At 45.0% G+C, this 56,911-nt stretch carries 57 protein-coding genes and 1 tRNA gene (2 of these 58 only partly in view); 19 read left to right on the top strand and 39 right to left on the bottom strand.

Annotated elements, in window-relative coordinates; all coding sequences use genetic code 11:
• The 17 genes from RIG68_RS26190 to RIG68_RS26270 form a co-directional block, all read right to left on the bottom strand.
• A protein-coding gene (locus RIG68_RS26190; protein ID WP_350129507.1) for an outer membrane beta-barrel protein crosses the window boundary here: on the bottom strand, positions 1 to 103 show its 5' end (the start). The gene continues 2,639 nt to the left of window position 1, outside the view; only the first 103 of its 2,742 coding nucleotides appear in the window; its start codon is at positions 101 to 103; its stop codon lies off the left edge, out of view.
• Positions 104 to 554: 451 nt separating this feature from the next.
• Positions 555 to 890, bottom strand: coding sequence for a gliding motility protein GldC (gene gldC, locus RIG68_RS26195; RefSeq protein ID WP_151997422.1), 336 nt, complete (start codon positions 888 to 890; stop codon positions 555 to 557).
• A 10-nt stretch (positions 891 to 900) separates the two neighbouring features.
• On the bottom strand, positions 901 to 1,716 hold the full coding sequence (locus RIG68_RS26200) for a M48 family metalloprotease (protein WP_350129510.1): 816 nt from the start codon (positions 1,714 to 1,716) through the stop codon (positions 901 to 903).
• A 9-nt stretch (positions 1,717 to 1,725) separates the two neighbouring features.
• Positions 1,726 to 2,388: a 3-oxoacid CoA-transferase subunit B gene (locus tag RIG68_RS26205; protein ID WP_350129513.1), complete on the bottom strand. Its 663-nt coding sequence runs from the start codon at positions 2,386 to 2,388 to the stop codon at positions 1,726 to 1,728.
• Positions 2,389 to 2,413: 25 nt separating this feature from the next.
• The gene (locus tag RIG68_RS26210) at positions 2,414 to 3,112 is read right to left on the bottom strand and encodes a CoA transferase subunit A (protein ID WP_350129516.1); all 699 of its coding nucleotides are present in this window, start codon (positions 3,110 to 3,112) and stop codon (positions 2,414 to 2,416) included.
• Between the two features lie 7 nt (positions 3,113 to 3,119).
• Positions 3,120 to 4,052, bottom strand: coding sequence for a bifunctional riboflavin kinase/FAD synthetase (locus RIG68_RS26215; RefSeq protein WP_350129519.1), 933 nt, complete (start codon positions 4,050 to 4,052; stop codon positions 3,120 to 3,122).
• Positions 4,039 to 4,740 (bottom strand): tRNA pseudouridine(55) synthase TruB, encoded by a 702-nt coding sequence (gene truB, locus RIG68_RS26220; RefSeq protein WP_350129522.1) that lies wholly within the window; start codon positions 4,738 to 4,740, stop codon positions 4,039 to 4,041. The genes RIG68_RS26215 and truB overlap by 14 nt, the downstream gene beginning before the upstream one ends.
• Entirely contained in the window at positions 4,737 to 5,528 is a 792-nt protein-coding gene (locus RIG68_RS26225; protein WP_350129525.1) for an undecaprenyl-diphosphate phosphatase, read from the bottom strand. The genes truB and RIG68_RS26225 overlap by 4 nt, the downstream gene beginning before the upstream one ends.
• Entirely contained in the window at positions 5,525 to 5,740 is a 216-nt protein-coding gene (locus tag RIG68_RS26230) for a DUF3098 domain-containing protein (RefSeq protein WP_317492320.1), read from the bottom strand. Before RIG68_RS26230 ends, RIG68_RS26225 begins: the two co-directional genes overlap by 4 nt.
• A gap of 4 nt (positions 5,741 to 5,744) precedes the next feature.
• Complete coding sequence (locus RIG68_RS26235; protein WP_350086507.1) at positions 5,745 to 6,641, bottom strand: cell division protein FtsX; 897 nt, start codon at positions 6,639 to 6,641, stop codon at positions 5,745 to 5,747.
• A gap of 77 nt (positions 6,642 to 6,718) precedes the next feature.
• Positions 6,719 to 7,642, bottom strand: a complete 924-nt coding sequence (locus RIG68_RS26240; protein WP_350125247.1) for a hypothetical protein — start codon at positions 7,640 to 7,642, stop codon at positions 6,719 to 6,721.
• Between the two features lie 2 nt (positions 7,643 to 7,644).
• Positions 7,645 to 8,184 carry an RNA polymerase sigma factor gene (locus RIG68_RS26245; RefSeq protein ID WP_151997413.1) on the bottom strand — a complete coding sequence of 180 codons (540 nt, stop codon included), beginning with the start codon at positions 8,182 to 8,184 and terminating at the stop codon, positions 7,645 to 7,647.
• Positions 8,185 to 8,280: 96 nt separating this feature from the next.
• Positions 8,281 to 8,925 (bottom strand): ligase-associated DNA damage response endonuclease PdeM, encoded by a 645-nt coding sequence (pdeM, locus tag RIG68_RS26250; RefSeq protein WP_350129528.1) that lies wholly within the window; start codon positions 8,923 to 8,925, stop codon positions 8,281 to 8,283.
• A gap of 7 nt (positions 8,926 to 8,932) precedes the next feature.
• Entirely contained in the window at positions 8,933 to 9,352 is a 420-nt protein-coding gene (locus tag RIG68_RS26255; RefSeq protein WP_350129531.1) for a DUF2147 domain-containing protein, read from the bottom strand.
• A gap of 56 nt (positions 9,353 to 9,408) precedes the next feature.
• Positions 9,409 to 11,877: a ligase-associated DNA damage response DEXH box helicase gene (locus RIG68_RS26260; protein WP_350129534.1), complete on the bottom strand. Its 2,469-nt coding sequence runs from the start codon at positions 11,875 to 11,877 to the stop codon at positions 9,409 to 9,411.
• Positions 11,878 to 12,013: 136 nt separating this feature from the next.
• The gene (locus RIG68_RS26265; RefSeq protein ID WP_350129537.1) at positions 12,014 to 13,099 is read right to left on the bottom strand and encodes a CDP-glycerol glycerophosphotransferase family protein; all 1,086 of its coding nucleotides are present in this window, start codon (positions 13,097 to 13,099) and stop codon (positions 12,014 to 12,016) included.
• Positions 13,100 to 13,233: 134 nt separating this feature from the next.
• Positions 13,234 to 14,016, bottom strand: coding sequence for an alpha/beta hydrolase (locus RIG68_RS26270; protein ID WP_350129540.1), 783 nt, complete (start codon positions 14,014 to 14,016; stop codon positions 13,234 to 13,236).
• A 297-nt stretch (positions 14,017 to 14,313) separates the two neighbouring features.
• Between RIG68_RS26270 and RIG68_RS26275 the strand changes: the two genes are divergently transcribed.
• Positions 14,314 to 16,545 (top strand): sensor histidine kinase, encoded by a 2,232-nt coding sequence (locus tag RIG68_RS26275; protein WP_350129543.1) that lies wholly within the window; start codon positions 14,314 to 14,316, stop codon positions 16,543 to 16,545.
• Positions 16,546 to 16,621: 76 nt separating this feature from the next.
• Here the strand turns inward: RIG68_RS26275 and RIG68_RS26280 are convergent, their stop codons facing one another.
• The 7 genes from RIG68_RS26280 to RIG68_RS26310 all read right to left on the bottom strand — a co-directional run bounded on the left by RIG68_RS26280 (position 16,622) and on the right by RIG68_RS26310 (position 22,277).
• Positions 16,622 to 18,817: a sodium-translocating pyrophosphatase gene (locus RIG68_RS26280; RefSeq protein WP_350075814.1), complete on the bottom strand. Its 2,196-nt coding sequence runs from the start codon at positions 18,815 to 18,817 to the stop codon at positions 16,622 to 16,624.
• Between the two features lie 166 nt (positions 18,818 to 18,983).
• Positions 18,984 to 19,643: a flavin reductase family protein gene (locus tag RIG68_RS26285; protein WP_350129546.1), complete on the bottom strand. Its 660-nt coding sequence runs from the start codon at positions 19,641 to 19,643 to the stop codon at positions 18,984 to 18,986.
• The gene (locus RIG68_RS26290; protein WP_226940390.1) at positions 19,640 to 20,095 is read right to left on the bottom strand and encodes a hypothetical protein; all 456 of its coding nucleotides are present in this window, start codon (positions 20,093 to 20,095) and stop codon (positions 19,640 to 19,642) included. The genes RIG68_RS26285 and RIG68_RS26290 overlap by 4 nt, the downstream gene beginning before the upstream one ends.
• A gap of 10 nt (positions 20,096 to 20,105) precedes the next feature.
• Positions 20,106 to 20,369 (bottom strand): hypothetical protein, encoded by a 264-nt coding sequence (locus RIG68_RS26295; RefSeq protein WP_151997404.1) that lies wholly within the window; start codon positions 20,367 to 20,369, stop codon positions 20,106 to 20,108.
• Positions 20,370 to 20,439: 70 nt separating this feature from the next.
• Complete coding sequence (locus RIG68_RS26300; protein ID WP_350129549.1) at positions 20,440 to 21,153, bottom strand: SDR family NAD(P)-dependent oxidoreductase; 714 nt, start codon at positions 21,151 to 21,153, stop codon at positions 20,440 to 20,442.
• 43 nt (positions 21,154 to 21,196) lie between these two features.
• Positions 21,197 to 21,907, bottom strand: coding sequence for a GTP cyclohydrolase I FolE (gene folE, locus RIG68_RS26305; RefSeq protein WP_151997402.1), 711 nt, complete (start codon positions 21,905 to 21,907; stop codon positions 21,197 to 21,199).
• Complete coding sequence (locus tag RIG68_RS26310; RefSeq protein WP_350075803.1) at positions 21,870 to 22,277, bottom strand: 6-pyruvoyl trahydropterin synthase family protein; 408 nt, start codon at positions 22,275 to 22,277, stop codon at positions 21,870 to 21,872. Before RIG68_RS26310 ends, folE begins: the two co-directional genes overlap by 38 nt.
• A 143-nt stretch (positions 22,278 to 22,420) precedes the next feature.
• Between RIG68_RS26310 and RIG68_RS26315 the strand changes: the two genes are divergently transcribed.
• The 4 genes from RIG68_RS26315 to RIG68_RS26330 all read left to right on the top strand — a co-directional run bounded on the left by RIG68_RS26315 (position 22,421) and on the right by RIG68_RS26330 (position 27,496).
• Positions 22,421 to 23,872, top strand: coding sequence for a phytoene desaturase family protein (locus RIG68_RS26315; RefSeq protein ID WP_350129552.1), 1,452 nt, complete (start codon positions 22,421 to 22,423; stop codon positions 23,870 to 23,872).
• Positions 23,873 to 23,974: 102 nt separating this feature from the next.
• Positions 23,975 to 24,631, top strand: a complete 657-nt coding sequence (locus tag RIG68_RS26320) for a phosphoadenylyl-sulfate reductase (RefSeq protein ID WP_350129555.1) — start codon at positions 23,975 to 23,977, stop codon at positions 24,629 to 24,631.
• Positions 24,632 to 25,555: an NAD-dependent epimerase/dehydratase family protein gene (locus tag RIG68_RS26325; protein ID WP_151997399.1), complete on the top strand. Its 924-nt coding sequence runs from the start codon at positions 24,632 to 24,634 to the stop codon at positions 25,553 to 25,555.
• A gap of 315 nt (positions 25,556 to 25,870) precedes the next feature.
• A complete protein-coding gene (locus RIG68_RS26330; protein WP_350129558.1) occupies positions 25,871 to 27,496 on the top strand; it encodes a PKD domain-containing protein in 1,626 nt (541 codons plus the stop codon).
• A gap of 56 nt (positions 27,497 to 27,552) precedes the next feature.
• Here the strand turns inward: RIG68_RS26330 and RIG68_RS26335 are convergent, their stop codons facing one another.
• From RIG68_RS26335 to RIG68_RS26370, 8 genes are all read right to left on the bottom strand, one after another.
• On the bottom strand, positions 27,553 to 27,969 hold the full coding sequence (locus tag RIG68_RS26335; protein WP_151997397.1) for a BrxA/BrxB family bacilliredoxin: 417 nt from the start codon (positions 27,967 to 27,969) through the stop codon (positions 27,553 to 27,555).
• Positions 27,970 to 28,040: 71 nt separating this feature from the next.
• Positions 28,041 to 28,367, bottom strand: a complete 327-nt coding sequence (locus RIG68_RS26340) for an SUF system Fe-S cluster assembly protein (RefSeq protein WP_151997396.1) — start codon at positions 28,365 to 28,367, stop codon at positions 28,041 to 28,043.
• Positions 28,368 to 28,385: 18 nt separating this feature from the next.
• Positions 28,386 to 28,829 (bottom strand): SufE family protein, encoded by a 444-nt coding sequence (locus RIG68_RS26345; RefSeq protein ID WP_350075793.1) that lies wholly within the window; start codon positions 28,827 to 28,829, stop codon positions 28,386 to 28,388.
• Between the two features lies 1 nt (position 28,830).
• Positions 28,831 to 30,078 carry a SufS family cysteine desulfurase gene (locus RIG68_RS26350; RefSeq protein ID WP_350129561.1) on the bottom strand — a complete coding sequence of 416 codons (1,248 nt, stop codon included), beginning with the start codon at positions 30,076 to 30,078 and terminating at the stop codon, positions 28,831 to 28,833.
• Positions 30,079 to 30,080: 2 nt separating this feature from the next.
• Complete coding sequence (gene sufD, locus RIG68_RS26355; RefSeq protein ID WP_350129564.1) at positions 30,081 to 31,391, bottom strand: Fe-S cluster assembly protein SufD; 1,311 nt, start codon at positions 31,389 to 31,391, stop codon at positions 30,081 to 30,083.
• Positions 31,392 to 31,418: 27 nt separating this feature from the next.
• Positions 31,419 to 32,180: a Fe-S cluster assembly ATPase SufC gene (gene sufC, locus RIG68_RS26360; protein WP_350129567.1), complete on the bottom strand. Its 762-nt coding sequence runs from the start codon at positions 32,178 to 32,180 to the stop codon at positions 31,419 to 31,421.
• Positions 32,181 to 32,263: 83 nt separating this feature from the next.
• Positions 32,264 to 33,709, bottom strand: coding sequence for a Fe-S cluster assembly protein SufB (sufB, locus tag RIG68_RS26365; protein ID WP_350129570.1), 1,446 nt, complete (start codon positions 33,707 to 33,709; stop codon positions 32,264 to 32,266).
• Positions 33,710 to 33,888: 179 nt separating this feature from the next.
• A complete protein-coding gene (locus RIG68_RS26370) occupies positions 33,889 to 34,350 on the bottom strand; it encodes an Lrp/AsnC ligand binding domain-containing protein (RefSeq protein WP_151997390.1) in 462 nt (153 codons plus the stop codon).
• A gap of 154 nt (positions 34,351 to 34,504) precedes the next feature.
• Between RIG68_RS26370 and RIG68_RS26375 the strand changes: the two genes are divergently transcribed.
• From RIG68_RS26375 to RIG68_RS26385, 3 genes are all read left to right on the top strand, one after another.
• Positions 34,505 to 34,629 (top strand) — tRNA-OTHER (locus tag RIG68_RS26375).
• Positions 34,630 to 34,842: 213 nt separating this feature from the next.
• Positions 34,843 to 36,531 (top strand): AMP-binding protein, encoded by a 1,689-nt coding sequence (locus RIG68_RS26380; RefSeq protein WP_350129573.1) that lies wholly within the window; start codon positions 34,843 to 34,845, stop codon positions 36,529 to 36,531.
• 77 nt (positions 36,532 to 36,608) lie between these two features.
• On the top strand, positions 36,609 to 37,571 hold the full coding sequence (locus RIG68_RS26385) for a DUF3078 domain-containing protein (RefSeq protein ID WP_350129576.1): 963 nt from the start codon (positions 36,609 to 36,611) through the stop codon (positions 37,569 to 37,571).
• Positions 37,572 to 37,652: 81 nt separating this feature from the next.
• On the opposite strand, the gene RIG68_RS26390 is transcribed toward RIG68_RS26385, so the two are convergent.
• Positions 37,653 to 38,045, bottom strand: coding sequence for a DUF2784 domain-containing protein (locus RIG68_RS26390; protein ID WP_350129578.1), 393 nt, complete (start codon positions 38,043 to 38,045; stop codon positions 37,653 to 37,655).
• 35 nt (positions 38,046 to 38,080) lie between these two features.
• On the opposite strand from RIG68_RS26390, the gene RIG68_RS26395 reads away from it, so the two are divergent.
• Positions 38,081 to 38,719 carry an FMN-binding negative transcriptional regulator gene (locus RIG68_RS26395; protein WP_350129580.1) on the top strand — a complete coding sequence of 213 codons (639 nt, stop codon included), beginning with the start codon at positions 38,081 to 38,083 and terminating at the stop codon, positions 38,717 to 38,719.
• Between the two features lie 41 nt (positions 38,720 to 38,760).
• On the opposite strand, the gene acnA is transcribed toward RIG68_RS26395, so the two are convergent.
• Positions 38,761 to 41,499, bottom strand: a complete 2,739-nt coding sequence (gene acnA / locus RIG68_RS26400; protein ID WP_350129583.1) for an aconitate hydratase AcnA — start codon at positions 41,497 to 41,499, stop codon at positions 38,761 to 38,763.
• A 165-nt stretch (positions 41,500 to 41,664) separates the two neighbouring features.
• Positions 41,665 to 42,675, bottom strand: a complete 1,011-nt coding sequence (locus RIG68_RS26405; protein WP_350129586.1) for an acyl-CoA reductase — start codon at positions 42,673 to 42,675, stop codon at positions 41,665 to 41,667.
• Between the two features lie 101 nt (positions 42,676 to 42,776).
• Between RIG68_RS26405 and RIG68_RS26410 the strand changes: the two genes are divergently transcribed.
• Positions 42,777 to 43,124 (top strand): 4Fe-4S dicluster domain-containing protein, encoded by a 348-nt coding sequence (locus RIG68_RS26410; RefSeq protein WP_151997383.1) that lies wholly within the window; start codon positions 42,777 to 42,779, stop codon positions 43,122 to 43,124.
• Positions 43,125 to 43,186: 62 nt separating this feature from the next.
• On the opposite strand, the gene RIG68_RS26415 is transcribed toward RIG68_RS26410, so the two are convergent.
• Entirely contained in the window at positions 43,187 to 44,092 is a 906-nt protein-coding gene (locus RIG68_RS26415; protein WP_350075774.1) for a DUF58 domain-containing protein, read from the bottom strand.
• 241 nt (positions 44,093 to 44,333) lie between these two features.
• Here RIG68_RS26415 and RIG68_RS26420 point away from each other — a divergent pair, with 241 nt between their 5' ends.
• The 4 genes from RIG68_RS26420 (at position 44,334) to RIG68_RS26435 (ending at position 47,880) form a co-directional block, all read left to right on the top strand.
• Positions 44,334 to 44,681 (top strand): DUF3276 family protein, encoded by a 348-nt coding sequence (locus tag RIG68_RS26420; protein WP_350129589.1) that lies wholly within the window; start codon positions 44,334 to 44,336, stop codon positions 44,679 to 44,681.
• A 68-nt stretch (positions 44,682 to 44,749) separates the two neighbouring features.
• On the top strand, positions 44,750 to 45,838 hold the full coding sequence (locus tag RIG68_RS26425; protein ID WP_350075772.1) for an AI-2E family transporter: 1,089 nt from the start codon (positions 44,750 to 44,752) through the stop codon (positions 45,836 to 45,838).
• Positions 45,839 to 45,854: 16 nt separating this feature from the next.
• A complete protein-coding gene (gene ychF, locus RIG68_RS26430) occupies positions 45,855 to 46,952 on the top strand; it encodes a redox-regulated ATPase YchF (RefSeq protein ID WP_350075770.1) in 1,098 nt (365 codons plus the stop codon).
• 214 nt (positions 46,953 to 47,166) lie between these two features.
• Positions 47,167 to 47,880, top strand: coding sequence for a CRISPR-associated endoribonuclease Cas6 (locus tag RIG68_RS26435; RefSeq protein WP_350092680.1), 714 nt, complete (start codon positions 47,167 to 47,169; stop codon positions 47,878 to 47,880).
• Here the strand turns inward: RIG68_RS26435 and RIG68_RS26440 are convergent, their stop codons facing one another.
• The gene (locus RIG68_RS26440) at positions 47,881 to 49,191 is read right to left on the bottom strand and encodes a type IX secretion system plug protein (RefSeq protein ID WP_502880705.1); all 1,311 of its coding nucleotides are present in this window, start codon (positions 49,189 to 49,191) and stop codon (positions 47,881 to 47,883) included. It abuts the gene before it with no gap.
• Positions 49,192 to 49,303: 112 nt separating this feature from the next.
• Here RIG68_RS26440 and RIG68_RS26445 point away from each other — a divergent pair, with 112 nt between their 5' ends.
• Genes RIG68_RS26445 through RIG68_RS26460 form a run of 4 tightly spaced genes read left to right on the top strand, consistent with a single transcriptional unit; the run spans position 49,304 to position 53,464 of the window.
• The gene (locus tag RIG68_RS26445; RefSeq protein WP_151997376.1) at positions 49,304 to 49,855 is read left to right on the top strand and encodes an RNA polymerase sigma factor; all 552 of its coding nucleotides are present in this window, start codon (positions 49,304 to 49,306) and stop codon (positions 49,853 to 49,855) included.
• A complete protein-coding gene (locus tag RIG68_RS26450) occupies positions 49,839 to 51,275 on the top strand; it encodes a hypothetical protein (RefSeq protein ID WP_350129594.1) in 1,437 nt (478 codons plus the stop codon). The genes RIG68_RS26445 and RIG68_RS26450 overlap by 17 nt, the downstream gene beginning before the upstream one ends.
• A 57-nt stretch (positions 51,276 to 51,332) precedes the next feature.
• A complete protein-coding gene (locus RIG68_RS26455; protein WP_350129596.1) occupies positions 51,333 to 52,682 on the top strand; it encodes an LVIVD repeat-containing protein in 1,350 nt (449 codons plus the stop codon).
• Positions 52,683 to 52,690: 8 nt separating this feature from the next.
• Positions 52,691 to 53,464 (top strand): hypothetical protein, encoded by a 774-nt coding sequence (locus RIG68_RS26460; protein WP_350129599.1) that lies wholly within the window; start codon positions 52,691 to 52,693, stop codon positions 53,462 to 53,464.
• 4 nt (positions 53,465 to 53,468) lie between these two features.
• Here the strand turns inward: RIG68_RS26460 and RIG68_RS26465 are convergent, their stop codons facing one another.
• Positions 53,469 to 54,053 (bottom strand): toxin-antitoxin system YwqK family antitoxin, encoded by a 585-nt coding sequence (locus RIG68_RS26465; protein ID WP_350129602.1) that lies wholly within the window; start codon positions 54,051 to 54,053, stop codon positions 53,469 to 53,471.
• 146 nt (positions 54,054 to 54,199) lie between these two features.
• Between RIG68_RS26465 and RIG68_RS26470 the strand changes: the two genes are divergently transcribed.
• A complete protein-coding gene (locus RIG68_RS26470) occupies positions 54,200 to 55,000 on the top strand; it encodes an ion transporter (protein WP_350129605.1) in 801 nt (266 codons plus the stop codon).
• Between the two features lies 1 nt (position 55,001).
• Here RIG68_RS26470 and RIG68_RS26475 read toward each other — a convergent pair whose 3' ends face one another.
• Positions 55,002 to 56,911, bottom strand: the 3' portion of a protein-coding gene (locus tag RIG68_RS26475) for an ABC-F family ATP-binding cassette domain-containing protein (RefSeq protein ID WP_350129608.1). It continues 22 nt past the right edge of the window; only the last 1,910 of its 1,932 coding nucleotides appear in the window; its start codon lies beyond the right edge, outside the window — the gene reads right to left on this strand; the stop codon is at positions 55,002 to 55,004.

Genomic DNA, 56,911 nt, shown 5'->3' on the forward strand with positions numbered 1-56,911 from the left:
AGTAATCGTTGGCTCCTTTTATTGTTCCCGAAATGGAGACCGTTTGGCCATGGGCTGCAACAAACGAAAACAATAGGGACGTAACGGCAAGAAGTCTTAACATCAAGTAGTTATGCTAGTAGTATAGAAACAGGAAATAAGTGAATCAATGCTTTGATAACTATTCTTCAAAGTCATTATTTAGGACACGTTTAAGCTATTGAGTATATGATGTAGCTATTTTCTGTCGGCCAAATTCAGTGCCCGATAGAGTGTGTAACCAGGCTATAAAAGTAGGCTCCACATTAGAATAGTGAAATTGTAATTTTTTAAAATGCTATTTCACCGGTTGAATGGTACGGAGTTGTTAAAAATTGTCACGAAATGCTGCCAGGTGAAACACTGGAGTTCTTTATGCGGTTAGTCGTGCCCAATGGATGGAATAGCCACGCCTTACAGTTACTTTGCCCAGTTGCACTCACGTATGGGCCACAAACATAAAATGGGAGGGAAGGGAAGAAGGGAAAAAAGCCGGATGGAGAAGAGCTTTATCCGTTAAAAGGAAAAAGGAGAGCTTATTGCTCCCCTTCTTTTTGCAGGTAAGTAACCAGTTTGTCACATAATGCATTCATTTCTTGAGACATAAACTCGTCTCCGGTCGCATTGAGCACGCTCTGCGCCATGCCGCCGATGCAGTCTATATAGAAACGTTTCATGTCGGGCACTTCCATATCTTTCGTCCATAAATCGATGCGGAGCGTGTTTTTTTGGTCGGCATCCCACAAGGCCAGGGCTATGGCGTTGGTTTCGCTGAGCTCTTCACCCGCCTTTTCGTCGGCATCCCAGATTATTTTCTCCGGGACACGGTTTTCGTCCATTTCAACAGTAAAACGTATTTCTGACTTGTTCATTAATGCTTTATTATTCAGGTAAACTATTCTTAAAGTCCTCGTAGGAGGCTGGCGCAAGAGGAGTGGTGTCGCAGCCCAGCTCGGTCGCTTTGGCATTGATGTCTTCCACTCTTGACGCAGGATCTGGGTGTGTGCTAAGAAACTTCGGTGTTTTGCCAGCCTGATCGCTATCGATTAGTTTTTGAAAGAAGCTATAGGCGCCATTGCAGGCGTATTTGCCCTCAGCCAGGTAAATCACAGAATATTCATCCGCATCTTCTTCATTGTCACGGCTAAAGGCTAGTGCCGTAGCATTTCCAGCAAGTCCAGCAACAATTTCACCAAGTTGAGAAGGGTTACTTCCAACCAGAATGCTTAAAATCAAATTAGCCCCATAAAGCTTTTGCATCTGCTGCATGCTGTGTCGTCTGTCTGCGTGGGCTAACTCATGCCCCATTACGCCAGCCAAATCATCTTCCTGTTCAAGGTATTTGATAAGGCCTGTGTATACATAAATATATCCACCAGGGGTGGCGAATGCATTGAGGACTTCATCATCATGAATAATGTGGATTTTCCATGCAAATTTGTCTTTATATACCAACTTTCCGCTGTTCAATATTTCGTCAGTAATTCCCTGGAGGTAGGTGTAAGCCTCGGCATACTCTGTTTCGTCCAGAATCGGATATTCAGTTGGGTTGGCGGCTATTTCTTCACTTACCTGTAACCCAAGGTCAATATCATTTTGGACAGGAAGAAGCACGAACGGTTTATTTTCGTCGTCTTTCTTACACGATACAAAAGCGATTACTATCGCCGCAAACCAAAGTTTGTTAAGAATTTTCATATGTTATGTTTAATTAATCCTCATTTCAGGAATCTCACCTTCTACAATAAGCTTGCCAGCAGTCGAAGCTTTTATTTCTTCTACGCTTACGCCTGGTGCCCTTTCCAGTAACTTGAACCCCCCTTCTGGCAGTACTTCGAGCACGGCGAGGTCGCTTACTATTTTCTTCACACACCGAATGCCCGTCAAAGGTAGTGTACACTCCTTTAATAATTTCGATTGGCCGTCTTTGCTTTTGTGTTGCATGGCCACAATAATGTTTTCGGCCGAGGCCACCAGGTCCATCGCACCACCCATTCCTTTCACCATTTTGCCTGGTATTTTCCAGTTGGCAATGTCACCATTTTCTGACACCTCCATAGCGCCCAAAATAGTCAGATGTATATGCCCCCCACGGATCATAGCAAAGCTGTCGGCCGAATTAAAAAGAGAAGAGCCAGGGATCATAGACACCGTTTGTTTACCGGCATTGATCAGGTCGGCATCTACTTCATCTTCAGTAGGGAAGGGGCCAATGCCCAGTAGGCCATTTTCCGATTGCAGCACCACATCGATGCCGTCAGGAAGATAGTTTGCCACCAGGGTAGGGATGCCTATGCCCAGGTTGATGTACATGCCATCCTTTACCTCCTGGGCTATTCTTTTGGCGATGGCTATCTTGTCTAATCCCATTGGTTGAATATTTAAATGGCTACAATTATGCCTGGCGAATTGTTCTTTGCTCGATGCGCTTTTCGTAGTTCATACCCTGGAAAATCCGCTGAACGAAAACTCCCGGCGTATGAATGTCGTTGGGGTTGAGTGTGCCGGCTGGTACCAACTCTTCTACCTCAGCTATTGTAATTCGACCAGCTGTTGCCATCATGGGGTTAAAATTCCTTGCGGTGCCCTTAAAGATCAAATTGCCTGCAGTGTCTCCTTTCCAGGCTTTCACCAGCGAAAAGTCTGCTTTCAACCAGGCTTCCAATAAATACTTTTTTCCGTCGAATTCCCTTACTTCTTTGCCTTCAGCCACTTCGGTGCCGTAACCGGCCGGTGTAAAAAAGGCTGGAATGCCAGCGCCTCCTGCTCTTATTCTTTCAGCTAGCGTACCCTGAGGGACCAGGTCTACCTCGAGTTCACCACTCAGTAGCTGCCGCTCAAACTCTCCATTTTCTCCGACATACGAGGAAATCATTTTTTTGACCTGCCTAGTTTTTAGTAGCAACCCAATCCCAAAATCATCAACACCGGCGTTGTTTGAAATACATGTCAGGTTTTTTACTCCGCTTGAAAGTAAAGCAGATATGCAATTTTCGGGAATACCACAGAGTCCGAAGCCCCCCAGCATTAGCACCGAGCCGTTCTGGATGTCGGCTACTGCTTCATCGGCATTTTTCACAACTTTGCTAACCATAGATGCATTATTTAAGCTGTTTCAACACGCTAATTGCTTGCTCCTTGTCAACGATCAATTGCTGCTTGAGCATTTCCAGGCTATCGAACCGCTGGTCCTTTCTCAGAAGCGCTACAAAGTTTACCCGGATTCGTTCTCCGTAGATTGACTGATCAAAGTTAAAAATATTTACCTCAATAGTTTTGGGTGAGGCTTGCAGCGTGGGTCTGTTGCCTATGTAAAGCATCCCATCAAAACTCTTTCCTTTGAAATCAACCGTCACGGCATAAATGCCATCGGCGGGGATCAGTTTAAAGCTTTCTTCAATGTGCAAATTAGCGGTGGGAAAACCCAAACCTGTCCCTATGTTGTCGCCCTCTACCACTTTGCCTTCGAGCATATAGTGATAACCAAGAAACTCGTTGGCATGTTCAATATTGCCTTCCATGAGTGCTTTGCGAACCTTGGTTGAGCTTATGCCAATATGGTCAATGTCCTGCCGGGGTATTTCTTCTACTTCAAAGCCGTACTGAGAAGCATTTTCCTGTAAGTATTCGAAGCTTCCTTCACGGTTTTTGCCAAACTTGTGGTCGTAGCCAATAATGAGCTTTTTGGTGCCAATCGCATCTACCAGCACTTGCCTGATGAACGCATCACCAGTTAGCTCTGAGAACTCTTTTGTAAATGGGATCTTAACGAGAAAGTCGATGCCCGATTTTCTGAACAACTCCTCTTTTTCTTTCCAGGTAGAAAGAAGTTTGAGTGTGGATGCATCGCCTAATATGAACTTTGGATGAGGCCAGAAGGTGATAACAACAGATTTACCATTGTGAATGCTGGCTTGTTCGCATACCTGTTGCAAAATAGCCTTATGTCCTACATGCACGCCATCGAAAGTGCCGGCGGTAACAACCATGTAGCCATCATGATCAAGCCTTGCAATGCCCTCAACTACTTTCATTTCCTGGCTTTGATGTAAAAATATTGCTGAACTCTTCCATGGTAAAAGCATCTTCAACCTGATAATCACCTATAGAGTTCCTTCGAAGGGCAGACATATAGGCACCCACACCAATTTTTTCACCTATGTCTCTCACCAGACTTCGGATATAGGTGCCCTTCGAGCACTCTACAACAAACTCCACTTCCGGAAGATTTATGCGCAACATCTGCAGTGAGTAAATAGTTACTTCACGTGCTTTCAGTTCAAGTGTTTCATTTTTTCGGGCACTTTCGTAGGCTCGTTTACCGTCCACCTTGATGGCAGAATAGATCGGCGGCACTTGCTGAATAACTCCCTGAAAGGTGTCGAGAACCCCAGCTACCTGCTCTGATGACAGATGGCTTGTGTCTGTCTCACTGTCAAAAGCGGTTTCCAGATCGACGCTTGGGGTCGTTTTGCCCAGCACCAGCGTGCAAGTGTACTTCTTTCTTTGTTCCTGAATCTGGTTGATGGTTTTAGTGGCTTTGCCTGTGCAGATGATCAGCAGGCCTGTAGCCAGAGGATCGAGCGTTCCTGCATGGCCCACTTTCTTTATCCTGATTGTGTTGCGAACTTTCTTTACAACATCAAAAGAGGTCCATTCTTTAGGTTTATCTATACCGATGGTCTCTCCAGCCTCAAAGTCGTAATGCTTCTTTCCTTTCACAGGCTAACAAATATGGCAACAAGACCTACAATAAGGCAGTAAACAGAGAAATAGATCAGTTTGCCTTTCCTTACTATGCTAATCATCCATTGGCAGGCTGCCATGCCTGAAACAAAAGCAGCCAGGAAGCCTAGTGATAAGGCAGTAGCACTAACCTGGCTGGCAATTTCTGGAGTCTTCAAGAAATCAAGCAGTTTAAGGAAAGCAGCTCCCAGGATTGGTACCAACACCATAAGGAAGCTGAACCTGGTCACAACATCCTTTTTGATGCCCAGCAACAGCCCAGTGGAGATAGTGGCACCTGATCTTGAAATACCAGGAAGAATAGCAATGGCCTGAGCGATGCCTACAGCGAACGCCTTGGGAAAAGTTAGCTCTCCTTCATTGTTCTTTTTAAAGTGGGTGAAAGCCAACAGCGCCGCTGTTACTATCAACATTGACCCGACCAGCATGATTCGGCCACCAAAGAAGGATTCGACCTGATCTTCAAAAAAAACGCCTACGATACCTACCGGAATGATGGATAAGGCTATTTGAAAAACGAATTTGGTGGAGTCGTTCCATTGAAACTTAAACAACTCAACGATGAGTTGTAGAATGTCCTTTCTGTAGATGACAATCGTGCTTAGTGCAGTTGCGGCATGTACAACAATGGAGAACAGGAGGTTGTCTTCAGATTGTATGCCGAAGATGGCGGTTCCGATTTCAATATGGCCGCTGCTGCTAACCGGCAAAAACTCGGTTAGTCCCTGAACGATGCCAAGGACAATGGCTTCCCATACGTTCATTTACTCTCTTTGGGCTGATAAAAAATCGCAAAAAATTCGATAATGAAGCCGGCGAGCACGGTAAGGGGGCCAAGTGTTAACCCGGCAAACCCGAAACCATAAGGCTCAGTATCGAGTGTCATGATAATAAAGCCAAGACACAATACTAATACCCCGGCAATCATGATGATGTAGTTGATCTTCTGGAATGGAAACTTTTCTTTGTTGCTCATTTCTTCAATATAATTCGTCCAAAGACATTTTCAGATATTTGTTGATAGCTCTGTAAGTGCTGCCGAAGCCTACCAGCATGCCCACCAGCAGCAGGCTACCGAAAAGAATCATTACCTCGTCCGTTCGTTGCAAATCTGCCAGGTTTTCGATTTTTGAATTGGCATATTTCAAAAGCACAAAAAGACCGACACTGGCAATAATGGCAGATAGCAAGCCATAAAACGTGGCTCTCATAAGAAACGGTTTTTGAATAAAGCCGGCAGTAGCACCTACCAGTTGCATACTTCTGATGAGGAAGCGCTGCGAGAAAAGTGCCAGCTTAATAGTGTTGTTAATCAGAATGATGACGACCAACAACAGGATAGCCGAGAAGCCAATAAGCACAAGACCTATCTTGGTCAGGTTTTTATTGATGCTTTCAACCAGGTTGTCGAGGTACACAACCTCAAACACACCCCTTATGCTTTCCAATTCGCTTTTTATCTGGGCGAGTTTTTCAGTGGACTGATAATCAGGGGTTATCTTAAGGATAATTAAGTCTCTGAGTGGGTTATCGCCGATGAATTGAGTGAAGTCTTCGCCGGTTTCTTTAATAAATTCTTTGGCAGCTTCTTCTTTGGAGATTAAAACTACCTGGCTCCCTTCTTTTTTGGCTACATAGTCTTTATCGGCGAGCGTTTTCTGTAGCTGTATTTTTTCTGATTCAGTGACGTTTTTATTCAGGTAAACTTGCACCTCAATATTGTCCTGAATAAAACGGGTAAGGTTGTTTGTCAGCAGGAAAAAAACACCAAACAGGCCCAGGACAAACAAGGCAAGAGATATGCTGAATACTACGCTTACGAAAGGGTAGCTGCCGAGTTTTTTCTTTTTTCTGACTTTCTTCTCGTATGTAGCCATTTGAGCTTTACCGGGGAAAAGTCAAAAATAGTAATTTGCAGCTACTTATAGGGCAGGAAGGGAAATAAAAAGGCGCTTTAATTAAGCGCCTTGTTATCTCTGAAAATCTTCAACTCGCTCAGAAGATCTTCGTTGGTGACTTTTTCAAGTGTGCTGATCTTCTTGGTTGGGTAGCTTAGCTTGTAGTAAACATCCTGATGGAACAGGTAAATCCGCTTACCATCTTTGCTATTGATTTCCAATATTTCGTAAGGAATTTCCTCGAAGTTGCCATACAAATAAAGCCTCTCTTCGTAGAATTGGTACTGAAGTTTGTTGCTGTTGCCAGCCTCAGATTTGACCTCAATATCTATTGGCTTGTTAATTTCAATAGGGTCGCTTTCAGCCAGAGCATCTTCTTTGCCAACTGCTTCAACCTCAAACTCCACATCAGTTTCAAACTCAGCAACTGTTGGTTTTTCAAATGTGGGAGTAATTTCTTCGGCGGCAGGTACCGCAACGTCCGGTATATCTTCAGCAGCTGTTGCACTGGAGGTTGAAGTAACAGATGCAAACTGCTGCTTATGTTCAACGGGCTTGGCTGGTGTTTCAACAGAAGGAAGCTCTTTAAATGCTATGTCGGGTGCAGTTTTATCTTGCTCGAAAGAAGTGATTGGGTTCATTTGCCCAATTTCAGGGGCAGGGTTAACAGCCTCTTCACTAAAGTAGTACATGCCTCCCACCAGCAGGATAGCAGTGCCTACAGTTGCAGCCACTTTCACCACAGCGGACTGGCCAAGGGTGCCCAACACGCCAACTTCTAACGGAACATTGTCCAGCCTGGTCTTTAGTTCGGCCTTACGGAATTCTTTCAAACCGGAAACCATGTCGCTCTGAGTTTTCATTTCAGCTCTAAGCGAGACATCTGAGGCAAGTTTAGATTCCAGGACTGCTTTGTTGCCATCGGAGATGGTTCCTGTCAGGTACTGCTCAATAAGTTCTTTAAAGTCCGTGTTACTCATTCTTAGTCGAGAAAGTCTTCTTCTTTATACCTACTTCTGATCAATAGATCAAGTCGTTTCATGCATTTGTATTTTTTGGTCTTTGCTGTGTCTGTGTTCGCAAACTGAAGTTTCTCTGCTATATCATTCATCGACATACCGTCGAAATAATAATAAGTTAGCAGCTTTTTGCAAATATCCCCAAGATCGCCAATGCATTCCTGAATAATACGTGCCTTTTCTTCTGCATCATGCTCTTGAAATTCCTCTCCATCTTTCTCTTCATTTGAAAGCCGACTTTTCCTGTCCAGCTCTTTTCTCCATTGATTGAGACAGATACTGTACAAAAAAGTACTGATTTTGGAGGTCATCACAAGATTTCCACTCACAGCCTTTTGCCAAAAAACGATCAAAGCCTCCTGAAATACATCCTTCGCCTCTTCCTCTGTACCATTGTTCGACAAGACGATCTTCGTCATCATCCTGTAGTACTTCTTATACAAGTAGTCCAGAGCCGTCTCGTCACCCTTGCTTATTTTTGCAAGAATCTCGTCATCTTTCATTGGCGGCTTTTGCTTTAATACTGAAATAGCTGGTCAAGTAACCCCCCGGATTTATATTAACAAATTGTAAAGTTATAAAATGTAAATTAATGCTTTTCATTGAATGGTAATTACGGAAGTGGGAGTTACTGCAAAAACTTTGTCGAGTTGCCCTGGGGAAATAGCAACGTACCCCGTAAAATTGCCGAATGCAGGCATCAGAGCTCCTTTTTCCCCAAAATAAAAACAAGGGATTCGTACACCTTGCCTTGCCTTTCCTTTGAGGCTGATACCGGGGTGGAGGTGTCCAGCAAGATTGTATCCGTTAGCGTTTTCGGTTGGGTGATGACTCATAAAAAAGGGTGCTAGCAGAAGTTCATCCACCACGGTTACATTAATTTTTTTGTAATTGACAGTTTCGATAATATCATGATTGCCCAAAGTCAGTGTGATTTTGAGGTTTTGGTACCGGCTTCTCCAATCACTGAATGCTTCCCACTCATTGTTTTTGTCGCTGTGAAAAAGGTCCCCCAGCATGATGAGTCGCTTTGGTTGATACTTGTTCAGCAAGAGGTCTAGCCTGTCCAAATCCTCAGCATGAATTTTGGATGAGATGGGTATGCCCGCTTTTCGGAAATGCCCAGCCTTGCCGAGATGAAGATCGGAAACAATGAGGCACTCCTGCTCCTTCCAGAAAATGGATTTATGAATCGAAAGTACCAGAGATTGTTCAAGTAGGGTGAACTCCAATGAATCCTTCACTTATTGTTTATTCCTGTGGCAGCCAGGTTTGGGTTCTGTAGAGAAAGTAGAGATAGCCTCTGATTTTTAGTTCATCACCTTCCCTCCATATTTTACATTTGTAGATATTCCCATTTTCAGGATCCATTATTTCACCACCGTCCAACTCACTTCCTTCTTTTTCCATATCGGTGATGATATTCATTCCTATTATTTTTTTGCCCTTTCTGTAGTCTTCACATTCGTCACATACAGGATCTTGTTCTTCACCAGGTTCCCTGAAAAGCTTAACGATTTTACCGAAATACTTCCCCTCGCTCTCATATATCTCCACTATTGACCTCTTTTTGCCAGTGTTGTCATCAATGGTTACCCACTGGCCAGTTATTGACTGCGCTTGAGAGAGGTAGGAACAAAGCAAAAGGGTAATAAAGACAAGGGTTCGCATAATGAGTGATGATGTTTGCTTAAATATAAGGAAGTAGAACAAAAATAAGCAATGTGCTAGCCCTGGCTATCGGCAAATTTCTCCAACTGCTGCTGTAGTTTTATCACCCTGTCCTCAATACTTTCAGTAGTGAGCCTTTCCCTTAGCGACTCAACCATGATGGGAAAGGCGAAGGGGCTTGGCCGGGGCGGGTACATCAGGGTGATTTGCTGTGAGTTGATTCTGTCTACAGCCTCCAGCAGTCTGCTTTGCTCCATTTGAAGGGTGATCACCTCATCCATGGCCTGCTTCAGTAGCAGGTTTTCCTTGTCATAGTCCTCAAAAACCTTGTAGATGATTTGAGAATTGGCTTGCAAGTGCTTGTTGGAGATCGTTTTTCCCGGGAAGCCATGAAAAACAAGACCAGCGATGGAAGCAATATCCCGGAACCGTCGGCGGGCCATTTCCGACTCGTTGATGCTGTGGTGAATGTCTTCGAGAAGGTTCACAGTAGAAAATAGGTCAAGCTCCAGTGCTTCTTCGATGGGGATTGGCTCATCGGTCAGCAATTCGAAGCCGTAGTCGTTCATGGCAATGGAAAAAGAGATCGGGGCAAGTTTGCCGATTCTGTAAGCCACCAGGCCGCCGAGCACCTCGTGTACAAACCTCCCTTCGAAGGGGTAGATGAAGAGGTGGTGCCCGAACCGACTCTCTACCTTCTCAATCAGGAGTTTGCCAGCGTCTGGCACTATCGACCATCGCTTCTGTAGTTCAATGATGGGCCGTATGGTTTCCAATTCAATATCACTGAAGTCGCCCAGCGCCGCTTGCTCTAATTTTTGCCGGATGAGTATGGATAGTTGAGAGGAGAGAGGCATTCGCCCACCACCCCAGCGGGGTATGAGTCCCCGCTTTTTCTTTGCTTTTCTTACGAGCACGGTCATGTCTTTGATCATGATGAATTCGAGATTGCGACCAGCAAACCAGAAGACATCGCCCCTTGTGAGCTTCGAAGCAAAGCTTTCTTCCACAGTGCCAATATTGCCACCTGTGAGGTATTTGACCCTAAGCGACGGGTCGCCAACGATAGTGCCTATGGACAGCCGGTGCATGGTAGACTTTCGCCTGTCTGTTACCCGATAAACGCCCTCAATTATTTCGACCTTCGAAAACTCATCGTATTCGCCGAGGCTGCTACCGCCGGTGGTAATAAATTGCAGCGCCCATTGCCACTCTTCCTGGCTGAGAGAGCTAAAACAATAGGTTTGCTTTACTTCCTGAAGAATGACATCAGGTATGAAGCCTTCACCCACGGCAAGTGTTACCAGATATTGCACCAGCACATCTATGCACTTTTCCAGAGGCTTCCTGCTTTCGTAATAGTCTTTGTCAATAGCCGACCGCAGGGCAGCTCCTTCGATCAGCTCGAGTGAATGGGTAGGCACAAAGTAAATTTTACTGGTAGCGCAAGGCTGGTGACCGCTCCTTCCCGCTCTCTGCATGAAGCGGGCAACACCCTTGGGCCCTCCGACCTGGATGACGGTATCTACCGGCCTGAAATCAACGCCAAGGTCAAGGCTGCTGGTGCACACCACCAATTGCAACTTGCCTGCATGCAAGGCCTCTTCTACCCATTTCCTCACGTTGTTATCCATGCTGCCGTGATGCATGGCCATGGCACCGGAAAGGTGAGGGGCTGCGTGCAAAATCTGCTGGTACCAGATCTCTGTTTGAGAGCGGGTGTTGGTGAAAAGTAAGGTGGTTTTGCTCTTTTCGATGATTGGGAGCACTTTGTCCATCATTTTTACACCCAGGTGCCCGCCCCATGGGAACTTCTCAGCCTCGTCGGGCAGCACAGAGATCACTTCTATTTTTTTGTGAATATTGGCTTTGATAGCAACACTGCCAGGGAATAGCGTTGGCCCCAGCAATACCTCCCGGGCCTGGTCGAGGTTGCCAATGGTGGCCGACACGCCCCATATTTTGAGGTTGCCCGGGTTGGTGGCCCTAAGCCGGGAAAAGGCCAGCTCAATTTGAACTCCCCGCTTGGTTCCCAAAAGCTCGTGCCACTCATCAACGATGATGGTGGTGAGCGATTTGAAATAATTGACAGCTTCTTTTTGGCTGAGCAGTAAGTGGAGACTCTCGGGTGTGGTAACCAGGCATTCCGGGGCTGATCTTTTCTGTTTTGCCCGATCTGAAGTGCTGGTATCACCTGTTCGGATGCCGATTTCCCAGGGAATTTCAAAGTCTGTGCACATGCCCTCCATGGCGAGTTGAATATCTCTCGCCAGTGCACGCAATGGCGTGATCCAAAGGATTCTCAAGCCGTTCTTTCTGGGTTTCCTGTAGTCGGTGGGGTGTTCCCTCATGTACTCAAGCAGGCAGGGCACCCAAAGGGCATAGGTTTTGCCACTCCCGGTGGGCGCATTGAGCAAACCAGATTTCCCCTCAAGAAAGGCCCGCCAGGTATCAACCTGAAAATCAAATGGCTTCCAGCCTTTTTTGACAAACCTCAGCTTGCCGTCTTTGATAAGGTTTTCCAATGGAGTTTTGCGGTGTGTGAGATCGAAAATGAATGAGGGCTACCAAGACGAATCTATAAAAAAGTGAGAGTTATTTAAGGCAAGGAACAAAGTATTGTAAATTAAATTGGGGCTGGCTGGATTGGCGAGCAGGCTGTTATTCTGTCTTAACCTGCATTAATGATGCGTCGGTGTGCAGGTTATTTTCTTGCAGCACCTTTACAATTTCTTCAGCCGCTCTATCGGATGCTTTTCCGTCGAGCGCATAGAAGAATTTCTTATTCGCTGCCTCCCGGGCCGCCCTAAGGGTGTCATTCTTTAACGATTTTTCAATGGCAGTTTTTGCCTCGTCAAATGATTGGACGGAGACGCTGATGGAGCCAATCAACTCCTTGATGTCTTCTGTTAGTCTGGTGCCTGTCTCTACCTTGAAGGAGACAATAGGCTTGTTGAAGGCGCAATACTCGCCAATGATGCTACTGGTATCAGAAACCAGCACGTCGGCCAGCATCAGGTAGGGGACAGTATTGTAGCTGTCAATGTAGAAGATGCTCTTTTTGTTGCGTAAGCTATCCGTGTATCGTTTACTCATAAACGGGTGAAGGGTCACCATCACATTGTAGGTGTCGCTCAGCTCTTCTATCCGTTCATGCCACAGGTGGATAGCCGACATGCCCGATTTGTCCCAGGTGGCGGAGAACATTACGGTGGGTTTTGCTGGATCCAAATTTAAAGAGATCGTCAACTCTTCAAGGTAGTTGTCGTCAATTTCTCCGTTAAAAGCCTGATCAAGTTTAGGGCAACCTATGGCAACTCCGCACTCTATGCCAATTTTCTCACCCATCAGCATGTGTTCCTGAGAGGTCATAAAGAACCGCTGAAAAACGTTGTATTTTTTAGCCTTGATAAACCTTTTGAACTGGTAAACACCATGCGCCATTCCTATTTTGAGTACATTGTCAATAGGGAACTCATGCATGGCGTGCCTGGCCATGATGACAACATCAGGAAAGGAGGGCCAGGAGATGGCAGCTACTCCGAGTGTTTCAAGCTCTTTTTTTATGGAAGCATTCTTGGCGACGACTCTTGATTGGGGAAACTTTCTTATGACGGGCTTCATAATGAAGTAGTCCATCATTTCACCTATGTAAAAGTCTATGACCGGTTCACCTGAGTGAAATAGTTTTTTGACCTTCCAGAAAAGATAGTAAGGGGTTGTGAGGAGATACTCTGATAGTTTCATGAAGTACCAAAATGCATCAAACGTAATGCAATTTCAAAAATTATCTAATATAGAAACCTTGAGTGGGATTTTAGATTGAGTGTTTCCACGAAAGTAAAACCGTTAGCCGCATTTAATCAGCAAAATTCGAAGGCCTAGAATAGGAAAAGTACTGCGCTCGGGAACTCCCTTTCCCAAAACCATATTTTATGTTCACCATCTTCGTGGATGGTAAAGTTTACATTTTCAGATGGAAGGTACTTTGTGAGTGCTTTGAAAAGTGCTTCATTGTCTGCGGGAAAATTCACTTCACTGTTGTGCTCATTTTTCCCAACAACTCCAAAGACCCGAGCGTCTTCCATAACGAGCTTATGGCTAGCCTGTGAGAACACAGAGTCAGCGTTGAAATGCAAAGCCGCCGAAAAAAGAGCAGCCTTTCCAAATACTTCAGGATATTGGGTGAGCCCATAGAATGCTGCAAGGCCCCCGAGGCTTGCGCCCATGATAGCAGTGTTGGAGCGGTCTTCTTTCGTTCTATACAGGCTATCAATGTTTGGCTTTAGCGTATGAACCATAAAGTCCAGATATTGCTGGCCTTTCCCACCCGCCCGCAGCGAAGGGTTGGCATAGAGACTAAATTCATCTGCTCTCGTCTCTTCGTTGCTTTGAATGCCTACTACAATCACTCCTTCAAACCCCTCTTTCTCAAGTGCTCGCAGATTTTCATCCACATGCATTTCCTGTGTGTACCCTTCAGGCTTTTCAAAAACCCATTGAGCATCCTGAAAGTAAACAACGGGATATTCCTTTTCAGTTGTCTGGTAGTCGGCAGGAAGATAGAGCCATATCGTCTTGGTTAGGTCCAGCTCAGGGCTGTACAAGTCAAAGGTGAGATAGTTCTTCTTATCCTCCTCATCTTTGCAAGAGGAAAGCAACATTATTAATGCAAGACACGGAAAAATAAGTTTTTTCATATACTTCATCACTACAAGATTAACATCTTCTCTTTAGAAGTCACTTATTTTTCCGAGTTTAATGTGTGAAAAAGTTTTTGGAGCATGCACCTTTGAATTCACTTAGCCTACGTCAGTTGGTAATGACGATAACAAACTTGTACATTTAAAGTTATACTGATCAGTAAAGTATAGATGTCTTCTTTCAAAGAACCTTCTTACAATTTTTTCCCCTTCCTTAGGAAACAAAGGCTCAAGGTTATATTAACCCTGCTGATATCATTGTTGATTTTGGTCGTTGGTGCTGTTTTAAGTGTATGGACTTTTTATCAAAATAAGAAGACGGTCACGGAAAGGGTGATTTCAAATGAGCTTCCTGTCCTGGTTGACTATGCTGCCGTTCGGTTTATGGAGAATGTGAGTGAGTCAATTTATGTGTCAAAATATTTGGCTAACAGCCCCTTTGTTAAGGACTGGCTCAGGAACGAACAACCTGATACGACGCAAATGCTCAGATACCTGAACCAAATTGGGGCGAGCAAGAATATTGTTAGCCTTCACATTATCCCAGTTGAAAACCCGGTTATTATTTCAAATTACTGGCCCCGGAGAAAACTGACCGACGCTGCAGATCCTTTTTTTAAGAAATTTCTCAATAGTGACAATTTTCGGGAGTTCAATATAGACATTAACAAATATGTGAAGCACAAGCAGTTGCTTTTCTATGTCAACAACAAGATTGTTGGGGATGACGGTAGCGTTCTGGGGCTGGCTGACGTGGCCATGCGACTTGATAAGTTTAGTTCAGTAATTAAGTATGATAGCCTTGAGTCAATTGGACAGCTTTATATTGTTGACCGCAGTGGCACCATCAAACTTCACAACGACACAACCCGGATAGGGCATAGTAGTTCTGTTTCAAATGGATCCAATATTAAAAATGAGCCCGGCTTGGACGAAGTGGCTGAAGATATACTCAGCGGTAAGGTGTCAATCGCAGAGTTCCAAAGGGAGGGGAAAACCATTTTGTTAATGACGAGGGTCTTACCTGAATTTGATTGGCTTGTCGTTGCTGAAGTGCCCAAGGAAGATTTTATGGCTCCGTATCTTAGAATGCTATGGAAAAACTTGATAATGAGTATTTTAGGCGCTATTCTGAGTGTGGTATTAGTGGTAGGCATTACTTCCCGGTGGGTGGTAAGACCTCTTATGCTGCTGAAGAGCGGTCTCATCAACTTTTTTCTTTTTTTGAACGGCGACCGAACCGGTTATGAAAAGATATCGGAGCGAGGAAGCAGGGAAATGAGAGACATGGCCCACGAGATAAACCGCGAGGTCGACAGGATCAAGTCTAATCTTGAAAAAGATCAGGCACTGATTATGGAAATGCAGTTTCTCATAGAGCAAGTGAACAATGGCGTTTTTTCTGTAAGACTGAAAGAGCAGGCGGCAAACCCCAGACTAAGAAGGCTGAGAGCTGATATAAATCACATGCTCGAATTGTTGAGTGCAAAGGTTGGCGATAACCTCAATGAGACCCTAAAATCACTGCAACAATATGCCAACCTTAATTTTTCCGACGCTTCAAAGAACAAGAATTTGGGTGAGCTGGGAGCACAGGTTCATAGCATGGGCACGGCGTTGGAGAATGCGTTGCATGAAATAAAGTCGCAAAATAAGGAGCTACAAGAAAAGCGGATCAAAGTAGATGAACAGAATAAGTTTATCGAGTCCCGCAACAAGGAGCTGAGTAATGTGAATGCTCAAATCAATCTGATCAACTCGAAGCTTGAAACGCTGGTTGAGGAGAAAACCCTTAACCTGCAAAAAGCTTACCGTGAGCTGGATACGTTTCTATACCGAGCCTCACACGATTTGAGGCGCCCTTTAACGACATTAAGAGGAATTGTCCAGCTGGTTGAGGATAGAAATACTGACGAAAAAGTTGGGGAACTCTACGAATTGATTGACAAGGTCATCAGTGGAATGGACAGCATGCTTAAGAAGCTAATTGCTATTAGCTATGTTTCCAGTACCGAATTAACGGTTACTCATATCGGCAGCGATTTGTGTGCTAAACTGGTGGGAAAGGTTTTGGATGGTTTTCAGGATAGATTGACCGACAATGGTACAAAAGTCACCGTAAATATTGCCCCTGACTTAGGCTTTAATGCTAGCGAAGACTTGATAGAAAGTGTGCTCACTAACATCGTCGAAAACTCCTTGATATTTTCCTCAAAAGTAGAACCTGTGCTCGTAATAAGCTTTACCGAGGGGCCTAAAGATCATGTAAGTCTTACTGTGGAAGATAATGGAGTGGGTATTCCGCAAAATGTGCAGGACAGATGTTTTGATATGTTTTTCAAAGGCAGTCAGTTATCGCAGGGAGACGGCCTTGGCTTATACGTTGTGAAGAAAATAGCTGACAGGCTGGGGGCAGCCATCGTGCTGAAGAGCCAGGTTGGTAAGGGCACCACTATTGTGGTGAAGTTTCCGAAGGAGCGCTCAGAATAAGACAAAAAAAATGACCCGCACCGGAAAGAGGCACGGGTCATTTAAGTTTCGTGTATAGCTTTTACAAGACTCGGTTTTACTTAACCTTTTCAAGTACTTTCTCCACCTTCACACTAATCTCTTTTGCAGTTTGCTCATTGAGCTGCTGGTCTATCGACGCTGTGTGAGGTTTTTCGGAAATATGTGGAGCAATGATGAGGGCAACAATAGACGTAAGTTTGATAAGAATGTTCATCGACGGTCCGGAAGTGTCTTTGAAAGGATCACCTACAGTATCGCCAGTCACTGACGCTTTGTGCGGCTCAGAGCCTTTGTACTCCATCTTGCCATTGATTTCAACGCCCTTTTCGAACGACTTCTTTGCATTGTCCCAGGCACCACCGGCGTTATTTTGGAAAATTCCCATCAACACACCAGAAACAGTGATACCGGCAAGGGTTCCCCCGAGTACTTCAGGGCCAAAGCTGAAACCTACGATGATCGGAGTCAGCAGGGCAATAGCACCGGGCAGCATCATTTCACGAATGGAAGCTTTGGTTGAAATGGCTACGCATTTGTCGTATTCTGGCTTTCCTTTGTACTCCATGATGCCAGGAATTTCCTTGAACTGACGACGCACTTCGTTTACCATGTCCATAGCCGCACGACCTACAGCGGCAATAGCAAGGGAGGAAAATATAAATGGGATCATTCCGCCCACGAATAAGCCTGCAAGCACGTCAGCTTTGTAAATATCGATTGAGTCGATTCCAGCTACACCAACAAATGCTGCAAATAGCGCAAGTGCAGTAAGGGCAGCCGAAGCGATAGCAAAACCTTTTCCTGCTGCTGCGGTAGTGTTACCTACTGCGTCCAGGTTGTCGGTGCGCTCACGAACTTCTTTTGGCAGACCACTCATTTCAGCGATACCTCCGGCATTATCTGCAATCGGGCCAAAGGCGTCGATGGCAAGCTGCATGGCTGTAGTGGCCATCATACCGGCAGCCGCAATGGCTACACCATAGAGGCCAGCAAATGAGAACGAGCCATAAATACCAGCAGCAAGAATCAGGATAGGTAGCACTGTCGATTCCATTCCGACAGAAAGGCCACCGATAATATTGGTTGCATGACCTGTAGAAGACTGTTGAACAATAGAGTTGACAGGTTTTTTACCCATGGCAGTGTAGTACTCGGTCACTATACTCATCAATGCGCCAACCACAAGGCCGAGCAGGATAGCGTAGAACACGTCCATGTTTGTGAATTCGTAACCTCTGATGGAAAGGTTAGCAGGAAGCATGTAGTTTACGAGAAAGAAAGAGCCAACACCAGTCAGGAAGATAGATGACCAGTTGCCCATGTTCAAAGCTGCCTGAACACTGGAAGTTTCACTTTTGATGCGGACAAAAAATGTACCTACTATAGAGAAAACAAGACCCATACCGGCAATAATCATGGGTAGCAAAATGGGAGAGAACCCACCGAAAGCATCGGCAGAAGCATCAATTTCTTGTCCCAATACCATGGTGGCAAGGATGGTGGCTACGTAAGACCCGAAAAGGTCAGCGCCCATGCCAGCTACGTCACCTACGTTATCACCCACGTTGTCGGCAATCGTTGCAGGGTTACGAACGTCGTCTTCGGGAATGCCAGCTTCAACTTTACCCACCAGGTCAGCGCCTACGTCAGCGGCTTTGGTGTATATGCCACCACCAACACGGGCGAAAAGAGCGATAGATTCGGCTCCTAAAGAGAAACCAGCTAACACTTCAATAGCAGTTTTCATTTCAAGGCCGGTAGCCGCAGCTCCTTCGGGCACGAAAATCTGAACCAATACAATGAACAGTGAGCCAAGGCCCAGAACAGCCAGACCAGCTACACCAAGGCCCATAACGGCACCACCGTTAAAAGAAACTTTCAAGGCCTGGGCTAGTGAGGTTCTTGCGGCTTGGGTGGTTCTCACGTTTGCCTTTGTGGCGATGTTCATGCCTACCCAGCCAGCAAATGCAGAAAGAACCGCACCTATTACAAAGGCGATGGCGATGGTTGGGTGAGAGTCAGGAACAAGAGTGCCCGAATAGGCAAGCAGAATTGCGGCGATTACCACGAAATAGCCAAGCACTTTCCACTCTGCCTTCAGGAAAGCCATGGCTCCGTCGGCGATGTAGCCGGCCAATACCTTCATATTGTCATCACCGGCATCTTGTTTCGATACCCACGACGATTTCATGATCATTACGATCAATCCTAAAATCCCCAGAGCAGGGACTAAATACACTATACTGTTCATGGTCAGTTTTTAGTTCAATGAAAAGTTGTTAGACCTTAATACATGTTAAGGCTCATTTCAGGGGCGCAAAAATAGCTGAGTAAATTGAAAAATTTTAATATAATCGGATGATTTTTGGATACTTGGTATTTCCCTCAACAAATACCGGTGTGGAAAGCCACATTTTTTAATGGGACAAGATTTTGTCTATCAGTTGTGGTGTTTTTCCAGGCTTGGCATAGGTAAGTCGGGCTATTTTGTTGGTGGAGTGGTACGAATCGAGCCCACTGCAAGTGACGACCTGAGCAGCTTCCAGGTCAACAAAACCGTCTGATCCGATGCAAAACTCTGGCACCAACGTTTCTTTTATGACTCCAATAACGAGTTCGGTGCCATTGGCTTTGATGGTTTGCACTTCCACAAGCTCAAGACCGATTTTTATTGTAGCTTCCTTCACATAGGGAGAAGAAAAGCTTCCGTTGAATTCTGGTGTTAGCCCGGTGGCTTCAAATTCACTTTCTCCATACCTTGCGCTGGTTTGATGTGCCTGCAGCACGGTCTTTTCTGTGAAATGGTTCAAGGTAAATGAACCGGTAGCCAAAATGTTCTCGAACGTGTGCCTGGAAACAGTATGCGGCCTGAAAAGTACGCCAATCAGCGGAGGTGTTGCTCCCACATGGATCACCTGACTGAAAACAGCCAGGTTATTAACTCCCTCCAAGCTTCTGCTTCCGATCAAGGTCACGCTTTTGAACCCCGTTAGCGAATTGACAAAGTTGCGCCTAACCAGGCTTTCCATGGAAAGGATGTCTTCAGCTTTGAGGTGGGAAACATTTGCACTGTTCATAGTTGAATAGCTTCCTGAATATTATCGCAATACCTGATGTCTAGTTTTTTAACTGCTTCTGGCGACATTTTGCTGGCGATCTTCTCTCGTTCAATGGCAACGGCTGTCTTAAACCAGTTGAGATTCGGCAGTATTTTTCGATGTTGAAGTAATCCATAACGCATCATTTCCTGTTTCCAATAAAGAAAATACCATTCCATTGAAGGCTGATGAAATGTGCGCAGTGATCTTTTATCAAAAATGAATTTTGTAAAATCTCCATTTTCAATTAGAGCTGAAATTTGTTGGAACATAGAGCGAAAATGTTCTATAGGTACGTAGTCCGAAAGTAGCTGGCAAAGGACGACCTTCAAGCCAGGGTGATAGACAACCCTTGCCCAGCGGTTTTCGAAACGTAGCTGGAAACCCATTGCTTCCATGTCGGCTTCTTTCAAGTTTCTTATAGCTTCCATAGGCGTGGCTTTAATGGCGGCTTTCTTTCAAGCGTGCTTTGTCCTGGATAATGTCTTCTTTGAAGGCCTTCATGCTTTGCTCAAGCTTAGACGCATAGTCGAAAGCCGATTTAAGCATGCTTTCCTGAGAGTTTATCTGTTCTTTTAAGTAATCAAGTTCTTCGTTTAGCAATGATATCCTTTGCTCATACTGGATTCGAAGCCTTTCTTTCTCTAGCTCAAGCCTTTTTAACTCAGTTTTAAAAATTAGAAATGCTTCCGGCGGACTTGGCATGAATATTACATATTGAATGATATACTATCTATATCTTTAAGATCGACCGAATTGTTTTGAAGAATGATGATTAAATCGGTCTGATACTCGACATTCCGCCATCAAGGTGCATCACTTGGCCTGTGATCCAGCTAGCGGAGGTGAGAAGGTGAATAACAGTTTCAGCCAGTTCCTGGGCAGTACCTACGTGCCCCATTGGGTTTCTTTTCTCAGCAGCGTTCCGTTTGTCCTCAGACGACAAAAGGCCGGCGGCAAGCGGGGTGTCCACAAGAGAAGGTGCAATTGTGTTCACCCTTATTCCCTGGCTCACCCACTCCGCAGCCAGCGATTTGGCAAGCCCCTCAACGGCTCCTTTGGCGGCCCCTACTGAAGCATGAAAGCCCATGCCCTGCGACACAGCCACTGTGCTAAAGAGTACGACACTCGATTTGTCAGCAGTTTTTAGCGATGGGTAGACCTTTTGCAAGGCTTTTATTGCGCCGATAAGATTGACGCTGAAGTCAAGATTGAAATCTGCCTCAGTGAGGCGGTGAAATGGCTTCAAATTAATGGTGCCCGGGCAGTATACAAATCCGTCAAGCACTTCAGGAAGTGAGACCCCCGACCAGTCTCCGATGGTGACGTCAAGCTGATGGTGCACCAGGTTAGCATGACTCAAAGGGCTTTGTGATCTTGAAATGCTGTGAACCGAATGCCCCATTTCAAGCAGCTTCTTCACTACCTCAAGCCCAATGCCCTTCGATCCGCCAACGACCAGATAGCTTTTTGCATTCCCGTCACTCATTAGTAAATAGTTTTTTTGGTGTAGCTTATTGCTACTTCACTAACTATTTACCATTGAGATTGTTGGGCGTATTGATGTAATTCAAAAATTCTTTCTTGGTGTTTTCATCTGAAAACTTTCCGCTGAAATGTGCAGTACCTGTTCTGCTGTTGGTGTCGCCCACTCCACGTGAAGAAACACACATGTGCACGGCATCTACCACCACTCCTACGTTGTCTGTCTTTAAAATCTTTTTCAGCTCATTGGCAATTTGCACGGTCATTCTTTCCTGTACCTGAGGCCTTTTTGCATAATACTGAACAATACGGTTGATTTTTGATAAGCCTATCACCTTCCCACTGGAAATGTATGCCACATGAGCCTTGCCATAAATAGGCACAAAATGATGCTCGCAATACGAATAGAAGGTAATGTCACGTTCTACCAGCATTTCATTGTACTCGTATTTGTTGTCAAACAGCTTTGCTGTAGGCTTGTTTTTTGGGTTTAAGCCGCTGAATACCTCCTTAACATACATTTTAGCGACTCTATTCGGAGTACCTTTCAGGCTGTCGTCGGTCAGATCCATGCCCAAAATATGCATGATCTCCCTGAAGTGCTTGGCAATAAGCTCCATTTTGAGATCGTCATCCATCTCGAAAGCATCGGCCCTTAGTGGTGTCTCGTAGGAGGTCGCCACATGATCATCTTCCATGTCGTCTATGTCCAATGCCTGGCTAGGCTGGGTACTCAACAAAGTTTCTTTCTGTTTCATAAAGGGTAATTTTTAAATCAAGTTTGCTGTCAATCCTGGCTCTCAACAGGTCATAGATTACAATCGCAATATTTTCAGCAGTTGGATTCAACGAGCGAAACTCTTCCACGTCGATGTTTAAGTTTTTGTGGTCAAATTTTCTCGTCACATGTTCTTTCACCAGATCGCTTAATACTTTCATATCAAACACGTACCCTGTTTCAGGGTCAGGCTCTCCTACTAGTTTTACCACCAAATCGTAATTGTGTCCGTGATAATTGCCATTATTGCACTTTCCAAAAACCTCTCTGTTCTTTTCTTCACTCCAGGCCGGATTGTTGAGCCTGTGGGCTGCATTAAAATGTTCTTTTCTGTAGACTGCTACCTTCATTCAGGAGTATTTGAAATTCTATAAACGTTTATTTGGTAAATAAGTGCAATAATTCCTGTTAATAGAATCAATTAGTCAGCAAACATTATGAAGAGCCAACTTGTTTAATTTCTTTAACAATAGATTAAACAATCCTTTAAAGCATGGAGAATAGAGTCGATGTATGTGTGGTTGGAAGTGGAATGGGTGGTTTAACAAGTGCTGCTCTGTTGGCCCAGAAAGGACTAACGGTGGCTGTGTTAGAGCAAAATTACCTGCCAGGAGGATGCACAAGTTCGTATTGGCGCAAGGGTTTCGTTTTTGAAACTGGCGCTACCACACTGGTTGGACTGGATGAAGGAATGCCCTTGAAGCATCTTTTGGACAAGACAGGCATCCCACTATCTGCCAGAAAGCTTGCCTTGCCCATGCAGGTGGTGTTGGCAGACGGAACAGTCGTCCACCGACATGAAGCTATTGAAGACTGGATAAAAGAGGCAGAGAGGGTTTTTGGAAGCAAGGGCCAGCGACCATTTTGGGAGTTTTGTTACAAAGTCAGCCAGTTTGTTTGGAATGCCTCGCTTCGCTTCCGGGAATTTCCCCCGTCGTCTTTTTCGGAGCTTATAAAACTGGCTTCTAATGCTCGCATAACCGATTTTAGCTATGCCAGGTGGAGCTTCTATTCTATTGCAGACCTTCTTCAAAAATATGGACTCGATCAAAATGAACGATTTGTTGCATTCGTTAATGAACAGCTGCTCATCACCGCTCAAAATAGGATGGGAGAGGTGAATGTGCTTTTTGGGGCAACAGCCCTTTGCTACACTAACTATGGCAATTACTATCTGGATGGAGGTATGATCAATCTTGTTAACCCCTTGGTAGACTATATCGAAAGCAAGGATGGGGTAGTAGCCTTGAGGTGTCGGGTGGAGAAGATAACAACCGTCGGTGAGAGATATATCATTAACACTTCAAAGGGCACTTTTGAGTCAAGTTATGTAATCGGTGCTGTTCCAATTAATAACCTGCGAGAAGTATTTCCCCAAATTCAGCGAAGTAGAGCAAAGGATATGCCATCGGAGATGCTGAACAGTGCCTTTCAGCTTAGTTTTGGTTTTAGTCCAAGAAAACAATTTGATGCTATTCACTATCAAATTCATCTCAAGGAACCGTTAAGTGGAATAAAATCCAGGAGCATTTTTTTAAGCATAAGCCACCCCCTTGACGAAACCCGGTCAGATGTGGAAGGCCTGATGGTGGCGTCGGTCACTACTCATATTCCACACCCCGGAGGCACCGAAATTGCCAGTGATATTTTGGAAAGGGAAATCATCGACACCCTCGAGCACCATGGTTTTCTGGAGCGAAAGGATATCGTTTACAAACACAACTCTGGGCCAAAGGCCTGGGAAAAGTGGACTGGAAGAAAATGGGGTTTCGTAGGCGGTTATCCACAATATATGAAAATCAGGCCCTGGCAAATGGTCAACAGCAGGCTTGGGCCGAAAGGAGTTTACTTGTGTGGTGACACCGCCTATCCTGGGCAGGGAATTCCGGGAACAGTTTTGAGTGGGATCATTGCAGCTGAAAAACTTTCGAGGGATTGGCTCTGAATTTTTTTCAATCCAAACGATTTTTGTATTAATCTTGCTTTCTCATACGCTTTCGGAATTTTTCTCCGGGAATGGGGGTTTCACTTTTTAAACTGTAAGGAAGTGACTTTTCAAGAGCTAGAAACAAAAATTCAAGAGTATACGGCAGAGGGGAAGAAGTTATTTACAACCTCCTCTTTTCAAACGCACAGCCTGGTAATGCTTCATATGCTGAGCAGGATAGACAACTCAATCCCCGTCTATTTTATCAATACAGGCTATCTTTTTCCGGACACTATCGCTTTTAAGGATCAGGTGGCCAAAGAGTTTGGAATTAAAGTGCTTGATGTAAAATCGAGCATGCCAAGAAACATGCAGGTAGGTAATGATGGTAAACTATTGTTTACAAGTGACCCAGACTACTGCTGCTACATCAATAAAACGCAACCAACCGATGCTTTGCTTCAAGAGCACGACATTTGGATCAATGGAGTAAGAGCGGATCAAAGCGCCGTAAGGGCAGCCATGAAAGTAGAGCAACCGGCTCCGCATAACACGTTTCGGTTCCATCCTATGCTGGACTGGAATGCCAAAATGATTTTTCAATATATAAGGGAACACAATTTACCCAGGCATCCAATGGATGCCAAAGGCTATATGAGTATAGGCTGTGAGCCCTGCACCCGTAAAGTGGATCCTGAAATGCAGGAACGTGAAGCCAGATGGTTTGGGATGAAAAAGACAGAATGCGGTTTACATACCGACCTAATCAGTAAATAGATGCGAGTATTAATTACAGGAGGAGCCGGGTATATTGGAACCCAGGTGGTAGGGAATTTGTGCCAACAGCCCGAGGTTGAGAAGATCATTGTGTATGATAACCTGAGCAAAGGCAATTTCAATTTTTTCTTTGGTCAAAAGTACCCTGGCCACGAAAGAATAAAGCTGGTGTCAGCTGAATTGCTTGACAGCAGAACCCTAAGAAAGCATTTGAAAGAAGTGGATGCCGTGATCCATTTAGCGGCAAGGGTAACGACGCCATTTGCCAATACCGACTCACACTTTTACGAGCAGGTGAACCACTGGGGAACGGCCGAGCTGGTGTATGCAGTTGAAGAGATGGACAATGTGAAGAAACTCATATACACCAGCAGTACCGCCGTTTATGGTGCCAGTGAGGAGCTCGCCACCGAACGAGCCGACACTGATCCATCGACTTTCTATGGTATTTCGAAGCATAGGGGAGAGGAACACGTGGTTCGCCTGGGTGCAAACAAGGACGCTGTTATATTACGGTGTGGTAATGTATATGGCTACAATAAGAGCATGAGGTTCGACGCCGTCATCAACCGGTTTATGTTTGATGCCAACTTCGGTAATCGAATCCAGATTTTTGGCAACGGCAAACAAGCCAGGGCTTTTATACATGTGACGCACGTTGCCGAGATTATCAAGGAAACTTTACTGAAGCAGGTGCCCTCCGGAATCTATAATGTTGTTGATAAGAACTTGCCCATTCTGGACATAGTGGATGCTATGAAGGAAATGTTTCCCGAACTTGAGTATACTTTCATTAACCAGCACATCAGCCTTATGGAATTAAAAGTGAGCCCTGAGACCCTGCTGGCAGATTATATCAACATGCCTCACCCAGAAAGCCTGAGGCAGGAACTACTTGAGTTCAAGGAGAAGTTCTCTTTTTAACCAGCCGGGATTTCATTCGCTATGTTCGATCTGAAGCTGGTTTGTTACGTATCTGATCGTTGACCTTTTGCCAATCGTTGTGTTATAGAGTAGTTAATGTCGGGCTGCCTCAAGTCATAAATGTCGGGAATTTCATTGAGGAATTACAAGAGGGTGCTAAAGCTCTCGTCTTGATTTTTAGATAACAATTTTTTGCCCCACTCATTGGTTTAATCCAATTTTATATGGGTAATAATGATTTTTTTGAGTAAATCGTAGATTGAAACATGGCTTTGAATCTCTGATTTCAAAACACTGACCAAATAGTTGCAATAAATGCTGACAAATTGTATTTCAAAAAGCCATTTCGGGTTCTCTTTAATCAAGTGGTCGGAGCTGACAACTTTCTTTTTTGTTAAAAAAGGGGTTTTTCTTACCGTAATTCTAGCTTCTGCGTTTCATTTTGGGCAGGCCCAAAATAAAATAATTTTCTCCGACTCTGAGGTAAGTGCAAAACACCACGCTCCGGCGGGGTCTCCTCTTGGAAAGGTAGATAAGAGAAATATTGCTTCGGTCGAGAAAAATAATGAATACGGAGTTAATAGTATTTACGATGAGCATGGCCCGCTGGTAGAGCCGGGTGAAGGACGGCTTTTTTTTAGCAGGAGCAACCACCCCGAAAACGTTGGAGGCACCAAAGACGCCGAAGATATTTGGACTGCAACCTGGGATCCAAAGACGCATACCTGGACAAAAGTTGAGCGCCTGCCGCCGCCCTTGAACAACAGAGGGCCTAATTTTGTCACCTCTATTACGGTGGAAGAAGGGGTCGTTAATTTGATTTTGGGTAATACTTACGAGAATGGAGAGATTTCAGGCGAGGGTCTTTCCTATTCCGAACTTCGAAATGGCAAATGGACTACCCCTGCCAATTTTACTATAAAGGGTTTCAAGAACAAGTCCGGATACGCTGACTTTTTTGTCTCTGAGGACGGCAAGCACATGCTAATTTCTGCGGAAATGGACGACTCAAGGGGTGGAAGAGATATTTATATCAGCCACAGAGTAAGTAAAAAGGCTTGGGACACGCCCATCAACCTTGGTGTTCTGAATACGCCCGGAGAAGATACCTCTCCGTCGTTTTCCCCAGATGGTCGCTTTCTTTTCTATTCCTCTGACGGTCAGGAAGGTTACGGTGGTCTCGATATCTTTTATTCAGTTAAACAAGGAGACAATTGGAACGAATGGTCAGGCCCAAAAAATCTGGGCAATCAGTTCAATGACAGGCATGACAATAAGCATTTTAGCCTCCCGCCAATTGGGGAAAAGATATACTTCGTCTCTGGCAACGAGCAGGGAAATCAGGATATTTACTCATTTGTTACCACGTCGGAGGAGTTATACTCCGAACTGACTGGTGAGGATATCTGTTTTGCAGAGAAAATATTCACGAACGAAAACGCTTTTTCGCACAAGCTTACGTGCAATCTCTGTGTCGATTTGGAATACCAGTCGGAGAATAATAATGGGGATGTAAAATACCGCTGGGATTTTGGGGATAGTTTTGGTGGAGAAGGGCAATCAGTCAGTCATTGTTATGATGCTCATGGCACCTATGACATAAAGCTATCAATTTTGGAGGCGTCCACTAGCCGAACAATCTATGAAATTGACCACGAGTATGAATTGAACGAATTTCTGGAGCTCAAAATGGACGAAGAGGTGTCGGGAGTAATCAATGAGGCTTCCAGATTTAAATCTCATTTGGCAGGCGCATATCCGGCCAATGCCGAGTTCTATTGGGATTTTGGTGACGGTTACTTTGCCTGCGGCAACGAAGTGAGCCACACTTATATACTTCCAAATGACTATGAGGTGAGGGCACTGGCTTCCTTTCAATGGCAGGGCAGGGTGCGGTACCTGATGACCACATCAACCGTTTCCGTGAAACTAACAAAATAAAAAGCTGGCCTTTTGAGCCAGCTTCTGCTGTGATTTTATATTATTCTTTTAAAATCTTAGCAATATTCTTCAAAAACATCAACCAAATGAGCTGCAATCATTTGAGCATTGCGGCCCTCAATGTGGTGTCTTTCTACGAAGTGAACCAATTCACCATCTTTAAACAGTGCGATTGACGGAGATGAAGGGGGATAAGGCAAAGTATACTCCCTGGCAGTCTGAGTAGCTTCTTTATCTACACCAGCGAACACCGTTCCTAGAAAGTTAGGCTTCTTAGCGCTATTGGCTAGAGCCATCTTCACTCCGGGACGGGCTGCTCCAGCCGCACATCCACACACCGAGTTGATAACAATTAGCGAAGTGCCTTTGTGGTCTTCAAGGTGATTTTCAACATCTTCGGAAGTTCTTAGCTCAGTGAATCCTGCACTGGTAAGGTCTGTCCTCATGGGGGCAACTAATGGTTCGGGATACATTTCCTTATCTTTTTAAAGTTCTATTTATTTCTGAATGACGGCTTAAACGGCCGCTGGATGAATAAACTAATTTACATGAAGCCTAGTTCCAATTTGGCGGCCTCACTCATCATATCTTGCGTAAATGGCGGGTCGAACGTAAGCTCAACCTCCACGTCGTTTACTCCCTCTACCTCTTCAATTTTGGCCTTCACCTCACTGGGGATGGCCTCGGCTGAAGGACAGCTAGGGGATGTCAATGTCATAGACACAAAAACGTTGTTGACGGGAAATATACTGATCTCGTAGATCAGACCCAACTCGTATACGTCCACAGGAATTTCCGGGTCATACACCGTTTTGATGGCGGCAATTACCTTTTCCTTTAAATCCGCTTCCTGCTGATTTTGGTTTTCCATAGTTCTCAGCGTTTGTGTTTATGTATTTGTTCCGGCCAACTTAGTCTGAAAGGCCAGCGCATATAGCTTCATTTGCTTGATCATCGACGAAAGCCCGTTCGATCTTTGGGATCCGATCAACTGTCCCATGCCTATCTTTTCAATAAAGAAAAGCTCGGCTTGCATGATATCCTGCGGTTTCTGTCCCGACAATACTCGTATCAATAGGCTGATAAGCCCTTTGGTAACTTCAGTGTTGCTATCGGCGCTGAATTTTATTACTTCGCCAGCCAGCGCTGCCGTGAGCCATACTTTCGACTGACAGCCTTTGATAATATTGTGTTCTACTTTTTCGCTTTCTTCCATTTCTGGAAGCGTAGCGCCCAACTCCATAATGTAGAATATCTTGCTTTCACGATCATCTCCAAGTATATCAAACTCGGAGATGATTTCATCCTGAATGCCTTTTATAGTCTCCGCCATTCTAATTTTTTCTACCGGCAAGCAGGGTAACCGCCTCTGCCAGTCGGTCAATTTCCTCTTTGGTATTGTAAACAGAAAAGGAGGCCCTAACCGTTCCTTCAATCCCCAAATGTTTCATCAGCGGTTGCGTACAATGGTGTCCAGTTCGGACTGCTATACCTCTTGCGTCCAGATACATTCCCACGTCAAGCGGGTGGTAACCGTTGACCAGGAAAGACACCACGCTGACTTTGTCTGCCGCCTGCCCAACTATCCTCACTCCTGGGATGCTTTCAAGCTTTGCCGTGGCGTAGTGCAATAGTTCATCTTCATGCGCTGCAATCCGTTCCTTTCCATGCTCGTTTATAAAGTCGATAGCAGCACCAAAGGCCACCACATCGGCGATGTTGGGCGTGCCGGCTTCAAACTTGTAAGGAATGACGTTATAAGTAGTCTTTTCAAAGGTCACTTCGCTTATCATTTCCCCGCCGCCCTGGTAGGGGGGCATTGCTTCCAACAAGCTTCGTTTGCCATAGAGTATTCCCACGCCTGTGGGGCCATACATTTTGTGTGCAGAAAGAGCGAAGAAGTCCACATCGAGCTTTTGTACATCCACTTCAAGGTGGGCTGAGGCTTGTGCTCCATCCAACATAACAACCGCCCCTTGTTGGTGAGCCAGGCTGATGATTTCTGCCACAGGATTGACAGTCCCCAGGGCATTCGATGCAAATACAACAGAAACAAGCTTCGTTTTAGCTGATAGTAGTTTTTTGAAATCGTCAATGATGACTTCTCCTTTTGGGTTGATTGGAATCACCCTCAGGATGGCGCCTTTCTCCTCGCAAAGCATTTGCCATGGCACAATATTAGAATGGTGCTCCAGCGTGCTGATGATGATTTCATCACCCTCGTTTACAAATTTTCTACCCCAGGTAGAAGCCACAAGATTAATGCTCTCTGTGGTGCCTTTGGTGAAAATGACCTCTTGGATCTCTTTGGAGTTGAGAAAGGCGGCTGCTTTCTTTCTTGTCTCTTCGAAATCGGCGGTAGCCCTTTCGGCTAACGTATGAACACCTCTGTGGATATTGGCATTGTCTGTCTCATAGTAGTGATCTAGTGCTTTAATGACAGAGGAAGGCTTCTGATTTGTTGCAGCGTTGTCGAAATAGATCAAAGGTTTGCCATTCACCTCCTGATGTAGCACGGGAAATTGCTTCCGTATTGATTGAATGTCCAATGACCAATCTATTGTTGAAGCTGGGCTGCCCATGACTAGTTTTCTATTTTATCGGTAATTAACTGCTCAAGGTATTCTCTTACAGGCTCTACGGATATGTTCGCTATCACGTCGCCTGCAAATGCGTGCAGAAGCATCGCCCTGGCTTTGTCTTCTGAAATTCCACGGGCTCTCAGGTAGAACAACTGTTCGTTATCCAGCTGGCCTGTGGTACAACCGTGTGAACACTTCACGTCATCTGCCCATATTTCCAGCTGTGGTTTGGTATTGATCACAGCGTTGGGGCTGAGCAGGATGTTGTTGTTCTGCTGGAAGGCATTGGTTTTTTGCGCATCCTGACGAACAAATATTTTTCCGTTAAAAACACCGTGCGACTGATCGTCCATGATGCCTTTGTACAACTCATTGGAGAACGAATTAGGCTTTCTATGGTCAACAGAAGTGTGGTTGTCTACATGCGTTTTCCCGTCTATCAGGTACAATCCGTACATGTGTGCCTCAGTGTTTTCATCATCCAGGGCAATGTAGAGGTTGTTTCTTACCATCTGCCCGCTTAGCGTGATGGTATTGATTGTGCACTTGGAATCTCTTTCCTGATATACCAGTGAATTATCAATTCGCAGTGCAGTTTCGTTTTCGAGCTGGAGCTTGCTCCATTCTACCGAGGCATTTTTTTTGCAGAAAACCTCCAAAACGGTATTCGTATATGATGTATTCGCTCCGGTGGAGAAATTAGCCTCTATCACCTTTAGTTGCGCTCCCTCTTCTACAATCGCCAGGTTTCTGTAATGTGCAAGCACCTCAGTGGCCGACGTGTCATTTGAATGAATGACATACAGCGGCTTATCCAGAACAGTGTTTTTCTTTACTCTAATAAAAATACCTTCCTTCGCAAATGCCGTGTTGAGGTGCGAAAAAGCATCCGGCCACGACTTAACAATGCTGCCCAGGTATTCTTTTAGATCGCTTTGTTCTTTAACAGCCGATGCGAGAGAGGTAACAGTTACTTTGTCACTTAAAGCTCCCAAATCCGAACGGGAAACATCGAGCTTGCCATTAACAAAGTAAAGCTTATAGCCCTCAAAACTGTCGAGAGGGGTGGGGGCACTGGCAGCGGCAGTTTCGGCCACAATGCCCTCGTAAGCTATGCTCTTTTCAAGTGCCTTGCCGAAGTTGGTATAACGATACTCTTCATGCTTTGGCCCGGGCAATCCCGATTTGAGAACAGCGGCCAGGGATTCTTTTCTTAGCTCGTGCAGGAAAGTGGATTTGCTGCCATTTAAGCTGGCCTCAAATTTTTCAAATGCCTTGCCGACGGTGTTTATGTATTCGTTTGGGGTTGTCATTACTTTCGAATTTTCAGGTTAAAACAACTAAGCAGAAACCGTTTCAGCTTCTTCTTTGATCCAGTCGTACCCTTTTTCTTCGAGTTGTAAGGCCAGGCTCTTGTCTCCTGACTTGATAATGCGCCCCTTGTAAAGAACGTGCACAAAATCAGGCACTATGTAGTCGAGCAGCCTCTGATAGTGTGTGATCAGAATAGTGGCGTTGTCTCTTGTTTTGAGTTTGTTGACGCCATTGGCCACAATTCGCAATGCGTCAATGTCAAGCCCACTATCCGTTTCGTCCAGAATGGCCAACTTTGGCTCAAGCATCGCCATTTGGAAAATCTCATTTCTTTTCTTTTCTCCACCAGAGAAGCCTTCGTTCAATGACCTGCTCAGCAAAGCCTGGTCGATCTCCACCAATGCCATTTTTTCTTTCATCAATTTAAGAAACGAAACAGCGTCCAGTGTTGGTTTGCCGTGGTGTTCTCTTACTTGATTGAGAGCGGCTTTGAGAAAGTTGGTCGTGCTTACACCTGGTATTTCTACAGGGTACTGGAAGGCAAGAAACACACCTTCCCTGGCTCTTTCCTCCGGGGAAAGATCCAAAAGATCTTTGCCAATATATTCTACTTCTCCCCCTTCGATTTGATAGTCTTCACGACCGGCCAAAACAGAAGCCAGCGTACTTTTTCCTGAACCATTCGGGCCCATAATGGCATGAACTTCTCCTGGCTTTACTTCCAGGTTAATTCCGTTGAGGATCATCTTTCCTTCTACCGAAGCTTTGAGGTTCTTTATCTTTAACATTGTCAATTACTTTTCTTTTTCACTTTTGCCTGAGCTCCTTTTCAAGCTTATAAAAACATAATTTTTGTCTGTAGAGTTTCTCCTTAGCCTACACTGCCTTCAAGTGATATGGCCAGAAGTTTCTGTGCCTCAACGGCAAATTCCATAGGCAGTTGATTCATCACCTCTTTAGCGAAACCATTTACGATAAGGGCTACTGCATCCTCTGTAGCTATTCCTCTCTGGTTACAGTAGAAAATCTGGTCTTCACCGATTTTTGAAGTCGTCGCTTCGTGTTCGACAATTGCCAGTGGATTCTCCACGTCGATATAAGGGAACGTGTGTGCTCCGCATTTGTCGCCAAGTAGCAGTGAGTCGCATTGAGAATAATTTCTCGCACCTTCGGCACGTTTCATTACCTTCACCTGGCCACGGTAGCTGTTTTGGCTTTTGCCTGCAGAAATACCCTTCGACACGATCCTTGAACGGGTATTTTTACCAATATGGATCATTTTGGTGCCGGTGTCAGCCTGCTGATAGTTATTGGTAACAGCCACTGAATAGAACTCTCCAATGGAGTTGTCTCCCTTCAGGATACAGCTTGGGTACTTCCAGGTCACTGCCGACCCGGTTTCTACCTGTGTCCACGATATTTTAGAACCGTCGCCAGAGCAAAGCCCTCGCTTGGTAACAAAGTTGTAAATGCCGCCTTTGCCTTCTTTGCTTCCCGGGTACCAGTTTTGCACAGTTGAGTACTTCACTTCAGCATCTTTGGCGGCAAAAATCTCAACAACGGCCGCATGAAGCTGATTCTCATCTCTCATAGGAGCAGTACAGCCCTCCAGGTAGCTGACATAGGAGCCTTCTTCGGCCACAATCAGCGTCCGTTCAAACTGCCCTGTGTTCATGGCATTGATCCGGAAATAGGTGGAAAGCTCCATCGGGCAACGCACACCTTTAGGTATGTAGCAGAAAGAACCATCCGAAAATACAGCAGAGTTAAGGGCGGAGAAATAGTTATCGTTGACTGGTACTACCGATCCGATATACTTTTTAACTAATTCGGGGTGCTCTCTCACCGCTTCTGAGAAAGAACAAAAGATAATGCCCAGTTCGCCAAGTTTACTCTTGAAAGTCGTAGCTACGGAAACACTGTCCAGCACGGCATCAACCGCCACGCCTGTAAGTCTTTTTTGCTCGTCAAACGAAATGCCAAGCTTCTCAAAGGTAGCTCTCAACTCGGGATCTACTTCGTCGAGGCTTTTAGGCGATATCTTTTGCTTCGGAGCAGCATAGAAAATGATGTCCTGGTAATTAATTTCCGGGAAAGTAACATTTTGCCAGGTTGGCTCATTTAAAGTCAACCAGTGACGGTAAGCTGAAAGTCTCCATTCCAGCATCCATTCAGGCTCTTCCTTTTTTGCAGAAATAAACCTGACAATATCTTCATTAAGACCTTTGGGTGCCGACTCAGTTTCAATATCGGAGTGAAATCCGTATTTATAATCTGATTTGGTGAGTTCTTCCAGTATTTGGTTGTCCTTACTCATCCTCTACTTATTTAGACTGATTATAATTAAAACAAATGTACAACATAAATCACTACCCCAAGACTTGAGGAGTCAATTTTTTCGCAAAGGGGGCATGAAAATTAAACCCGATAAAGGTTTCAAAACTATGGCACTCATAGTAAAACCTTTATCGGGCTAAATAGTTTCCGAAATGGGTGCTAAAAACTGATATGGCGGCTCAGGCTTTCTTCGAGACTAATCAGGGTTTCCGTCCTTTCAATTCCTTCCACCTTTTGAATCTTGTCATGAAGCACTTCTCTCAGATGTTTGGTGTCTCTGCAGTGAAGCTTAACGAAGATACTATAGTTACCGGTGGTGTAGTTGACGGTTACAATTTCGGGAATTTCCCTCAAGCGCTCAACGACCTCATCATATAGAGAGCTTTTTTGAAGGTAAATACCGATAAAGCACGTAATATCGTACCCTAGTTTGGAATAGTCTAACTTGAGAGTGGTGCCCTGAACAACGCCCATTTCTTCAAGTTTTTTCATTCTAACGTGAACTGTACCCCCCGAAACGAACACCTTTTTGGCAATTTCAGTGTATGGAATCTTGGCATCTTCCATCAAAAGGTTCAGAATCTTCAAGTCTACATTATCAATTTCGTAATTTTTACTCATTTTAACTACCCTGATTTAATAATCTACTATTATGAGAGGTTCGAAATTATGTGTTGTACATTTTTTTATCAAATTTATTAAAAATATTTTAATAAAATCAAACTCTTGTTAATTTTGTTGCAGTCAATTAGATGAATTGACTTGCATATCACAATGTAGGGTGATGAAATTGGCAGCCATGCCCTCCTGTCTCGGGGGTGGGGATAAGGAATAAAGTCCACATAGAGCTCGTGTGGACCTAACTGCTCCGTGGAGGTTCGAATCCTTCTCCTACAGCCATCATTTTTGGGTTAATGTTGTTTATTTGGAAACCGGTATGAATTTCGTTCTACCGGTTTTTTTTATTTTCAGTTATTGACTTTCACGCCACAGGCTTCGTGCAACAATACTTAATCATTTGATTTTTTGCCGTTAATAGCTTATATCGGATGAGTAAACAATATGCCCTAGCGATAGTCATATTGGCAACTCTACTTAAACGATATTAGACCTATGAAAGATTATCCCTGGTTCAAGCACTACCCCGCTGGTGTTGCCAAAGAAATTAACCCCGATGAGTATACGTCATTAGTTGAAATGCTTGCTGAGTCCATGAAGAAATATGCAGATCAGACTGCGTTTCTCAATATGGACAAAGGCTTTACCTACAGGGAGGTGGATGAGAAGTCCACACAGTTTGCTGCCTATCTACAGAAAAAACTGGGCCTGAAAAAGGGAGACCGCATAGCTATCCAAATGCCCAACTGCCTGCAGTACCCCATTGTCATGTTCGGGGCCATCAAGGCAGGTCTGGTGGTGGTTAACACCAATCCCTTGTACACACACAAGGAAATGGAACACCAATTTAAGGACTCTGGCGCCAAGGCTATTGTGATTGTCGCCAATTTTGCCTTCAATCTTGAGAAAATAATAGCCAACACTGATATAAAGCACGTCATTGTTACTGAGTTGGGTGATTTTCTAAAAGGTCTGAAAGGCCCCATCGTAAACTTCGTGGTGAAGCGGATAAAGAAGATGGTGCCGCCGTTTCGTATTCCTGGCGCCGTTAGTTTAAAGCAAGCCATGAAGGATGCCACCAGCCTTCAATTTGATAAGCCAGACATCAAGGGAGAAGACGTGGCATTTCTGCAATATACGGGAGGTACCACGGGTGTGTCTAAGGGGGCTACGCTTTCACATCGTAACATGGTTGCACATACCTTACAGACGACGCAGTGGTTTCAGCCGATTTTCGTGGAAGGCGAGGAGGTGGTGGTGATTACTGCGCTGCCTCTTTATCACATTTTTGCGCTGGCAGTAAATGGACTTCTGATGTTTCACGTGGGGGCCAAAAATGTGCTTGTGACAAACCCAAGAGACATGAAGGCTTTTTGTGCCGACATGAAAAAGAATCCGTTCTCCATCATTACAGGTGTTAACACATTGTTCAACGGCTTGCTTAATCAGGAGAGTTTCAAAACGCTGGACTTTAGTAAGCTTAAGGGAGCGATTGGCGGTGGCATGGCCGTGCAGAAGGCAGTGGCTGAAAGATGGAGGGAAGTGACCGGTTGCCCTCTGGTAGAAGGATATGGATTGAGTGAAACCTCTCCGGTACTTGCCTGCAACCCACTGGATGGCACTCATAGAAATGGATTTATTGGTTTGCCTGTACCGAGCACCGAAATCATATTGCTGGATGACGATGGAAAGGAAGTGCCAGTTGGCCAGCCTGGAGAAATATGCGCCAAAGGCCCTCAGGTGATGAGCGGGTATTGGCAGAGGCCGGATGAAAGAGAGAAAGCATTTATTGATGGCTGGTTCAAAACCGGCGATATTGGGATTATTGATCAGGACGGGTTTGTCAAGATTGTAGACCGGAAGAAAGAAATGATTCTTGTTTCGGGCTTCAATGTCTATCCGAACGAAATTGAAGACGCTGTAGCCAGCAACCCCAAGGTTCTTGAGGTAGGCGCTATTGGGGTGCCTGATCCAAAATCCAACGAGGCTGTAAAAGTCTTTGTGGTGAAAAAGGACCAAAGCCTTACCGAAGAAGAGCTTATAAGCTTTTGTAGGGAGAGCTTGACACGCTATAAGGTTCCCAAGCATGTAGAGTTTGTAAAAGAACTTCCCAAGTCCAATGTTGGCAAGATTCTACGGCGGATTTTGAAAGAAAATGATGCAAAGGTTAATTCTTATGATTGAAAACTAGATATTTGCAGCTTTTTCTTCAGGCTTTGGAATATTTTCGAATCAACTGTCAAACTCTATAAAAATTTGTGATGAAGAAAAGTCTAGTTCTAATTTCATTGTCATTTGCTTTTTTTGGCTCGGGCATCGCACAGGACGCAGCATCCTCCGATACCACTTATTGGAGCAAGGGGTTCCTTGGAACCGCTTCCTTTACTCAGGTAAGCCTTACTAACTGGGCTGCTGGTGGGCAGAATTCTATATCGCTGGGTGGCTATATGACCACCTTCGCCAATTACGCCAAGGACAGGAACTCATGGGAGAACTATCTTGAATTGGGCTATGGCCTTATTAAACAAGGGGATGTTGACTTTCAAAAGACAAACGACAAAATAAACATTGTCAGTAAGTTTGGCAGAAAGATGTCGCAAGCGAAAGACGGCAGGCTGTACTTCTCTTCACTAGTTGACTTCAGAACCCAATTTGCACCAGGATATTCAGCTCCTGGCGATGAGGAGTATATTTCAAAGTTTATGGCTCCAGGCTACGCTTTGGTAGCTACTGGTGTTGATATTAAGGTAAATCCCAGTTTCTCAGTCAATTTTGCACCTGTTACGGGAAAGTTCACCTTTGTGAACGACGAAAGATTGGCCAATGCAGGCGCCTTTGGTGTTGAGGGAGCTGTTTTTGATACTGACGGCGTGACAGTGTTAACTGCTGGAAAGAAAGCGAGAGCTGAACTTGGTAGTTTTTTGAAGGTGAACTACAAAAAAGAGGTTGTTTCCAATGTCAACATTGAATCGAGGCTGGAAATGTTCTCCAACTACTTGAACAATCCGCAAAACATCGATGTGAACTGGGAAAATATCATCATCCTGAAGGTAAACGAGTGGCTAAGCACAAGCTTTATTACTCAGCTTATTTATGATGATGACATAAAAATCGCTCAATTCGACGAAGCGGGCGTGCAAACAGGGGCCGGCCCAAGGGTACAGTTCAAACAACTTTTCGGGATCGGGTTAACTGTGAAGATGGGAGACAAGCTGAAAAAGTAGAAGCTTTTTGCATTTAAGAAAGAATTAATTACATTTACTCTATACTTTTTTAGCTGGGTAAAGAATTTTTTTGGGAAGGCGTTAGCCTTCCCTTTTTTGTTTCAAACGTTCGATCCTTCTTTTTTGGGAAAACTTAACACCAGCCATAACGATTCCAAACACAAGTCCGGCTGTAGTAAATATGTCAACAATACGTTTATCGGAGTTTAGTCCAGTTGTTTGGTCAAAAACGTATTTAGTGAATGAGTTGGGGAGGTGCTTTTCTCCCAGCTCTTTTTTTATGTCCCAGTGCCAGTCCGTAAGCGGGCAATACCCCAGACCGTACCAAATACCGAGGAATAGCCAGGCGGCTATAGTGAGAACCAAAGCTATCAAATGAGCTTTCCGAGTTACTTCAGGTATCCAGCCAAACAGCACGAAAAGCACAAAAGCGGTGTGAAATCCTGTTAAGAAATAGTCAAGAAATTGTAACATACGTATTAGTTTGCATCATTAATCAAGTATGCGATATGTATGTAGCTCCTTATTTTCAAATGACTGATGCTGATAAAGTCTTAGACTTCATCAAATCGAACCCGTTCGGGATTCTCATAGCAAGCCAATCAAATATACCACTAGCAAGCCATATACCATTTTGGCTTGAGGAAAGGGACGACAGTTATTTTTTGACAGGCCACCTTTCCATTGCTAATGAGCTAACGTCAGTGCTTGAAAAAGCGGATCAGGTCCTTGTCATTTTTCAGGGGAGCCATGGATATATTTCGCCGTCCTGGTATGAAAAGCAGAATGTGCCCACCTGGAACTACCAGGCCGTTCATATCTACGGATCAGCCGCACTGCTTTCCGGGCCAGAGTTGGAGGAGCATGTGAAGGAACTGATGGATAGTTACGAATCGAACATCCCGGGAGGACGTAAATATGAAGATATGACTGCGGACTATAGGGAGAAGGAGTTGCGGGGAATCAAAGGCTTCAGAATAAAAATAGAAAACGTGGAAGCTGCCTACAAGCTAAGCCAAAATCGGAATGAGAAGGATCATGCTAATATCATCGACCAGCTCAAAAAAAGTACAAATCCCCACGATCATGAGTTGGCCAAATTGATGGAGGAAAACCGCCCGACGCAAAAACAAAAAGCCGGACTATAAGCCCGGCTTCATGATAAAACTAATGTTGAAATTCGTAATCCTTAATCTTTAAGGAAATTTCTTAGCACATAGTTCAAAATACCGCCATTTTTCCAATAGGCGATATCGACGTTAGAGTCCAGTCTTAGTTCTGCTTTAAACTCTACCTTCGAACCATCGGGTCTCGTTGCTACTACGTCCACCACCTTGTTGGGAGTCAAATCCTTTTCAAGGCCAAGGATGTCGTATGACTCATCTCCTTTTAACCCCAGGGTGTCCTGGGTTTGTCCGTCAGCAAATACCAAAGGAAGAACGCCCATTCCTACAAGGTTTGATCTGTGGATACGCTCGAAGCTTTCCACGATAACCGCTTTTACGCCAAGTAAGGTTGTTCCTTTTGCTGCCCAGTCTCTGGAGGATCCTGACCCGTATTCCTTGCCACCGATCACCACCAATGGTGTGCCTGCTTCCTGATATTTCATGGAGGCATCAAACACGTACATTTCCTCACCGGTTGGATGATATTTTGTCCATCCGCCTTCTTTGCTGGCTAGTTTATTTTTGATTCTGACGTTGGCAAAAGTTCCCCGCATCATCACCTCATGGTTGCCACGGCGTGAGCCGTAAGAGTTAAAATCAGGCTTCTCAACACCATTGTTGACAAGATATTGGCCAGCAGGGTGCTCCGGCTGAAATTTACCAGCAGGAGAGATGTGGTCAGTCGTGACCATGTCGCCCAGTTGAAGCAACACCTTGGCACCTTTGATATTGGTTGGCTCAGGCACATCTGCCGAAATGTTTTTGAAGAAAGGCGCTTCCTGAATATATGTCGACGTCTCGTCCCACTTGTAAAGATTGCCTGTGGGCGCATCCAGTTTTTGCCAGGCCTCGTCACCGTCAAATACGGTGTCATAGGTTTTCTTGTAGTCCTCAGGAGTAACCACTTTTTCCATCATCTCATTGATCTCAGCCTGAGACGGCCAAATGTCCTTCAGGAAAACAGGCTCACCATTCGGGTCAAGCCCTAGCGGTTCATTGTTCATGTCAAAGTCGACCCTTCCAGCAATGGCAAATGCAACGACCAGCATAGGTGATGCCAGGAAGTTCATTTTGATGTTAGGGTGGATGCGGGCTTCAAAGTTTCTGTTGCCGGAAAGCACTGAAGCTACCACCAGGTCATTGTCGATCACGGCCTTTTGGATAGCAGGAGGCATATCGCCTGAGTTACCAATACAAGTGGTACAGCCGTAACCTACTACGTGAAACTTGAGGGCTTCCAGATAGGGGAGTAGCTCCGCTTTTTTTAGGTATTCCGTTACAACCCTTGAGCCGGGGGCAAGGGAGGTTTTTACCCATGGCTTAACGTCCAGGCCTTTTTCTACCGCCTTCTGAGCTACAAGCCCGGCCCCAATCATTACGCTTGGGTTCGAAGTGTTGGTACAAGAAGTAATGGCTGCAATAACTACTGAAGCGTCGCTGAGCTCGTAAGTCATTGAGCCAGATTTCATCTTTACCGAGCGAAGTCCGGTACCGGTTTTAGTTTCAGTGGCTACAGCCCCTCCATCAGAAAGCCATGAGCTTCCATTTCGAAGATCCGGTGCCACGTAGTCACGCTTGTGAACGTCTTTGAGCACACCAATAACCTTTTCTTTTGCTTCTTTCAGGAATATCTTATCCTGAGGACGTTTCGGGCCAGAGATAGTTGGCTCGATGCTGCCAAGATCCAGCTCGATTACGTCGGTGTATTCAATTTGCTCGGAGTTATCTCTCCAAAGCATGTTTTCTTTGCAATAGGCTTCCACCATGCTCACATGGTTGGCAGGCCGGTTGGTTCTGGTCAGGTACGCCAATGTCTGGTCGTCTACCGGCCAGTGCGTATCCGTGCAGCCGAACTCAGGTGACATATTGGAGATAGTAGCTCTGTCGGGAACAGTGAGGTTGGCAAGACCAGGGCCGAACACCTCAACGATTTTCTCTACTACGCCATAGTCACGAAGCAAGCGAGTCACTGTCAGCACAAGGTCTGTCGCAGTGATGCCTTCCTTCATTTTACCGCTGATCTTCAAGCCGATTACTTCGGGAAGGGTCATGTAAATTGGCTGGCCAAGCATGGCTGCCTCTGCCTCGATACCACCAACACCCCAGCCGAGTACGCCGATACCGTTCACCATTGGTGTGTGGGAGTCGGTACCTACCAGTGTGTCGGGGAAAAGGTAACCGTCTCTTTCTATCACGCCACTTGCCAGGTACTCCAGGTTCACCTGATGGCAAATACCCATCCCGGGAGGGACAACCGTGAAGTTATCGAAGGCTTTTTGGCTCCACTTAAGGAGCTTATATCTTTCGGAATTTCTTGAATATTCGAGGTCAACATTCTTGCCGTACGACAGTTGAGTGCCAAAATATTCTACCATTACTGAGTGGTCAATGACCATGGCAGCTGGTACGAGAGGATTGGTTTTTCCAATGTCTTTGCCTTTGCGGGCCACTTCTGCTCTGATAGAGGCTATGTCGACAACGGCCGGCACACCAGTGAAGTCCTGCATCAGCACTCTGGCCGGCGTGTAAGGAATTTCTTTTTTGCCCTGGGTTTGTTTCCAGTTCAAAAGCGTTTCCAGGTGCTGCTCGGTGACAGCAAAAGCGTCGTAGTTACGGATGGCGTTTTCAAGCAAAATACGGATAGAGTAGGGCAGTTTCGCTACTCTGGCGTCCTTCTTGCTCAAGTCCCTCAAATTGTAATATTTGTGTGTGCCTAGAGGTGTTTTCAGCTCTTTCTCTATTCCAAAGAAATCTTTACTCATTTTTCTGTGGTTTATATCTTAAAAATCAAATTTAATTGAATTAGTGTGTAAAAGAAACGGAACTATGGGCAATGGCACGATTTATAAAAATTATTGCTCTTTCCTTTTATCACAAGTAGTAGTTCCGGATAAAAGTTCACTCTTGTGCCCCCATTGTCTACCTCGTTATAACCCGGAAAGAAACTTAAGCGTATCTACGCCGTCGGCATAGTCCCACAGCTCAGGTTTTTGAAGTGTTCCGAACGGAATGGACTTAGGATACTGCCCTTTGCGAGAGGCGATAGCCTGAATTTTTTCCTGATTAGCCAATAGTTTTTGAGACAGGGCAGCTTCGTCCTTGTAGAATTCATAATAAATAACGGAGACAGGCGAAACGAGGTCAGTGCTTTCCCGGAACAGAGAAAACCCGGAGTCGAGGTGTGGTTCTCCATTTACCAGCATAATGGACTTGTGGTAATCGTAGTTGTTTCGGTACTTATGGTGTTCCAGTAGCTGATTGAAAGGCTGAATGGCGTCGAGCAGGGTGGGCAATGCATAGCTTTTGGGTACATAAAGCTTCGATACATTTCTGCAACCAAGGCCAAAATAGCTGAACAGATCGTCGCCAAGGGCCAGCAACTCCTCCGGAGATTCTTCACCTGAAATGATAGCACAAGAGCTTCTGTTTTTTCTGATAATGTTGGGTACCTTGGAAAAGTAGTAGTCGAAATAGCGGGACGAATTGTCGCTACCGGTGGCTATAACGGCTTCCATGTCGTTGAGCCTGTCTACCACAGCTACTCGCCCACCGAGTTCTGGTTGTATCTCGTTAAGCGAATTAATAATAAACTGAATGAGGGCACTGTCCTGTGAGCTGGTTTTTACCAATGCCTTGTGCCCGGCAATGATAACGGAGAGAAGATCGTGAAAGCCCACCATGGGAATGTTGCCCGCCATCACGAGCCCCACTTTTTTTAGCTTGTTTTCCGCAAATGAATAGGAAGACGTCCACTGGGTTACTTTTTCCTTTGTTAGAAAATTGAGGATGCCTTGCCAGGCCAGGTGAAGGCTCTCTTGCGTGAACCAAGGGTTCTCGTTGGCAGCACGCAGAAACAGATCGTTTTTCGTTGTCTCGTCCAGCTCTTTCAAGTAGTCGCCCAGGGCGGCTATTGCATTTATTCTTTCCTCTAACTTCATTTTCGTTTATTTTGCAAAGCAAAAATAAATTGGAACTCAAACATTCCATTTCTACTTTTGTTTGGTAAAGGTAATTGTAGAATCAAAAATTAAGTATCAATATGGCAATAATGATCACCGATGAGTGTATCAACTGTGGTGCATGCGAGCCAGAATGCCCAAATACTGCTATTTATGAAGGCGGTGTGGAGTGGACCTGGGCTGGCGGAACCAAACTCACTCAGGTTGAGCTTGAAGATGGAACCGTGGTAGACGGCAATGAGGCTCAACAGCCATTTTCTGATGAGTTCTATTATATAGTGTCTCAAAAGTGTACGGAGTGCACCGGGTTTCACGAAGAACCTCAATGCGCAGCGGTATGCCCTGTAGACTGTTGTGTGGACGATCCTGACTACAGAGAAACAGTGGAAGAACTCACCACCAAGAAGACCTGGCTACACGACGAATAGCATTCGAATATATAGGAATGAAAGCGGCTTTTGCCGCTTTTTTTATGCTGTTTCGAACCGTTTTAATTAAGCTTTGTCCTTTTGATAAGGTAGCCGGTCAGTATCTTATTGATATCGTCCTGAATGTCAGCTTCAACCAGGTCTATTTTTAGCTGACCACATCTTAGCTTGAGGGTGCTGGCAAACTCCGCCACAGCCTTATGGTACGATTCTTTCACCTGCGAAGGTGTCAGCTTGATTTTTTCGCCGCCCTCCAAATCCATGAACTCGTAAGGCCTATCCTCGAAGGAGAAGTCGATTTCAGTCGACTTGTCGGTAACATGAAACATCAACACTTCGTGGCGATTGTGTTTCAGATGTTGCAATGCTGAAAAAATTTGCTCGTGGTCAGCATAGTTTTGAAACATGTCGCTAAAAATGATCACGAGTGAACGTTTATGGATTTTTTCTGCCACCTGATGCAGCACTTCAGCAACGTTGGTTTTTTTGAGAGTAGGAGTGCTTTCCAGTAGCTCATTGAGTAAAATGAAAAGCTTTTGGATATGGCTGGACGTAGATTTTACCTGTGTTTGAAGCTCAATTTCCTCAGCAAAGGTGAAAAGACCGACGGCATCACGTTGCTTGTGCAGCAAATAGGCCAAAGCCGCCGCAGCCAGCGCTGAAAACTTGATTTTGCCATGCGTCTTTTCGGGGTAATACATGGAGGAGGAATGATCCAGCACAATGTAGCAGCGCAGGTTGGTCTCTTCTTCAAATCGCTTGGTGTATATCCTGTCCGTTCTGGCGAACACCTTCCAGTCGATATGTCGGGTGCTTTCTCCTGTATTATACAGCCGGTGCTCAGCAAACTCAACTGAGAAGCCATGGTAGGGTGATTTGTGCATTCCAGTGATGAATCCTTCCACCATTTGCCTGGCTAAAAACTCTAGCCCCCCATATTCCTTTACCTTGCTGAAATCAACCTTCATTTGAATTAATTAATAACATTGACTAAGTGAATGTCTCTAATTATTGATTGTCATGAATTAACTTGTTATTTTTCGGATAACCAACAAATATTGTTTGGGTTACTCATTCCCATTATTGCAAAGAGGCTGAATGATCCTGGTGAGTGTTTTGCGTATTTTCTATTTTGAACGATTGTATTCAACAAATAATCGGGTATTTCCGATAAACTTTTATTTTTGACCAAACCTAAACCGGAATCAAGTGGAAGAGAATAAGGATAAAAGCAGAGGTGAAGTGTATTCTGAGAAAGTAAGGGCAGGTAAGCGAACCTATTTCTTCGACATCAAAGCCACAAAATCCAACGACTATTTCCTGACTATCACAGAGAGTAAAAGGAAATTTAAGGAGGATGGGTTTTTCTACGAAAAGCACAAGATATTTCTGTACAAGGAAGACTTCGATAAGTTTATTGATGCGTTGAATGACTCAGTTAATCACGTAAAAACGGAACTTCTGCCTGGCGTTGATTTTTCACAGTTCGAGGTGAAAATGGAAGCCGGGGGCGACGAAGATGTTTCTGAAGATGACACAGAGTTGAAGTGGGATTGATCTGATTCTTCAAACAATATTTTGCGAGCCCTTGGTATACAAGGGCTTTCTTTTTTTACTTTAGGCACATGGTTAGACGAATGCTGCTCTACCTGCTTTTGATGCTGGTTGTCCTGGTGTTTATTAGCTGGTATTTCTCCAACATATTTATTTACCTGATTTTCTCATTGGTTTTAGCCACTTTGCTCAGGCCACTAACCAATACCATTCATCAGATCCACATTCTCAACAACAGAATTCCAAGGCCAATTGCCATCATTTTCTCATTTTCTATAGTTATCGTGGTGGTAACGCTCTTTGTGATGCTGTTTATCCCGCTTTTCAGCGAACAGGTGAAGGTGCTTTCGCAAATAAGTTACGACTCCGTGTTGACATCAGTCAGTCAGCCTTTTAATAGTATAGAACAATTTCTTATTGAGAATAAGCTGACAATTCAGGAGGAGGGCTTTCTTTTTGAGTCGATCAGAGAGAGTCTTTTTGGATTGCTCTCGGAGGTTGACTTTACGCTCCTGTTGAACAACCTGATATCGGTGACCGGGGGGCTTTTGGTTGGTTTCCTGGCTGTATCGTTCATTACCTTCTTTCTTTTGCTGGAGAACGGGATTTTAAGAAGGCAAATAATTGCGCTGATACCTAACCAATATTTTGAGGTGTTTATAGCAGCGATGTTTAAGATTGAAAAACTTCTGAGCAACTATTTGATTGGGCTGCTTTTCCAGATGGCCTCTATCTTCAGCATTGCGTCTTTGGGCTTGTCAATACTGGGTGTGAAATATGCTTTAACAATAGCAGTATTCGCAGCAGTAGCGAACCTTATTCCCTACCTCGGGCCAATGCTTGGCGCCAGTTTTGGTATAGTCGTGGGCATTTCAACTAATGGAGATATTAGCCTCTCTCAGGATCTTTTGATTGTTGTAGTGAAGATTCTGTCTGTGTTTGGTATTGTGCAAGCTGCCGACAACATATTGTTGCAGCCCCTCATTTTCTCAAAAAGCGTAAAAGCCCATCCATTAGAAATATTTGTTATTATCTTTGCCGGCGCAACAATTGCAGGTATCCCCGGAATGATAGCAGCCATCCCTACGTACACAATCTTAAGAGTGTCTACAATTGAGGTTTATGCTGGCTTTAAGGGGTATCAAATATTCAAAAAGTAACAATTGATCATATTTCATGGGATTGCAATGTGGGATTGTGGGACTGCCCAATGTAGGCAAGTCAACACTGTTTAATGCTCTTTCGAATGCTAAGGCCGAAGCGGCCAATTACCCGTTTTGTACAATTGAGCCCAATGTGGGCGTGATCACTGTGCCCGACGAAAGGCTACAGGTGCTGGAGAAGTTGGTTCATCCCGAAAAAATCATTCCGACGTTTATCGAATTTGTGGACATTGCAGGCCTTGTGAAAGGGGCCAGCAAGGGTGAAGGACTTGGCAATAAATTTCTTGGGAACATCAGGGAGGTAGATGCGGTGATCCACGTGGTGAGGTGCTTCGAAGACGATAACATAGTGCACGTGTCGGGAACGGTAAACCCGGTAGAAGACAAAGAGGTGATTGACACCGAGCTTCAGTTGAAAGACCTGGAGTCGGTTGATAAGAAAATTCAGCGGCTTGAAAAGATAGCCAAATCGGGTGATGCAAAGGCCCGGACAGAGCTGGGATATGTGCAGGCTTACAAGAAGCATTTGGAGTCTGGCAAGAACGCAAGAGTGCTTGATATGACTGAGGCTGGGAGAGAAGCGGTGGCAGATTTGCAGCTACTCACCATAAAACCAGTCATTTACGTAGCCAATGTGGATGAGGGATCTTTGCCAGCAGGCAACCAATGGGTAGAGAAATTAAAGGCATCCGTAGCGGAAGAAAACGCCGAAGTAGTTATTCTATGTGCGGCTATTGAGTCGCAGATAGCGGAACTGGAGGATCTTGATGAAAGAGCACTCTTTCTAGAGGAGTATGGTCTCAAAGATTCGGGATTGAATAGACTTATCAAGGCCTCGTACAATATACTTGACCTGATTACGTACTTTACAGCAGGGGTGAAGGAAGTAAGAGCATGGACCATAGAAAAAGGTTGGAAGGCGCCAAAAGCGGCTGGCGTTATCCATACCGACTTTGAGCGTGGATTTATTAGGGCGGAGGTAATTAAATTGGCCGACTACGAGAAATATGGCTCCGAAAATGCTTGTAAAGAAGCTGGTAAGATTTATATTGAGGGCAAAGAATACGAAGTGCAGGATGGAGATATCATGCATTTCAGATTTAATGTTTAACCAGCTCTTTTATTACGAAGGATGAACAATTTTTTGAATTTATTGTTTTTCTCATGAACATTTTAAATACTAGGAAAATAGAGTTTGATTGTTCAGGCCTATTTTCTATATAATTTTTACGCTATTGAGGGTACGTATCGTTTTTCAAGTAAAAAATAAGGGAGGGTTTGTTCCCTTCCATCACCAGTATCTTTTAGCTCAGCTTATTAAGGGAATGCTCGTAAAAGGAGGTCAGAAGGAGTTCATCGACTACCCGTTTTACAATTTCAGCGGCCTTAAAGGACAAACAAAGATAAGCAGGCAAGGTTTGCATTTCTACAGCCGGAGAGTTACGCTCGTTGTTGCGAGCAATAACAAAGCTTTTATCGACTATTTCCTCAGGGTGTTGTTTACCTTTCCGAAGGTAGATATTGGCAACTTAATGCTAGCGCCAGAGGCTGTAGAGTTGGAGGATCACCCTGAAATAACAGACGCCTCAAGGTATATTTGCATCTCACCAATCGTGGTGCTTCAGCCATCGTTGTACGATGCAGAGGCCAAGAAGTTTATTTCGCCTGAAACCGATACGTTCTCCGATCTGCTATTTGAATCTACCATTCAAAGGATGGAGCAAAGCGGTGAAGACCCCCAGAAAATTGAGGGCATCGGGAAGTTTCAGCTAGTACCTGACGAGGACTACCTGAACAAGATCAGAGAAAGCCAAAAGAAGTTTGCAAGGATATACCCGCTGTATGACCAGGACTTGAAATACGAAATAAGGGGCTATACTTTTCCTTTTGTCCTTTACGCACCCAAGGTGGTTCAGGAGTTTATTTTCACTTGTGGGCTGGGGCAGTTTTGCCATAAAGGCTTCGGCATGCTCGACATCGCCAATGCCGACCCTAGCAAGAGAGCGGTTACTTATGAATTTGCTGAAACCACGGCCTGATCAGTTTTTTGGGCCATTGTGAATGATGCTTTGGTAGCCAACCAGGCGATCTACAAATGATCCGGGACTTTTGAAATAAACGAACACTTCGTACTCATTTTCAGCCTGAAAGTTATACCCCTCAAACATGTAGGGATCAATACTGTTCCCTTTTGCCCAATACATGTAATTGTAAAACCCCTGCTTTAGCAGTAGAGATGCCGTGTACATGCCAGAGAGGTCATCGTATACCAACCTGTTCTGAGGGGTTTTCTGCCAGTCGTTAAAACCACCTATTACGTACACATCGGCTGCTTCAATTTTTTCTGCTTCCAGGAAAAACATGACCTTCACATAGTCGGTCTGTAGATCACTGGTGTTAGGCTCTGTGGAACCGATGAAGAAGTTACCATCAAGGTCCTGCATTCTGCTGTAGGGCTCGCTGAATCGGGAGGCATCTTTCAAAAGCAGTGCCCTTATTTCATTTTGGCTTTTTTCTATTTTCCCCACATTGCGTCCGTTGTAACTCAGCGATCGGATATCGAAGAACCTGAATTCCCTCGTTGATTTGAAATTGTTCTGGAGAGTGAAATTTCTGTACTCCATGTAGCTCTGGTCTTCCCTCACCAGGGTAGGCTTCAGGTGGAGAATGGCGTTGTCCCACCTTCTGTTTTGGCGCACCATTACTTTAAAGTCGTTGTAGGCATTGGTAGACGTTAGTCCACCATAGTTGACAGAGAACTCCACCTGGTGATTTTCTTCTCTTTCCTCTACGCTGGACGAAATCCGAACCTCCATTTGAATGTCTGCTCCGCCTTCAAACACCATAAACCGCCTGCTTAATATGATGTCAGATTTGTTTGTCCCCCTATACACTACCACTACATAGTTCCCTGATTTTTTCACTTTCGGAAGCTCAAGCGTGTACTGCGTGTAGGGAACAATGGTGCTTTGAGAGTACTGGTAGTTGTTGACGGGGTAGGAGTTGTATTCGTTAAGAAACTCCATGTCGGTAAGTGCTGATCGCTCCCAATTGAAATTACAGTGCACGATGTATGCATTGTATTGCTGGAAGTCACTTAGAATTTCATCAAATTTGAGTGTGAGCGTTGAAGGTTGGCTGATATGCATGATAGGGGGCTGCATACTGTCTTCAGTTTTTCCAGAATTTGGAAAAAGGCGAACCAACCTGATGTTATCTTCGTATGATCTGTCGCTGAGCTCTAAAACTGCGTCGGAAGTGCTGGTATTGGCAACTTGCTCGAGGGGAAGGCAGCCAGTGAAAAATAAGCAGGAAATGACCAGGAGTAAGAAGTAGTTGAGATGTTTCATCGATAGCTAAACGAACGACAACTAAATTCATTTTCTACAAATCTGCATAATTCCAACCATTTTTTCAGACCTGGTGTCATAAAAGTCAAAACCTAAACCGATAACTCACAGAATGCCTACTGATGAAGAGTTGATAGAGGGATGTGCCAAAGAGGACAGACACATGCAATATCAGCTATACCAAAAGTATAGTGGGCAGATGTATGCCATTTGTTTGAGGTACTGCAAAATGCAGCAGGAAGCTGAAGATGTTTTGCAGGAAGGGTTTGTGAAGGTATTCAACCACATCAAAACATTCCGTAAGGAGTCATCGCTATTTTATTGGATCAAGCGGATCGTGATTAATACTGCGCTCAATCATCAGCGCAACAAGCTTTATATGTATCCGATGGTAGATGTGGCTGAGTTACGACAGCCATCGGCGAATCACGACCTGCTTGCGGGACTTCAGCTGGAAGATTTAATGGTAATGATTCAGGATCTTCCATCGGGGTGCCAGACAATATTTAACCTGTATGCTATTGAAGGGTATAAACATCATGAAATAGCAGAGCTCCTTGGTGTTACCGAGGGAACCTCCAAGTCGCAATATGCCAGAGCAAAGCAGCTGCTACAGGAGAAACTTGAGAAATTAGAAAGTACAAATTATGGAAGCCGCAGATAACAACGAATTTTTCGAGAGCCAGTGGCGACAGGCTTTTGACGGAGCCAGCGTGCCACCATCTCCTATGGTGTGGGAGAGAGTGGAAGCAAGGCTTGCCACCCAAAAAGAAGGAAAGTACAGGAAGGCCATCTTTTACTACAGATGGGCAGCTGCCGCCATGACAACCGTCGCCGTTGGTTTGGGGGTAGCACTTTTGCTCAATGGCACCTCTTCTCTTGTGGAAAATGAGGTTGCGGGCAACACCAAAGAGAACGTCGTCAATTCTCAGGTCGCACAAAACCCTGAACTCAGGGACATGAAGATGGAAAATGAAGTGGCTTCCACAACATCCACACTGAACAAAGAAGATAAGCCTGATTTTTATCAAAAGGATACTAAGCCCTTTTTGGCGGCAACTACAGTTGGCAACAGTGGTAGTGAAGCAACTAAGCAGGTGGCAACTCCGATAGATGAGACTCCAGCCTCTGACGAAAATATGTTTGATGTCGCCATCCCTTCTGTTACAGGCATTTTTCGTTCCGAAAAGCTGGCCAGTAACTTATCGAAACTGGAAGTGAACCACTTATATGGAGTGGTGCGGCCCATGCAAAGAAAAAAGAGGGAGATCGGAGATCAGCCTTTATTGGCAGGTCTCGGAGTTGGAAGCGGTACTTTTAACCCTAATTATGGTTTCAGGTCGGGAGGCAGCTTGTTTGCTTCTGCCAGCGCTGACGAAACCTCTCTTGTAGCGGAAAACAGTGGAGAGCTAAAGACAAATGATTTTAACACCGCCAACGGGCTGGTAGGAGCGGTTTCTTCCAGAGGATACAATGAGTCGAACACGCAGGGCGGAACTTTCTCATTTGGCGCAAGCATTGGTAAGCGCATCTTCAGGAAGATCCTGTTGCATACCGGGCTTCAATACGGAAGGTACAATAGCAACGGAAGTACCAACCTGGTGTTGAACGACGAGTCGAACAATAAGCGTTATGCGCTGAATCAGGTTAGTTTGTTAAGTGACGATATTCTGGAAGTATTTTCGTCGTCACAATACTCGTACGATGGCGAAAGAACGAAAATCACTAATACGTATGAGTTTATTTCCGTGCCTGTAAAGGTTGGTGTGATTCTGTTGGACAGGCGGGCTGGTATCGTTTTGAACACAGGTGTTTCCAATGAGTTTCTTCTTGGAAGTGTGATAAAAGGAAAAGACCTTGATGATGTGAGAACAAAATCTGGTGACAAATCGCCTTACAGGAGCGTGTATTTAAATGGAACGCTTGGCCTGGAAGTTAATTATGCCATTAACAGCCACTATAAAGTCGTTGTGGAGCCGTATTACCGCCAGGCGATTACAAGCCTGACCAAGAACACCGACGGGTATGCGAGTGCACCAAGGCTATGGGGAGTGCAGGCGGGCGTTCGGTATGAGCTGAGGTAGGTTTCCAACCAATCGCTATACAACGGTGTCATTTTATCATACCTATTCTTTTAGTATATGAATACAGAATTTCACCCCCACGAAGTTAGAGACATTGCCAGAATTACCTTTACGTCAATTGTGATATTGATTGTCATGGGTCTTCTGTCAACCGGTTGCACCGACACCTGTGAAGTAGACAGGTCGTATACGTACTTCAAACCTGTATACACCACAACGGATGAAATAAGAAGCGCAGTAGCTTTCGGCGCTCCTCAATCTGTTAACCAGCCTGGAAAGATTTACTTCAAGGAAGGCATTCTTTTCATCAACGAAGTAGGTGAGGGCATTCACATTATCGACAATACGAACCCATCGTCACCCAGTCAGTTGTCGTTCGTTACCATTCCGGGTAACTTTGATATGGCTGCCAAGGGAAATTACCTGTATGCCGACAGCTATATCGACCTGCTGGTGTTTGACATCTCGAATGTGAACGATGTCAAAATGGTGAAGAGGGTAGAGGGGGCTTTTCAGGAGTTTAGTAACCTTCCATTCAATTTTGACTCCTGGCAAGGGGTTATTACTTCATATGAAGAGGCTACAATTGAGGAGGTTACTGAAATGGATTGCGCTTCGAATGGGGGAGGAGATATTTTCTTTTATGCTGAAGCTGCCGATGCTTCTTTTGTGAAGTTTAATTCATCTGGCGGGGCCACTTTGATGGCGAACTCCACAAGCAACGCCCCGGCTACCACTGCTGCCGGTGTTGGTGGATCAATGGCCAGGTTTGCCATTTATGAAGACTTCCTCTACACTATCGACGCTAGTTCGCTGTATCTTTTCGACATCACGCAACTTGGCGACCCGCAGGCTGGTGCCAGGGTAGACATTGGCTGGGGAATAGAGACACTGTTTCCCTATGAAGATAAGTTGTTTATTGGTGCCAATAACGGCATGCACATTTATGACAATGTGAACCCGGAAGCGCCGGAGCATCTTTCAACCTACCAGCACATTCAAAGCTGCGACCCAGTGGTAGTGGAAGGCGACTATGCCTATGTAACACTAAGGTCGGGCAACGCTTGTCAGGGTTTCACCAATCAGCTCGAAATTGTCGACATATCTGATCTGAGAAACCCAAAGTCGTTTCAGACCTACCCTATGCAAAACCCGCATGGACTTGGTGTAGATGGCAAATGCCTGTTCATTTGCGAAGGAGAGTTTGGCCTCAAGCTTTTTGATAAAACTGATCTGACCGCCATAGACGATCATCTCGTGGCCAACTACACCAATATGCATGCTTTTGATGTTATTCCACTCAATGGAGTGCTGATGATGATCGGAGCGGACGGCTTGTACCAGTATGAGTATGACTGTGAAGGAAAGCTTGAATTGTTGAGCACGATACCCGTGCTGGCTTTGTAGCCTGTGTGATGAGCAATCATACTATCAAAAATATCATTTTCAACCGGAAGGGATGGCTCCTGTGGAGCTGTCTCTTTTATTTTTTTGTGCCGGGGCACCTCGCAGCGCAGATGCAGGTGAAGGACAAGGCCAGAATAGAGAAAATTGGCGTGGTGCGGGGCAAAGTGCTTGAATACAATGCGGCAGGGGATTTTGTTTTTCTCCGGACAACTGGAGACACCCTGGTAGTGGATGCCGACAGAGTGATGAACACTAAAATTATACACTCTCTTAAAATGCCAACCAAAGGGATGTTTTGGCATTCAGCTGAGTTCGGCCTCGATTTTGGAAAGGCCAACCAGTGGAATCCTGCTTCGCCGTATTTGTATCTTGAAACAAACCATGCCTATGTTGTCAACCGGTTTTTGCAGCCGGGCATCGGTGTTGGCTACCAGCAGGCGGGTGATTTCAGGATCATGCCGGTGTTTTTGAGTCTCACAGGCGACCTTTATCGAAGCCGGGTAACTCCTTTCTATTTCTCAAACGTAGGCTATGGGCTTGGGTGGGCGAGGTCGAACGACTGGGGAAATTACGATAAAGTGAGAGGTGGCTTTTTGTGGCATATTGGAGGGGGGTTAAAAATTGCCGGTCGGAACAACGCAGTGTATTTGAAGTCTGGGTATAAAATCCAGAACATTTATTCAGAGGCCAGTATCCCCAATTGGTGGGGAACAACAGGCGGTTTCGAAAACATAGCCAGAACTATCCGAAGAGTGTACTTCGGAGTGTCAATGGCTTTCTAAGACCTCATTCGTCTTTGATCCACTCCCCATTTCTGTACAGGTATTCGATTGTTACCTCGCCGTCGGTATTGTACCACTTCGCAATGCCTTCCCTCACGCCATTCTCGTAGGGGCTCTCCTCCATCAGATTGCCATTGTCGTGATAGAGTCTGAGCATGCCATTTAGCTTACCGAACTGATAGGCACGTTCTTCCTTTATGTTTTTTCTGTTGAATTTAACATAGGTGCCATGCAATTGCCCATCATGAAAGTAGGCCTTTTCAGTCACCTGCCCGTTTTCATCTACAATCACCTGGGGACCTTGCTTTTTGCCTTTCACATAGCTTGTAACCAATTTTACCACGCCTGTCGGATAGTATTCAGTCCAGCTGCCTTCCTTTTGCCCATTCAGGTAGTCACCCTCCGCTATTATCTTATCATTGATGTCGAGCACGTGTACTTTCACAAGAGATTCATCGCCGGGGTAGGGTGTGCGTACTGCGCTGGGAGGCAGGTCAGCAAATGCGGGGCCGTCACTCACAGTTTGTGATTGCGAACAACCAAGAAAAAGTCCTGCAAGAAAGACGGAATTGATAATAGTTGCCTTCATTTTTGATCAGATTTTTTCAGATCGAAAAATAAAAAGAAGTTCCCTTTAACAAAACATGTATTTTACAAGAAATGCGTTTATGATTCAGTTTTTGAAATTACTTTTGCATCCGCTTAGTGCATGTTGAATATTAAAGAGTTTGCAGCGTGGAAAAAGTAAAGAAGATTCTTGAAAGTGATCGTTTTCAGTATTTCATCATAGGACTTATCGTACTGAATTCAATCACAATTGGACTTGAAACATCTCCCGCCATAATGGCTTTTACCGGAGATTGGCTTTACCTGCTCGATGAAGTTATTTTAGGAGTTTTTGTGGTCGAGCTATTGGTGAAGCTGGGGGTGTACCGGGCCAAATTCTTTGGCGAAGCCTGGAATATTTTTGACCTTTCCATCGTGCTGCTTGCACTGATCCCCTCAGCCGGTAATTTGTCTATTCTCCGTACGCTCAGGATTCTTCGTACACTCAGACTACTGAAGAATGTACCGAAGCTGAGGATCATTATTGAGGCCCTGCTAAAGTCGATCCCCAGCATTGGCTGGATAGGTGTGCTGGTAATGATTATCTTTTACATTTTCGCTGTTATTGGTACGAGTCTTTACGGAGAGCAGTTTCCTCAGTGGTTCGGCAACCTGGGGGCCTCCATGTTCACGCTGTTTCAGGTCATGACATTGGAAAGCTGGGCTTCTGGAATAGCGAGGCCTGTGATGGAGCAGATCCCAAATGCCTGGGTCTTTTTCGTTCCATTCATACTTCTTGCCACGTACACTACGCTCAATATTTTTATCGCCATTGTGGTGAACACCATGAATGAGCTACACCAGCATGATATAGCCGAGGAAGAGCGAAAGCTCAAAGAGTTTGTGCATGAAGAAAATGTGGAGCTTCAGCACCTTCTGGAGGAGCTTAAAGCTCAGGTGGCAAGAATTGAGAAAAAAGTGAAGGGCTGAATCAGGCCAATTGCTTCTCTAGTTCTTCAATTTTTATTCCGGTTTCTTCCCATTGATCATTTAGCTTTTCAAGTTCTGCTTTGATTAGCTGGTATTTTTCGTTGCTTTGGGCCAGAGCATCGGGCGATTCGAATACCTCGGGCGAGGCAAGCTCTTTTTCTGCTTCTTCGATCTTTAGCTCGGTTTCGAGAATTTCGTTTTCTATTCCATCCAGTTTTTTGCGCAGGGCTTTTAGCTCCTTCTGGGTCTCCATCGATAGGTTATTGACCTGGCTCGGCGCTGGTTTTGGCTTAGGTTCCTCTTTTTTCACCTGGGGCCGCACGGAGGGCACCACTGCCGCTTGCTTCTCCTTCCACCACATATACTCCTCATAGGTGCCTGGGTACTCCTTTATTTCGTTGTTTTCGATGTACCAGATTTTATTGGCGATTTCTGTCACAAAGTAGCGGTCGTGGGATACGACAATAAACGTTCCCTCATACTGCTGCAGCGCCTGAATGAGGATGTTGACCGACTGAATGTCGAGGTGGTTAGTAGGTTCATCAAGCAGTAGGAAGTTGGCTTCAGAAATCAACGTTTTGGCCAGCGCTACTCTTGATTTCTCACCTCCGGAAAGGACTTTAATTTTCTTGAAAACGTCTTCATCGGAGAAAAGGAAACAGCCCAGCACGCTTCGCAGTTGCATTTCCGTTTTGTCTGTTCCTGAAGCTTTCATTTCTTCGAGAATCTCGTACTCGATGTTCAAGGCCTCCAACTGGTGCTGTGCGTAGAACGACTTGATAACGTTGTAGCCTTCTTCCCTCTTGCCATTCACCTTGTCCGTGCCGGCGATGATGCGCAGCAGAGTGGACTTTCCTTTGCCGTTGGCTCCGATCAAAGCAATTTTATCGCCTCGCTCGATGTGAGCATTGGTGTTTTTGAGAATGACGAGATCGCCGTAGCTTTTGGATACATCGGTGAGCTGAATCACATGGCGTCCGCTGGGTTTATTGAAGTTGAAGCGAAAGTTGACTTTGGCGTTTTCATCCAGCACATCGTCGATCTTATCCATTCTGTCCAGTGCCTTCACACGGCTCTGCACCTGGCGGGCTTTGGTAGCCTTGGCCTTGAATCGCTCAATGAACTTCTCCGTCTGCTTGATCTTTTGCTGCTGGTTCTCAAAAGCATTCTTTTGAATTTCGTTTCTCAGCTCCTTCTCTTGCAGGTAAAAGTCATAATTGCCGCTGTAAAGATTGAGTTTGCCATTGCTTACCTCCACAATCGTGTTTACCGTGTTGTTGATGAAATGCCTGTCGTGAGAAACCACAATCACCGCTCCTTCATAGGTTTTCAGGTAGCTTTCTACCCATTGAATGGACGGAAGGTCGAGGTGGTTGGTAGGTTCGTCAAGCATGAGCAGGGAAGGCTTTTCAAGCAGCAGCTTTGCCAGCATCACCCTCATTCTCCAGCCGCCGGAGAACTCCTTTAGCGGTCTGGTAAGGTCTTTGGTGCTAAAGCCAATGCCCTCCAATATTTCTTCGGCCTTTGATTGAATAGCATAGCCATCCAGTGCCTCGAATCTTTCCTGAAGTTTGGTAAGCTTCGTTACCAGGTCGTCGCTGTAATTGGCTTCCATTTCAGCCAGCACCTTGTCAATTTTGTGGTGAATGTCGACAGCCTCGGCGAAGGCTTTCATTGCCACATCCAAAATGGGTTCGGCTGACTGGTAGGAGAGGAGATCCTGGTTAAGAAAGCCAATGGTGCAGTCCTTACTCTGGCTGATGTCCCCACCGTCGATAGTAAGGTCACCAACAATCATTTTGAGCAGTGTAGACTTACCCGTTCCGTTAAGACCGATAAGCCCTATTTTGTCCTTGGGTTTTATATGCAGGTTGGCTCCGTCGTAAAGCACTCTTGAGCCAATATTGTAAT

Source organism: Imperialibacter sp. (assembly GCF_040222385.1).
In the GTDB taxonomy this organism is placed as follows: domain Bacteria; phylum Bacteroidota; class Bacteroidia; order Cytophagales; family Cyclobacteriaceae; genus Imperialibacter.

Excerpts from the sequence above, each read along its gene's own strand:
- RIG68_RS26230 (WP_317492320.1), bottom strand. The coding sequence starts at position 5,740 with ATGAGCAACAAAGAAAAGTTTCCATTCCAGAAGATCAACTACATCATC.
- RIG68_RS26245 (WP_151997413.1), bottom strand. The coding sequence starts at position 8,184 with ATGAAAGATGACGAGATTCTTGCAAAAATAAGCAAGGGTGACGAGACG.
- acnA (WP_350129583.1), bottom strand. The coding sequence starts at position 41,499 with ATGAGTAAAGATTTCTTTGGAATAGAGAAAGAGCTGAAAACACCTCTA.
- RIG68_RS26285 (WP_350129546.1), bottom strand. The coding sequence starts at position 19,643 with ATGAACAGTGCAAATGTTTCCCACCTCAAAGCTGAAGACATCCTTTCC.
- RIG68_RS26210 (WP_350129516.1), bottom strand. The coding sequence starts at position 3,112 with ATGGTTAGCAAAGTTGTGAAAAATGCCGATGAAGCAGTAGCCGACATC.
- gldC (WP_151997422.1), bottom strand. The coding sequence starts at position 890 with ATGAACAAGTCAGAAATACGTTTTACTGTTGAAATGGACGAAAACCGT.
- RIG68_RS26340 (WP_151997396.1), bottom strand. The coding sequence starts at position 28,367 with ATGGAAAACCAAAATCAGCAGGAAGCGGATTTAAAGGAAAAGGTAATT.
- RIG68_RS26445 (WP_151997376.1), top strand. The coding sequence starts at position 49,304 with ATGCCTACTGATGAAGAGTTGATAGAGGGATGTGCCAAAGAGGACAGA.
- RIG68_RS26255 (WP_350129531.1), bottom strand. The coding sequence starts at position 9,352 with ATGCGAACCCTTGTCTTTATTACCCTTTTGCTTTGTTCCTACCTCTCT.
- sufC (WP_350129567.1), bottom strand. The coding sequence starts at position 32,180 with ATGTTAAAGATAAAGAACCTCAAAGCTTCGGTAGAAGGAAAGATGATC.
- RIG68_RS26200 (WP_350129510.1), bottom strand. The coding sequence starts at position 1,716 with ATGAAAATTCTTAACAAACTTTGGTTTGCGGCGATAGTAATCGCTTTT.
- RIG68_RS26410 (WP_151997383.1), top strand. The coding sequence starts at position 42,777 with ATGGCAATAATGATCACCGATGAGTGTATCAACTGTGGTGCATGCGAG.
- RIG68_RS26450 (WP_350129594.1), top strand. The coding sequence starts at position 49,839 with ATGGAAGCCGCAGATAACAACGAATTTTTCGAGAGCCAGTGGCGACAG.
- RIG68_RS26435 (WP_350092680.1), top strand. The coding sequence starts at position 47,167 with ATGCTCGTAAAAGGAGGTCAGAAGGAGTTCATCGACTACCCGTTTTAC.
- RIG68_RS26265 (WP_350129537.1), bottom strand. The coding sequence starts at position 13,099 with ATGAAACTATCAGAGTATCTCCTCACAACCCCTTACTATCTTTTCTGG.
- RIG68_RS26240 (WP_350125247.1), bottom strand. The coding sequence starts at position 7,642 with ATGAGTAACACGGACTTTAAAGAACTTATTGAGCAGTACCTGACAGGA.
- RIG68_RS26345 (WP_350075793.1), bottom strand. The coding sequence starts at position 28,829 with ATGGCGGAGACTATAAAAGGCATTCAGGATGAAATCATCTCCGAGTTT.
- RIG68_RS26385 (WP_350129576.1), top strand. The coding sequence starts at position 36,609 with ATGAAGAAAAGTCTAGTTCTAATTTCATTGTCATTTGCTTTTTTTGGC.
- RIG68_RS26300 (WP_350129549.1), bottom strand. The coding sequence starts at position 21,153 with ATGAGTGACGGGAATGCAAAAAGCTATCTGGTCGTTGGCGGATCGAAG.
- RIG68_RS26205 (WP_350129513.1), bottom strand. The coding sequence starts at position 2,388 with ATGGGATTAGACAAGATAGCCATCGCCAAAAGAATAGCCCAGGAGGTA.
- RIG68_RS26280 (WP_350075814.1), bottom strand. The coding sequence starts at position 18,817 with ATGAACAGTATAGTGTATTTAGTCCCTGCTCTGGGGATTTTAGGATTG.
- RIG68_RS26380 (WP_350129573.1), top strand. The coding sequence starts at position 34,843 with ATGAAAGATTATCCCTGGTTCAAGCACTACCCCGCTGGTGTTGCCAAA.
- sufB (WP_350129570.1), bottom strand. The coding sequence starts at position 33,709 with ATGAGTAAGGACAACCAAATACTGGAAGAACTCACCAAATCAGATTAT.
- RIG68_RS26335 (WP_151997397.1), bottom strand. The coding sequence starts at position 27,969 with ATGTATCCCGAACCATTAGTTGCCCCCATGAGGACAGACCTTACCAGT.
- RIG68_RS26295 (WP_151997404.1), bottom strand. The coding sequence starts at position 20,369 with ATGCCAAGTCCGCCGGAAGCATTTCTAATTTTTAAAACTGAGTTAAAA.
- RIG68_RS26310 (WP_350075803.1), bottom strand. The coding sequence starts at position 22,277 with ATGAAGGTAGCAGTCTACAGAAAAGAACATTTTAATGCAGCCCACAGG.
- RIG68_RS26390 (WP_350129578.1), bottom strand. The coding sequence starts at position 38,045 with ATGTTACAATTTCTTGACTATTTCTTAACAGGATTTCACACCGCTTTT.
- RIG68_RS26330 (WP_350129558.1), top strand. The coding sequence starts at position 25,871 with ATGCTGACAAATTGTATTTCAAAAAGCCATTTCGGGTTCTCTTTAATC.
- RIG68_RS26395 (WP_350129580.1), top strand. The coding sequence starts at position 38,081 with ATGTATGTAGCTCCTTATTTTCAAATGACTGATGCTGATAAAGTCTTA.
- RIG68_RS26440 (WP_502880705.1), bottom strand. The coding sequence starts at position 49,191 with ATGAAACATCTCAACTACTTCTTACTCCTGGTCATTTCCTGCTTATTT.
- ychF (WP_350075770.1), top strand. The coding sequence starts at position 45,855 with ATGGGATTGCAATGTGGGATTGTGGGACTGCCCAATGTAGGCAAGTCA.
- RIG68_RS26350 (WP_350129561.1), bottom strand. The coding sequence starts at position 30,078 with ATGGGCAGCCCAGCTTCAACAATAGATTGGTCATTGGACATTCAATCA.
- folE (WP_151997402.1), bottom strand. The coding sequence starts at position 21,907 with ATGAAACAGAAAGAAACTTTGTTGAGTACCCAGCCTAGCCAGGCATTG.
- RIG68_RS26425 (WP_350075772.1), top strand. The coding sequence starts at position 44,750 with ATGGTTAGACGAATGCTGCTCTACCTGCTTTTGATGCTGGTTGTCCTG.
- RIG68_RS26270 (WP_350129540.1), bottom strand. The coding sequence starts at position 14,016 with ATGTTGCTTTCCTCTTGCAAAGATGAGGAGGATAAGAAGAACTATCTC.
- RIG68_RS26325 (WP_151997399.1), top strand. The coding sequence starts at position 24,632 with ATGCGAGTATTAATTACAGGAGGAGCCGGGTATATTGGAACCCAGGTG.
- RIG68_RS26235 (WP_350086507.1), bottom strand. The coding sequence starts at position 6,641 with ATGGCTACATACGAGAAGAAAGTCAGAAAAAAGAAAAAACTCGGCAGC.
- RIG68_RS26370 (WP_151997390.1), bottom strand. The coding sequence starts at position 34,350 with ATGAGTAAAAATTACGAAATTGATAATGTAGACTTGAAGATTCTGAAC.
- RIG68_RS26415 (WP_350075774.1), bottom strand. The coding sequence starts at position 44,092 with ATGAAGGTTGATTTCAGCAAGGTAAAGGAATATGGGGGGCTAGAGTTT.
- RIG68_RS26315 (WP_350129552.1), top strand. The coding sequence starts at position 22,421 with ATGGAGAATAGAGTCGATGTATGTGTGGTTGGAAGTGGAATGGGTGGT.
- RIG68_RS26460 (WP_350129599.1), top strand. The coding sequence starts at position 52,691 with ATGAGCAATCATACTATCAAAAATATCATTTTCAACCGGAAGGGATGG.
- RIG68_RS26465 (WP_350129602.1), bottom strand. The coding sequence starts at position 54,053 with ATGAAGGCAACTATTATCAATTCCGTCTTTCTTGCAGGACTTTTTCTT.
- RIG68_RS26215 (WP_350129519.1), bottom strand. The coding sequence starts at position 4,052 with ATGAAAGTAGTTGAGGGCATTGCAAGGCTTGATCATGATGGCTACATG.
- RIG68_RS26225 (WP_350129525.1), bottom strand. The coding sequence starts at position 5,528 with ATGAACGTATGGGAAGCCATTGTCCTTGGCATCGTTCAGGGACTAACC.
- RIG68_RS26455 (WP_350129596.1), top strand. The coding sequence starts at position 51,333 with ATGAATACAGAATTTCACCCCCACGAAGTTAGAGACATTGCCAGAATT.
- RIG68_RS26405 (WP_350129586.1), bottom strand. The coding sequence starts at position 42,675 with ATGAAGTTAGAGGAAAGAATAAATGCAATAGCCGCCCTGGGCGACTAC.
- sufD (WP_350129564.1), bottom strand. The coding sequence starts at position 31,391 with ATGACAACCCCAAACGAATACATAAACACCGTCGGCAAGGCATTTGAA.
- RIG68_RS26290 (WP_226940390.1), bottom strand. The coding sequence starts at position 20,095 with ATGGAAGCTATAAGAAACTTGAAAGAAGCCGACATGGAAGCAATGGGT.